This is a genomic window from Flavobacterium sediminilitoris (assembly GCF_023008245.1).
Classification (GTDB): Bacteria; Bacteroidota; Bacteroidia; order Flavobacteriales; family Flavobacteriaceae; genus Flavobacterium; species Flavobacterium sediminilitoris.
Map to the genome: position 1 here is coordinate 2,766,164 of NZ_CP090145.1, position 57,671 is coordinate 2,823,834.

At 27.8% G+C, this 57,671-nt stretch carries 53 protein-coding genes (2 of these 53 running past the window's edge); 36 read left to right on the top strand and 17 right to left on the bottom strand.

What is annotated here, in order from left to right; genetic code table 11:
* From LXD69_RS12625 to LXD69_RS12655, 7 genes are all read left to right on the top strand, one after another.
* A protein-coding gene (locus LXD69_RS12625) for a (Fe-S)-binding protein (protein WP_246915675.1) crosses the window boundary here: on the top strand, window positions 1-710 show its 3' portion. Its footprint begins 82 nt before the window's first position; only the last 710 of its 792 coding nucleotides appear in the window; its start codon lies off the left edge, out of view; it ends in the stop codon at window positions 708-710.
* A 1-nt stretch (window position 711) separates the two neighbouring features.
* Window positions 712-1,314 carry a hypothetical protein gene (locus LXD69_RS12630; protein ID WP_246915676.1) on the top strand — a complete coding sequence of 201 codons (603 nt, stop codon included), beginning with the start codon at window positions 712-714 and terminating at the stop codon, window positions 1,312-1,314.
* Between the two features lies 1 nt (window position 1,315).
* A complete protein-coding gene (locus tag LXD69_RS12635) occupies window positions 1,316-1,798 on the top strand; it encodes a hypothetical protein (RefSeq protein WP_045971671.1) in 483 nt (160 codons plus the stop codon).
* A 72-nt stretch (window positions 1,799-1,870) separates the two neighbouring features.
* Entirely contained in the window at window positions 1,871-4,804 is a 2,934-nt protein-coding gene (locus LXD69_RS12640; protein WP_246915677.1) for a glycoside hydrolase family 3 N-terminal domain-containing protein, read from the top strand.
* Window positions 4,805-4,807: 3 nt separating this feature from the next.
* Entirely contained in the window at window positions 4,808-5,263 is a 456-nt protein-coding gene (locus LXD69_RS12645; protein WP_246915678.1) for a DUF1801 domain-containing protein, read from the top strand.
* Between the two features lie 132 nt (window positions 5,264-5,395).
* The gene (gene bshA / locus LXD69_RS12650) at window positions 5,396-6,529 is read left to right on the top strand and encodes an N-acetyl-alpha-D-glucosaminyl L-malate synthase BshA (RefSeq protein WP_246915679.1); all 1,134 of its coding nucleotides are present in this window, start codon (window positions 5,396-5,398) and stop codon (window positions 6,527-6,529) included.
* Window positions 6,530-6,955: a protease complex subunit PrcB family protein gene (locus tag LXD69_RS12655; protein WP_246915680.1), complete on the top strand. Its 426-nt coding sequence runs from the start codon at window positions 6,530-6,532 to the stop codon at window positions 6,953-6,955.
* A 38-nt stretch (window positions 6,956-6,993) separates the two neighbouring features.
* Here LXD69_RS12655 and LXD69_RS12660 read toward each other — a convergent pair whose 3' ends face one another.
* The gene (locus LXD69_RS12660) at window positions 6,994-7,494 is read right to left on the bottom strand and encodes a hypothetical protein (RefSeq protein ID WP_045971664.1); all 501 of its coding nucleotides are present in this window, start codon (window positions 7,492-7,494) and stop codon (window positions 6,994-6,996) included.
* Between the two features lie 318 nt (window positions 7,495-7,812).
* On the opposite strand from LXD69_RS12660, the gene aroC reads away from it, so the two are divergent.
* The 3 genes from aroC (at window position 7,813) to LXD69_RS12675 (ending at window position 11,952) form a co-directional block, all read left to right on the top strand.
* Window positions 7,813-8,874, top strand: a complete 1,062-nt coding sequence (gene aroC, locus LXD69_RS12665; protein ID WP_246915681.1) for a chorismate synthase — start codon at window positions 7,813-7,815, stop codon at window positions 8,872-8,874.
* 294 nt (window positions 8,875-9,168) lie between these two features.
* Complete coding sequence (locus LXD69_RS12670; RefSeq protein ID WP_246915682.1) at window positions 9,169-10,713, top strand: T9SS-dependent choice-of-anchor J family protein; 1,545 nt, start codon at window positions 9,169-9,171, stop codon at window positions 10,711-10,713.
* A 117-nt stretch (window positions 10,714-10,830) separates the two neighbouring features.
* On the top strand, window positions 10,831-11,952 hold the full coding sequence (locus LXD69_RS12675; RefSeq protein WP_246915683.1) for a cysteine desulfurase family protein: 1,122 nt from the start codon (window positions 10,831-10,833) through the stop codon (window positions 11,950-11,952).
* Between the two features lie 83 nt (window positions 11,953-12,035).
* Here LXD69_RS12675 and LXD69_RS12680 read toward each other — a convergent pair whose 3' ends face one another.
* Window positions 12,036-14,441: an alpha-ketoacid dehydrogenase subunit alpha/beta gene (locus LXD69_RS12680; protein WP_246915684.1), complete on the bottom strand. Its 2,406-nt coding sequence runs from the start codon at window positions 14,439-14,441 to the stop codon at window positions 12,036-12,038.
* A gap of 178 nt (window positions 14,442-14,619) precedes the next feature.
* A complete protein-coding gene (locus tag LXD69_RS12685) occupies window positions 14,620-17,442 on the bottom strand; it encodes a gluzincin family metallopeptidase (RefSeq protein ID WP_246915685.1) in 2,823 nt (940 codons plus the stop codon).
* 194 nt (window positions 17,443-17,636) lie between these two features.
* Here LXD69_RS12685 and LXD69_RS12690 point away from each other — a divergent pair, with 194 nt between their 5' ends.
* Window positions 17,637-19,592 (top strand): endonuclease, encoded by a 1,956-nt coding sequence (locus LXD69_RS12690; RefSeq protein WP_246915686.1) that lies wholly within the window; start codon window positions 17,637-17,639, stop codon window positions 19,590-19,592.
* Window positions 19,593-20,426: 834 nt separating this feature from the next.
* Here the strand turns inward: LXD69_RS12690 and LXD69_RS12695 are convergent.
* Both LXD69_RS12695 and prmA read right to left on the bottom strand, forming a co-directional pair.
* On the bottom strand, window positions 20,427-20,702 hold the full coding sequence (locus tag LXD69_RS12695) for an ATP-dependent Clp protease adaptor ClpS (RefSeq protein ID WP_246915687.1): 276 nt from the start codon (window positions 20,700-20,702) through the stop codon (window positions 20,427-20,429).
* A 32-nt stretch (window positions 20,703-20,734) separates the two neighbouring features.
* Window positions 20,735-21,571, bottom strand: coding sequence for a 50S ribosomal protein L11 methyltransferase (gene prmA, locus LXD69_RS12700; RefSeq protein WP_045971523.1), 837 nt, complete (start codon window positions 21,569-21,571; stop codon window positions 20,735-20,737).
* Window positions 21,572-21,663: 92 nt separating this feature from the next.
* Between prmA and LXD69_RS12705 the strand changes: the two genes are divergently transcribed.
* On the top strand, window positions 21,664-22,881 hold the full coding sequence (locus tag LXD69_RS12705; protein ID WP_246915688.1) for a porin: 1,218 nt from the start codon (window positions 21,664-21,666) through the stop codon (window positions 22,879-22,881).
* Between the two features lie 47 nt (window positions 22,882-22,928).
* A complete protein-coding gene (locus LXD69_RS12710) occupies window positions 22,929-23,765 on the top strand; it encodes a CvfB family protein (RefSeq protein ID WP_246915689.1) in 837 nt (278 codons plus the stop codon).
* Between the two features lie 83 nt (window positions 23,766-23,848).
* On the opposite strand, the gene LXD69_RS12715 is transcribed toward LXD69_RS12710, so the two are convergent.
* Genes LXD69_RS12715 through LXD69_RS12730 form a run of 4 tightly spaced genes read right to left on the bottom strand, consistent with a single transcriptional unit; the run spans window position 23,849 to window position 28,920 of the window.
* Entirely contained in the window at window positions 23,849-25,027 is a 1,179-nt protein-coding gene (locus LXD69_RS12715; protein ID WP_246915690.1) for a serine hydrolase domain-containing protein, read from the bottom strand.
* Complete coding sequence (locus tag LXD69_RS12720) at window positions 25,017-25,463, bottom strand: PH domain-containing protein (RefSeq protein ID WP_152640679.1); 447 nt, start codon at window positions 25,461-25,463, stop codon at window positions 25,017-25,019. Before LXD69_RS12720 ends, LXD69_RS12715 begins: the two co-directional genes overlap by 11 nt.
* A gap of 3 nt (window positions 25,464-25,466) precedes the next feature.
* Entirely contained in the window at window positions 25,467-27,779 is a 2,313-nt protein-coding gene (locus tag LXD69_RS12725) for a GH92 family glycosyl hydrolase (RefSeq protein ID WP_246915691.1), read from the bottom strand.
* A 22-nt stretch (window positions 27,780-27,801) separates the two neighbouring features.
* The gene (locus LXD69_RS12730) at window positions 27,802-28,920 is read right to left on the bottom strand and encodes a C1 family peptidase (RefSeq protein ID WP_246915692.1); all 1,119 of its coding nucleotides are present in this window, start codon (window positions 28,918-28,920) and stop codon (window positions 27,802-27,804) included.
* Between the two features lie 183 nt (window positions 28,921-29,103).
* Here LXD69_RS12730 and LXD69_RS12735 point away from each other — a divergent pair, with 183 nt between their 5' ends.
* The 6 genes from LXD69_RS12735 (at window position 29,104) to LXD69_RS12760 (ending at window position 35,084) form a co-directional block, all read left to right on the top strand.
* Window positions 29,104-29,943, top strand: a complete 840-nt coding sequence (locus LXD69_RS12735) for a 1,4-dihydroxy-2-naphthoyl-CoA synthase (RefSeq protein ID WP_246915693.1) — start codon at window positions 29,104-29,106, stop codon at window positions 29,941-29,943.
* A 223-nt stretch (window positions 29,944-30,166) separates the two neighbouring features.
* Window positions 30,167-30,769 carry a PH domain-containing protein gene (locus LXD69_RS12740; protein ID WP_246915694.1) on the top strand — a complete coding sequence of 201 codons (603 nt, stop codon included), beginning with the start codon at window positions 30,167-30,169 and terminating at the stop codon, window positions 30,767-30,769.
* Window positions 30,759-32,261 (top strand): PH domain-containing protein, encoded by a 1,503-nt coding sequence (locus LXD69_RS12745; RefSeq protein WP_045966854.1) that lies wholly within the window; start codon window positions 30,759-30,761, stop codon window positions 32,259-32,261. Before LXD69_RS12740 ends, LXD69_RS12745 begins: the two co-directional genes overlap by 11 nt.
* A 62-nt stretch (window positions 32,262-32,323) precedes the next feature.
* The gene (menA, locus tag LXD69_RS12750; protein ID WP_246915695.1) at window positions 32,324-33,211 is read left to right on the top strand and encodes a 1,4-dihydroxy-2-naphthoate octaprenyltransferase; all 888 of its coding nucleotides are present in this window, start codon (window positions 32,324-32,326) and stop codon (window positions 33,209-33,211) included.
* A gap of 25 nt (window positions 33,212-33,236) precedes the next feature.
* Window positions 33,237-33,914, top strand: coding sequence for a metal-dependent hydrolase (locus LXD69_RS12755; RefSeq protein ID WP_246915696.1), 678 nt, complete (start codon window positions 33,237-33,239; stop codon window positions 33,912-33,914).
* A gap of 129 nt (window positions 33,915-34,043) precedes the next feature.
* Window positions 34,044-35,084, top strand: coding sequence for an o-succinylbenzoate synthase (locus LXD69_RS12760; protein ID WP_246918882.1), 1,041 nt, complete (start codon window positions 34,044-34,046; stop codon window positions 35,082-35,084).
* A 59-nt stretch (window positions 35,085-35,143) separates the two neighbouring features.
* Here the strand turns inward: LXD69_RS12760 and LXD69_RS12765 are convergent, their stop codons facing one another.
* The gene (locus LXD69_RS12765; RefSeq protein ID WP_045966860.1) at window positions 35,144-35,392 is read right to left on the bottom strand and encodes a hypothetical protein; all 249 of its coding nucleotides are present in this window, start codon (window positions 35,390-35,392) and stop codon (window positions 35,144-35,146) included.
* A 219-nt stretch (window positions 35,393-35,611) separates the two neighbouring features.
* Between LXD69_RS12765 and miaE the strand changes: the two genes are divergently transcribed.
* On the top strand, window positions 35,612-36,193 hold the full coding sequence (gene miaE, locus LXD69_RS12770; RefSeq protein ID WP_045966862.1) for a tRNA-(ms[2]io[6]A)-hydroxylase: 582 nt from the start codon (window positions 35,612-35,614) through the stop codon (window positions 36,191-36,193).
* A 65-nt stretch (window positions 36,194-36,258) separates the two neighbouring features.
* Here miaE and LXD69_RS12775 read toward each other — a convergent pair whose 3' ends face one another.
* Window positions 36,259-37,491, bottom strand: coding sequence for a glycosyltransferase (locus LXD69_RS12775; protein ID WP_246915697.1), 1,233 nt, complete (start codon window positions 37,489-37,491; stop codon window positions 36,259-36,261).
* A gap of 71 nt (window positions 37,492-37,562) precedes the next feature.
* On the opposite strand from LXD69_RS12775, the gene LXD69_RS12780 reads away from it, so the two are divergent.
* Complete coding sequence (locus LXD69_RS12780) at window positions 37,563-38,078, top strand: NUDIX hydrolase (protein ID WP_246915698.1); 516 nt, start codon at window positions 37,563-37,565, stop codon at window positions 38,076-38,078.
* 77 nt (window positions 38,079-38,155) lie between these two features.
* On the opposite strand, the gene LXD69_RS12785 is transcribed toward LXD69_RS12780, so the two are convergent.
* On the bottom strand, window positions 38,156-38,764 hold the full coding sequence (locus tag LXD69_RS12785) for a YkgJ family cysteine cluster protein (protein ID WP_045966868.1): 609 nt from the start codon (window positions 38,762-38,764) through the stop codon (window positions 38,156-38,158).
* A gap of 448 nt (window positions 38,765-39,212) precedes the next feature.
* On the opposite strand from LXD69_RS12785, the gene LXD69_RS12790 reads away from it, so the two are divergent.
* From LXD69_RS12790 to LXD69_RS12805, 4 genes are all read left to right on the top strand, one after another.
* Window positions 39,213-39,467 carry a class I lanthipeptide gene (locus tag LXD69_RS12790; protein WP_045966870.1) on the top strand — a complete coding sequence of 85 codons (255 nt, stop codon included), beginning with the start codon at window positions 39,213-39,215 and terminating at the stop codon, window positions 39,465-39,467.
* 120 nt (window positions 39,468-39,587) lie between these two features.
* Window positions 39,588-40,790, top strand: a complete 1,203-nt coding sequence (locus tag LXD69_RS12795; protein WP_246915699.1) for a lanthionine synthetase C family protein — start codon at window positions 39,588-39,590, stop codon at window positions 40,788-40,790.
* Window positions 40,791-40,829: 39 nt separating this feature from the next.
* Window positions 40,830-41,720 carry an LLM class flavin-dependent oxidoreductase gene (locus LXD69_RS12800; protein ID WP_246915700.1) on the top strand — a complete coding sequence of 297 codons (891 nt, stop codon included), beginning with the start codon at window positions 40,830-40,832 and terminating at the stop codon, window positions 41,718-41,720.
* A 24-nt stretch (window positions 41,721-41,744) separates the two neighbouring features.
* Window positions 41,745-44,843 carry a lantibiotic dehydratase gene (locus LXD69_RS12805; protein ID WP_246915701.1) on the top strand — a complete coding sequence of 1,033 codons (3,099 nt, stop codon included), beginning with the start codon at window positions 41,745-41,747 and terminating at the stop codon, window positions 44,841-44,843.
* 26 nt (window positions 44,844-44,869) lie between these two features.
* Here the strand turns inward: LXD69_RS12805 and LXD69_RS12810 are convergent, their stop codons facing one another.
* A complete protein-coding gene (locus tag LXD69_RS12810; protein ID WP_246915702.1) occupies window positions 44,870-45,652 on the bottom strand; it encodes a hypothetical protein in 783 nt (260 codons plus the stop codon).
* The gene (locus LXD69_RS12815; protein WP_246915703.1) at window positions 45,653-46,729 is read right to left on the bottom strand and encodes an SRPBCC family protein; all 1,077 of its coding nucleotides are present in this window, start codon (window positions 46,727-46,729) and stop codon (window positions 45,653-45,655) included.
* Window positions 46,730-47,030: 301 nt separating this feature from the next.
* Here LXD69_RS12815 and LXD69_RS12825 point away from each other — a divergent pair, with 301 nt between their 5' ends.
* Window positions 47,031-47,414, top strand: coding sequence for a pyrophosphohydrolase domain-containing protein (locus LXD69_RS12825; RefSeq protein WP_045967454.1), 384 nt, complete (start codon window positions 47,031-47,033; stop codon window positions 47,412-47,414).
* Window positions 47,415-47,486: 72 nt separating this feature from the next.
* Here LXD69_RS12825 and LXD69_RS12830 read toward each other — a convergent pair whose 3' ends face one another.
* A complete protein-coding gene (locus LXD69_RS12830) occupies window positions 47,487-48,554 on the bottom strand; it encodes a branched-chain amino acid aminotransferase (RefSeq protein ID WP_246915704.1) in 1,068 nt (355 codons plus the stop codon).
* Between the two features lie 200 nt (window positions 48,555-48,754).
* On the opposite strand from LXD69_RS12830, the gene LXD69_RS12835 reads away from it, so the two are divergent.
* The 4 genes from LXD69_RS12835 (at window position 48,755) to LXD69_RS12850 (ending at window position 50,855) form a co-directional block, all read left to right on the top strand.
* Window positions 48,755-49,258, top strand: a complete 504-nt coding sequence (locus tag LXD69_RS12835) for a DUF4920 domain-containing protein (RefSeq protein ID WP_045966883.1) — start codon at window positions 48,755-48,757, stop codon at window positions 49,256-49,258.
* Entirely contained in the window at window positions 49,258-49,701 is a 444-nt protein-coding gene (locus LXD69_RS12840) for a hypothetical protein (RefSeq protein ID WP_246915705.1), read from the top strand. The genes LXD69_RS12835 and LXD69_RS12840 overlap by 1 nt, the downstream gene beginning before the upstream one ends.
* Before the next feature lie 58 nt (window positions 49,702-49,759).
* Window positions 49,760-50,419: a tRNA (5-methylaminomethyl-2-thiouridine)(34)-methyltransferase MnmD gene (mnmD, locus tag LXD69_RS12845; protein ID WP_246915706.1), complete on the top strand. Its 660-nt coding sequence runs from the start codon at window positions 49,760-49,762 to the stop codon at window positions 50,417-50,419.
* Window positions 50,420-50,657: 238 nt separating this feature from the next.
* Complete coding sequence (locus LXD69_RS12850; protein ID WP_045966889.1) at window positions 50,658-50,855, top strand: hypothetical protein; 198 nt, start codon at window positions 50,658-50,660, stop codon at window positions 50,853-50,855.
* A gap of 25 nt (window positions 50,856-50,880) precedes the next feature.
* On the opposite strand, the gene LXD69_RS12855 is transcribed toward LXD69_RS12850, so the two are convergent.
* A complete protein-coding gene (locus tag LXD69_RS12855; RefSeq protein WP_246915707.1) occupies window positions 50,881-51,822 on the bottom strand; it encodes a LysR substrate-binding domain-containing protein in 942 nt (313 codons plus the stop codon).
* Between the two features lie 108 nt (window positions 51,823-51,930).
* Here LXD69_RS12855 and LXD69_RS12860 point away from each other — a divergent pair, with 108 nt between their 5' ends.
* From LXD69_RS12860 to can, 5 genes are all read left to right on the top strand, one after another.
* Window positions 51,931-52,410 (top strand): Dps family protein, encoded by a 480-nt coding sequence (locus tag LXD69_RS12860; protein WP_045966892.1) that lies wholly within the window; start codon window positions 51,931-51,933, stop codon window positions 52,408-52,410.
* A 100-nt stretch (window positions 52,411-52,510) separates the two neighbouring features.
* Window positions 52,511-52,801 carry a hypothetical protein gene (locus LXD69_RS12865; RefSeq protein ID WP_045966894.1) on the top strand — a complete coding sequence of 97 codons (291 nt, stop codon included), beginning with the start codon at window positions 52,511-52,513 and terminating at the stop codon, window positions 52,799-52,801.
* A 61-nt stretch (window positions 52,802-52,862) separates the two neighbouring features.
* The gene (locus tag LXD69_RS12870) at window positions 52,863-54,440 is read left to right on the top strand and encodes a SulP family inorganic anion transporter (RefSeq protein ID WP_045966901.1); all 1,578 of its coding nucleotides are present in this window, start codon (window positions 52,863-52,865) and stop codon (window positions 54,438-54,440) included.
* Window positions 54,441-54,444: 4 nt separating this feature from the next.
* Complete coding sequence (locus tag LXD69_RS12875) at window positions 54,445-55,128, top strand: carbonic anhydrase family protein (RefSeq protein WP_045966903.1); 684 nt, start codon at window positions 54,445-54,447, stop codon at window positions 55,126-55,128.
* 71 nt (window positions 55,129-55,199) lie between these two features.
* Window positions 55,200-55,835, top strand: a complete 636-nt coding sequence (gene can / locus LXD69_RS12880; protein WP_045966905.1) for a carbonate dehydratase — start codon at window positions 55,200-55,202, stop codon at window positions 55,833-55,835.
* Here can and LXD69_RS12885 read toward each other — a convergent pair.
* Complete coding sequence (locus LXD69_RS12885) at window positions 55,832-57,031, bottom strand: LETM1-related biofilm-associated protein (RefSeq protein ID WP_045966907.1); 1,200 nt, start codon at window positions 57,029-57,031, stop codon at window positions 55,832-55,834. The two genes, can and LXD69_RS12885, sit on opposite strands and share 4 nt — an antisense overlap.
* A gap of 92 nt (window positions 57,032-57,123) precedes the next feature.
* Between LXD69_RS12885 and LXD69_RS12890 the strand changes: the two genes are divergently transcribed.
* On the top strand, window positions 57,124-57,671 hold the 5' portion of the coding sequence (locus LXD69_RS12890) for a cation:proton antiporter (protein ID WP_045966909.1). The gene runs 688 nt beyond the window's last position; only the first 548 of its 1,236 coding nucleotides appear in the window; it begins with the start codon at window positions 57,124-57,126; its stop codon lies beyond the right edge, outside the window.

Consider the following 57,671-nt stretch of genomic DNA (forward strand, 5'->3'; position numbering starts at 1 on the left):
GTGCTGGAAGTTTTGATGATAGAGCAAAAAAAATTACAAAAGCATTTGTGAAAATATTAAATAGAGCAAATGTCCCTTTTGCAGTTTTAGGTACTGAAGAAAGCTGTACAGGTGATCCAGCTAAACGTTCTGGAAATGAATTTTTATTCCAAATGCAAGCCATGACAAATATTGAAGTCATGAATGCTTATGAAGTAAAAAAAATCGTTACTGCTTGTCCACACTGTTTTAATACATTAAAAAATGAATATCCAGAATTAGGAGGTCAATACGAAGTGGTTCATCATACACAATTTTTAAAATCATTATTAGATGATGGTCGTTTAACAATTGAAGGTGGACAATTTAAAGGTAAGAAAATTACATTTCATGATCCATGTTATTTAGGAAGAGCAAACAATGTATACGAAGCACCTAGAGATTTGATTCAAAAATTAGATGCTGAACTAGTTGAAATGAAGCGATCTAGAGCAAATGGATTGTGTTGTGGAGCAGGTGGAGCACAAATGTTTAAAGAACCAGAAAAAGGAGATAAAGACATTAATGTTGAAAGAACAGAAGATGCAATTGAGACAAAAGCAGATATTATAGCTGCTGGTTGTCCATTTTGTAACACTATGATGACAGATGGAGTTAAATTTAAAGAAAAAGAAAGTAGAGTCAAAGTACTTGATATAGCAGAATTAATTGCAAACGCACAAGATTTATAATATGAAAAAAATAATCGTCCTTTTATTGATTACGCAATCAATTTTTGCGCAAAAGCTTTCAAAAGAAGAGCTAATAAAGAAAATTTCAGATCAAACATGTCAATGTTCGCAGGAAAAAAACATTAATAAAGATAATCTAGATATAACTTTAGGGTTATGTATTATTGAATCGATTAATAAATTTGAAAAAGATGTTGAAAAACATTTCGGAAAAGATATTCTTGGAAATGAAGAAAAGATGACAGAAATTGCAGAAAGCGTAGGTATGCAATTAGCTTTTAATTGTCCAAGTTTTTTAAAACTGATAAATGAAATGGAAGAAGAAAATATTGGTTCTGATGATTTTCAAGATGATTTATCAATTTCAGGAAAAATTATTGCAACAAAATCTGAACAGTTTTTAACATTTACACTTAAAGAAGATTCAGGTAAAACAAATTCATTTTTAATATTAGAAAATTTCGAAAATTTATTTTTATTAAAAGATGCAGTTGTGAAACCAACAGATAATGTGAAAGTGCTTTATTATGAAGCAAATTTATATGATGCAAAAAGTAATAAAGTTGTTCCTTTTAAAGTTGTATTAGATATTATAAAACAATAAAATGTATATACCATTTGACACACTACCATTGCATTCTAGAATCTGGATTTATCAATCTAATAGAAAGTTTACAGATGAAGAAATCGCTCAAATAGAGGAAGAAACTAAAACTTTTATTGAAAGCTGGTCTGCACATGGTCAAAGTTTAGAGGCTTCTTTTAAATTAGAATACAATCGATTTATAATAATCGCAGTAAATCAAGATATTCAAGCAGCTACAGGATGTTCAATTGATGCATCTGTACAATTTATTCAAAGCCTTGAACAGAAGTTTAACGTTGATTTACTTGATAAAATGAATGTTACTTTTAAACTAGGCGAACATATAGCACACAAACCACTAATTGAGTTTAAAAAAATGGCCAAAGAAAAAGCTGTTTCTGCTAACACAATAGTTTTTAATAATTTAGTAAATACAATAGAAGAGTGGCAAGATTTTTGGGAAGTTCCAGCTAGTGATAGTTGGCACAATCGATTTTTTTAAACTTTTTTTTTACTATATTTGAAAATCATCATTAGACCAACTTAATGATGATTTTTTTTAAATACAATTCAGATGTTAAAATATTCAACTTTCATATTTCTATCAATATTTTCACTAATAATTAAACCGAAAAGATTAATTACAAATCTACATCATTCTAATGCTAAAGTAGATAGCACACTTTATTTTCAGCAAAAATGGGTAGATAGTGTATATAATAAGTTAGATTTTGAAGAAAAAGTGGGTCAGTTGTTTATGGTAGCTGCTTATTCTAATAAAAATGAAGAGCATTATAAAGATATTGATGATTTAGTAACACAACATAAAATAGGTGGAGTTATATTCTTTCAAGGAGGACCAATAAGGCAATCCCAATTAACAAATAGATATCAATCTAAATCAAAAATTCCATTATTTGTTGGAATTGATGCAGAATGGGGATTGAGTATGCGTTTAGACTCAACGTATAGATATCCATGGAATATGACTCTTGGAGCTATTCAAGATCATAATTTGATACGAAAAATGGGGAAGCAAATGGCAGAACAATCGAAAAGAATGGGAATTCATTTCAATTTTGCTCCAGTTGTTGATATAAATACAAATCCCAAAAACCCTATTATTGGAAATCGATCTTTTGGAGAAGATAAAATTAATGTAACCAATGCAGCTATTGCTTTAATGGATGGATTACAGAGTGAAGGCGTTCTTGCAACAGCAAAACATTTTCCAGGACATGGAGATACAGAAGCAGACTCACATCATACATTACCACTTGTAAAACACAGTAAACAGAGACTAGATTCTATTGAATTGTATCCATATAGAGAAATGATAAGAAAAGGATTGGCAAGTGTTATGGTTGCACATTTAGATGTTCCAAGTATAGAATCTAGAAAAGGATACCCTACATCTATTTCTTATAATGTTATTACTAATATTTTAAAGAATGAATTAAAGTTTAATGGATTGGTAATTACTGACGCTTTAAATATGAAAGGAGCTAGTAATTTTAAACAACCAGGAGACATAGATTTAGAAGCTTTTTTAGCAGGGAACGATATTTTACTTTTTCCAGAAAATGTACCTGTTGCTATTCAAAAAATAAAAGAAGCATTTGATGATAAAAAAATTACCGAAGAAAGATTAGCTGCTTCTGTAAAAAAGATTCTAAAATATAAATATCAAGTAGGTTTAAATAATTATAAACCAATAAAAATTGAAAATCTTTATGAAGATTTGAATAAATCAGAATATGATGCAATGAACTATACATTGTATGAAAATGCTATAACAACTCTTAAAAATAAAGATAAAATTATTCCAATTAAAAATTTAGAAGAAGAAAAAATTGCCTACTTAAAATTAGGGGATGATACTTCTGAAACATTTTTAAATGTACTTAATAAGTATGCGCGAGTTGACGAGATTACAACTAAAGGTTTAAATGAAACACTACTTGAATTAAAAAAGTATTCTAAAGTTATTATAGGATATCATAGAGCAGATGGAGCATGGAAAAACCATAATTTAAATCAAGAAGATGTAAATTGGCTTAATAAAATAGCAAAACAAAATAAAGTAATTGTTACTTTTTTTACAAAACCATATTCATTGTTAAGAATAGCTAATTTTGATAGTTTTGAGGGGTTAATTTTAGCTTATCAAAATAACGATTTTTCTCAAACAGTTGCAGCAGAAGCTATTTTTGGAGCTATTGGAACAAAAGGAAAAATTCCAGTTTCAATAAATAATGATTTTTATACTAATGATGGAATTAATACAAATAATATTGGAAGATTAGGATTTGAATCTCCTGAAAATGTAGGACTTAATTCTAATGTTTTATCAAGAATTGATTCTATTGCAAATTATGCAATCAATGAAAAAATGACGCCAGGAGCACAAATAATTGTTGCAAGAAGAGGGAAAGTAGTATATCAAAAATCATTTGGTTATCACACGTATGATAAAAATATAAATGTTAAAAATACAGACTTATACGATGTAGCTTCATTAACTAAAATCTTATCGACTTTACCTAATTTAATGATTCAGTTTGATAAAGAAAAAGTAAAATTAGATACTAAATTAAGTACAATGTTGCCTGTTTTTAAAGGAACAAATAAAGCAAATGCAACATTATTAGATATGTTAACACATCAAGCAAGATTTAAAGCATGGCTTCCTTTTTATAAAGAAACTTTGGATAAAACAACAGGAAAACCAAGTGAAAAGTATTACAGAAAAGCATATTCAAAAGAATTTCCTATTCAAGTTTCTGAAAATTTATATTTAAGAAAAGATTATAATGATTCTATAATAAAAGCTATTGCGGATAGTGATTTGTTACCAAAAGTAAAATATAAGTATAGTGATTTTTCATTTATTTTAATGAAAGAGTATTTAGAAAGATCTACTGGTAAAAAATTAGATGTTTTGGCGAATGAGAACTATTATTCTAAATTAGGAGCTACAAGCACAATGTATAATCCTTTGCAGAAATTCGATATGAATGATATAATTCCTACAGAAATAGATAATTATTATAGATACGAAGCAATACAAGGATATGTTCATGATATGGGAGCTGCAATGCAAGGAGGAGTTTCAGGTCATGCAGGATTATTTTCAAATGCCTTAGACGTTGCAAAAATAATGCAAATGTTTATGCAGAAAGGAAATTATGGAGGAGATCAGTTTTTCTCTGAGAAAACATTTAACGCTTTTAATACGTGTTATTATTGTAAAGATAAAAACAGAAGAGGATTAGGATTTGATAAACCTCAATTAGGAGAATCAGGACCTACATGTGGTTGTGTTTCAATGACTAGTTTTGGTCATACAGGTTTTACAGGAACAATGGCTTGGGCAGATCCAGAAAAAGAAATAGTATATGTTTTCTTATCAAATAGAACATATCCAGAAGCAACAACGAATGTATTGTCAAGGGAAAATATTAGAGAAAATATTCAGAAAGTAATTTACGAAGCAATAATGGACTAAGTTATGGTATCAACTGCAAAAACTCCTGAAGAATATATAAAAGAAGCACCTGAGGAAAGAAAAGGTACACTTTTAAAACTTCGAGAAGTAATTTTAAAAAATCTTCCAAAAGGATTTGAAGAAAGAATGAGTTATGGTATGATTGGATATATTGTCCCGCATGAAATTTATCCTTCTGGTTATCATTGCGATCCAAAATTACCTTTACCGTTTATGAGTTTTGCTTCTCAAAAAAATAGTATTAACTTTTATCATATGGGTATATATGCAAATAAAGAACTCTATAATTGGTTTGCTTCTGAATACCCAAAGTACTCTAAGAAAAAATTAGATATGGGAAAAAGTTGTATAAGATTTAAAAAAGCAGAAGATATTCCTTTTCAATTAATAGGCGAATTAATCTCAAAAATTACAGTTCAAAATTGGATTAATACTTATGAAATAACTATAAAGAAGTAAGTTTCTAATCTAGTTTTTAGTCACAATCTATATTTTTAATCTGTATTTTTATAGAATTAATGTAATAATTTAACGAATATTTAAAAATCAAGATAATAAAATTATGGTACTTTTAACGTTTAAAAAAAATCAATGAAAATAGCTATAGTTTGTTATCCTACTTTTGGCGGAAGTGGAGTAGTTGCAACAGAGTTAGGACTTGAGTTAGCAAGAAAAGGACACGAAATCCATTTTATTACATATAGTCAGCCTGTTCGATTAGCCTTATTAAGTCAAAATATTTATTATCACGAAGTACACGTTCCAGAATATCCTTTATTTCATTATCAGCCATACGAGTTAGCTTTATCAAGTAAGTTAGTTAATATGGTAAAATTGTATGGAATAGAAGTTTTACATGTGCATTATGCAATTCCACATGCGTATGCTGGTTACATGGCAAAACAAATGCTTGAGGAAGAAGGAATAAAAATCCCAATGGTAACAACATTACATGGAACAGATATTACTTTAGTAGGAAATCATCCATTTTATAAACCAGCAGTAAGTTTTAGTATTAATAAATCAGATATTGTTACAAGTGTTTCACAAAGTCTAAAAGATGATACTTACAGATTGTTTGATATTACAAATGACATCAAAGTAATTCCTAATTTTATTGAAATTAATAAAGAAAGAATGGATGAAAATACTCCATGTCATCGGTCTTTAATGGCAACCGAAGAAGAAAAAGTAGTTACTCATATCTCCAATTTTAGAAAAGTAAAAAGAATAGAAGATGTTGTTAGGATCTTTTATGAAATCCAAAAGAAGATACCTGCAAAATTGATGATGGTTGGAGATGGTCCAGAGAAAGAAGGAGCAGAAAATTTATGCGTTCAGTTAGGAATTCATAACAAAGTAATTTTCTTTGGAAATAGTAATGAAATAGATAAAATTTTATGTTATACCGATTTATTCTTATTGCCATCAGAAACAGAAAGTTTTGGGTTAGCAGCTTTGGAAGCAATGGCATGCGGAGTACCTGTAATTTCTAGTAACTCTGGAGGTTTGCCAGAAGTAAACATAAATGGAGTAACAGGATATTTAAGTGATGTAGGTGATATAGAAGATATGAGTAAAAACGCAATTACAATTCTTCAAGATGATCAAAAAATAAATACATTCAAGAAAAATGCTTTAAAAAGAGCAAGTGAGTTTGATATTAAAAAAATATTACCACTTTATGAAGAAGTATATCAAAGTGCAATTAATCTATATAAGTAAATGAAAACAATTTTATTCACAACACTATTACTACTTACAATGTCTTGTAGTTCAAGTAAAAAAGATATTACCATGGATTTTAATACAATTTACAGTGCTTCTTACGGTGGAAATGAAGAAAAAGGACATCTTATAATAGATAATAAAGATGATTTTATTAAAGAGTTAGAAAGACTTGAAATTACAGAATTTGTACCAAATATCTCAGAGATTAATTTTAATAAAAATAATATTATAATATTACATTTAGGACAAAAAAGTACAGGAGGATTTTCAATAGATATTGATAAGATAGAGTTACTTGAAAATGAGTTGGTTGTTTATTCAAAGATTATTACATCAAAAGAAAAATATGTAACAATGGCACTAACAAATCCATATTGTATATCAATCATTCCAAAAGTCGAAAAATACAATGTAAAATAAAAAATAAAAAAGAGGAACTATTAGTTCCTCTTTTTTTATTAAAATCTATATCTAATACCTAAAGCGATATCTGGACCGAAGTTATCTTCTCTAAAATCATCAGAATTAAAATAAATTTCTGGCCTAAAGTCTAATGATAATTGTAAAGGAAAATCAAATAAATATTCAATTCCTATATCTCCAGCAGCAAAAAAGTAAGCACCGTTATCTTTATATTTATAACCATTTTGGTTATAATTATAACTCCAGCTACCTAATCCACCACCAACTCCAGCATACCAATTAAATCCACCGTCAATATTCCAAACCCATTGGTATAAACCAGCCAATTTAATAGCATCAACATGATTACTATTTCTCCAGCCAAGATCTAATTCTAAACGATTGTTGTCAGATAAACCTCTTTGATAAGAAATTTCACCACCAAAACCATCATTGTCTCCTAATCTTAACCCTAATGCGTTTTTAGAAATTTCTTGAGCTTGTGTGCTTAGTGCTAATCCTATTAGCATAAAAACCGATAAAATTATTTTTCTCATTTTATTTATTTTAATTGTTTTAAGCAAAATTAAACCTTTTAACGATATTTTGATTACAATATTGCATAAAAAGGTGTAAAATACTCAAATTTTAAAACGTTATAAATATAATCAACTGATAATCAAGTAATTGTACTTTTTTGTAAATAACTATAAATGTTTAAGTGATAACTTATTAAAATAATAATTAAATTTGTTGTTTAAATTAAAGAAGCCAAGCTATTGGTATTTTTTAAATGTATGTCCCGCTGTACGCTTTTACAAGGTAATCACTTCCATCGGGGCTATTAATCAAACACTTGGAGTAAAATTATAATTATGGCAGGAAATTCATTTGGAACACTATTTAGACTTTCAACATTTGGAGAATCGCATGGAGAAGCATTAGGAGGAATTATTGACGGTTGTCCAGCTGGTATTGAATTAGATATTGAGGCTATAATAAAAGAAATGCAAAGAAGAAAGCCAGGTCAATCTAGTATAGTTACTCAAAGAAAAGAGGAAGATGAAGTTCAATTTTTATCAGGTATTTTTGAAGGAGTTACTACAGGTACACCAATAGGCTTTATAATTCCTAATACTAATCAAAAATCAAATGATTATTCACATATTAAAGATACATATAGACCAAGTCATGCAGACTATGTTTATGAAAAAAAATATGGAATTCGCGATTACAGAGGAGGAGGAAGAAGTTCAGCAAGAGAAACGGCAAGTAGGGTTGTAGCAGGAGCAGTTGCAAAACAAATCATTCCTCAAATAAAAATTAATGCATTTGTATCTGCTGTTGGAGAAATAACATTAGATAAACCATATCAAGAAATAGATTTTTCAAAAATAGAAAGCAATGCTGTTCGTTGTCCAGATTTGGAATTGGCTATAAAAATGGAAGAACACATTAAAGAAATAAAAAAACAAGGTGATACAGTTGGAGGAGTTGTAACATGTGTAATTCAAAATGTTCCTATCGGTTTAGGAGAACCTGTTTTTGATAAACTTCATGCGGAATTAGGTAAAGCAATGTTGTCTATAAATGCAGTAAAAGGATTTGAATTTGGAAGTGGATTTAATGGAGCAAAAATGAAAGGAAGTGAGCATAATGACTCCTTTAATGAAGATGGAACAACAAAAACAAATTTATCGGGAGGAATTCAAGGAGGAATAAGCAATGGAATGGATATTTATTTTAAAGTAGCATTTAAACCTGTTGCCACACTTTTACAGAAACAAGAAGTATTAGATAATAAAGGTAATTTGATAGAGCAACAAGGAAAAGGAAGGCATGATCCATGTGTAGTTCCTAGAGCAGTTCCTATTGTAGAAGCAATGGCAGCATTAGTTTTAGCTGACTTTTATTTATTATCTAAAACATATTTATAAAGTATTGGTTGAAAAACAAAAAAGGGAGTCTTATAATAAGACTCCCTTTTTTGTTTTTTCATAATTGTTTTTATATAATTTAATAGATTAAACATTGTAGTTTTTTATGACAATTAAGCTAAAAGTAAGTTCGTGTATTTCCGATTTAAATTCGGTAGTATTTGAATATTATAGATTTTTAATAAAATTAATACTTAAAAAGTTAAATATTTTTTTTTGTATTATTTTTATTATAGAATATTTATTTTTTAGTTATATTTACCAACTATTAATTAAAAAAAAATTAAATAAATTATGAAAAAAACATTACTATTATTGGTTTTTGGAACAATAAATTTTATTTCTGCTCAGGTTTTTACTGAAAATTTTGATGGAATAGGTTCAGGTATGTCATCTTGGACAATTTATAACCAAGATAACTTAGTGCCGAATTCTCAAGTAAGTTTTGTAGATAATGCTTGGATAGAGGCTGCAGAAGAGTTTGATAATAATATTGCAATGAGTACTTCTTATTATAGTCCTGCAGGAACCTCAAATGATTGGTTAGTATCTCCTCAAATTACTTTACCTGCTGGAACAAAGACATTATATTTTGACGCAAGATCTTATGATTCTGCATATAAAGATTCTTATAAAGTATATATATCTACTTCAGGTAACGCTGTGTCTAATTTTACTACTGAATTGTTTTCACAAGGTGATGGAGTGACAGGAACTACGGGTGAAAATGTTGCATGGACTAAAAGAAGTATTGATTTATCTTCTTATTCAGGACCAATTTATATCGCTTTTAGGAATTTTTCAACGGATATGTTTTTGCTTGGAATAGATAATGTTTCTATTGTTGCTAATACATGTACTCCACCAAATAGAGCATTTACAACATCTGCTATTACAAATAATAGTGTTACTTTGAATTGGAACGCAATAACGGGAGCTACTGGTTATGACGTAGCGTTAGTATTACCAGGAGAAGTCCCAACTGTTCAAGCTACGCCTACAACAAATTCATATACTTTTTCTGCTTTAACAGAAAGCACTCGTTATCAATTTTATATTCGAAATTCATGTGGAAGTTCATGGGTTGGACCTTATTCTGTTTTTACTTCTAATTCTTTACCATATAACTATGGTTTTGAAACTACTGCTGCTAATGAAGGCTATTTTGCAGATGGTTGGTCGGGCGCATTTAATTTAAATAACAATGCTGAAGCGGCTTATTATGCAGATGGAGTTCAAATGGTTTTTAGTAATTCATCTACAACAGCAGTAACAGATAGATGGCTGTTTTCAAGACCAATATATTTAACGGCAGGAGAGCAAGTAACTTTACAATTTTCAACAAGATCTACAAGTACTACAATCTCAAATACATTGTTAGCTAAAGTAGGAACAGCTCCTACAGTTGCAGACCAAACTACAACTTTGAGTACTGTTTCTGTAATAGGGACTAGCTTTGTTGTTAATACAGCATCTTATACAGCTCCAAGTGCAGGAATTTATTATTTTTCATTTAATCATAATAATCCTATTACAACTGCTTTAACTTCACTTGTTTTGGATAAAATTGAATTTTCATCTGTTCTTTCATCGAGTTCTTTTGAAAACACAAACATTTCAATCTATCCAAACCCTGTAAATGATGTGGTTAATATTTCATCTCCAGATTTTGAAATTCAAACTATCTCTATAACAGATATAAATGGTAGAGTTGTTAAAAATATTAAAGTAAATAATACAACAACAAATATTAATGTTTCTGATTTAAATTCAGGGGTATACTTTATGAGTGTTAATACTCTTGATGGAAACATCATTAAGAAGTTTGTTAAGAATTAATTTTTAGATATTAATCTATATTGAAACAGTTGTGTAAATCTTTATACAACTGTTTTTTTGTTTTAAATAAATAGTTATACAAGCTCACTTTTATATCTTTGTATTAATATTGTTTTTATGAAAAAGATATATTTAGATAATGCTGCTACAACACCATTAAGGAAAGAGGTTGTGCAAACGATGACAACTATTTTGTTAGAGAATTATGGAAATCCATCGTCGTCTCATAGTTTTGGAAGAGAAACAAAAACAATATTAGAATCTGCGAGAAAGAGTATTGCAAAACTAATGAATACTCAAGCTTCTGAAATTATTTTTACGTCAAGTGCAACTGAAGCTACAAATTGGATTTTGCGTGGTGCAGTGAAAGACTTAGGAGTAAAGAGAATTATTACATCAAAAATTGAACATCATGCTACTTTACATACTATTATGGTATTAGAACAGGAGTTTGGTGTTGAAATTGTATATCTTCCTGTTCTTTCTAATGGAGTTATTGATATTACTAGTTTAGAGAGTCTTTTTGAAGACGAGGTTTCTACTTTAGTTTCTTTAATTCATGTGAATAATGAATCGGGAGAAATTTTGGATATAGAAGAAGTAGGGAAATTGTGTCAATTGAATAAAGTACTTTTTCATTGTGATATGGTGCAATCAGTAGGTAAGATTAAGATAGATTTACAACAACTTCCTGTTGATTTTATAGTAGGAAGTGCGCATAAATTTCATGGTCCTAAGGGTGTTGGTTTCGCTTTTATTAGAAAAAATATTGTATTGCAACCACTAATTTATGGAGGAGAACAAGAAAAAGGTTTTCGTGCTGGAACTGAAGCAGTTCATCAAATAGCTGGTATGGCGAAAGCTTTAGAGTTGTCTTATGACTATTTAGAAAAAGAACGAAAATATATTACTGATTTAAAAGAATACTGTATCTCGCAATTACAATTAACTTTTCCAGATATTAAAATTATAGGAAAACAGGTGTTTTATAATATAGTTAATGTGATTTTGCCTTTTGAAAGTAGTAAAATAGGAATGTTATTATTTTTATTAGATATGAAAGGTGTGGCAGTTTCAAGAGGAAGTGCGTGCCAAAGTGGAAGTAGTAAGCCATCTCATGTTTTGGCTGAGTTTTTATCCTTAGAAGATCAACAAAAACCTAATATTAGAATTTCATTTAGTCATTTCAATACAAAAGAAGATATTGATGGTTTGATTGAAGCGCTAAAAACAATATAAAAGTGTTTTGAAATATTTAAATTTAATAAAAAAACAAAAAAGAGGCTCTATAAGCCTCTTTTTTAATATATAGTATTGAAATCTTAATATAAACTTGGATATTTAGTTGGATTGGATTCATGCATAATTGCATATACTTTTTCAAAAATATCTTCAGCACTTGGTTTAGAGAAATAATCCCCATCTGTTCCATAAGCAGGTCTATGTGCTTGTGAAGCTAATGTTTGTGGTTCGCTATCTAAGTGTTTGTAACCTTTTTGATTTTCGATAATTTCCTGTAGGATATAAGCACTAGCTCCACCAGGAACATCTTCATCAATAACTAAAAGGCGATTTGTCTTAGCAAGACTTTTTACAATATCATGATTGATATCAAAAGGTAAAAGAGATTGAACATCTATAATTTCTGCATCAATACCAATTTCTAGTAATTCTTTAGCTGCTTGTTCAATTAAACGTAAAGTAGAACCATAAGATACTAATGTAATATCTTTTCCTTCCTTTATAGTCTCAACAACACCAATAGGTGTTTTAAATTCAGCTAAATTGGTAGGCATTTTTTCTTTTAATCGATATCCGTTTAAACATTCAATTACCAAAGCAGGTTCGTCAGTTTCTAATAAAGTATTGTAAAATCCTGCTGCTTTTGTCATGTTTCTAGGAACAAGTACATGAATTCCTCTAATAGCATTGATAATCATTCCCATAGGAGAACCAGAATGCCAAACACCTTCTAAACGATGACCTCGAGTTCTTATTATTAGTGGTGCTTTTTGTCTTCCTTTGGTTCTGTATTGTAAAGTTGCTAAATCATCACTCATTATTTGAATGGCATATAATAAGTAATCTAAATATTGAATTTCAGCAATAGGGCGTAATCCTCTCATTGCCATTCCAATTCCTTGCCCTAAAATAGTTGCTTCACGAATACCAGCATCTGCAACACGGAATTCACCATATTTTTCTTGCATGCCTTCTAATCCTTGATTTACATCTCCAATATTTCCTGAATCTTCTCCAAAAATTAAGGTTTCAGGATATTTTGAAAATATAGTATCAAAATTATCACGTAAAACTAAACGTGCATCTACATCTTCAGCCGTTTCATCATAAGTAGGTTTTACTTCTTTTACTGAAAATATATTTTTATCAGATTGAGAAAATAAATGTGAGCTAAATTTAGGTTGGGTTTTTTCTTGATAAGTAGTTATCCAATTTCCTAAAGTTGTTTTTCCACTTTCATTAATTAGTAAACGTAAGGCTTTACGAGCAGTAGTTAAGACATCTTTTCGAATAGGTTCTTTTAAAACAGATAAATCATTAATATGTTTTTCTATAAAAACTTTATTCGTACTTGTTTCAGCAATTGATTTTAGCAAGGTAATAAGCTCTTCTTGTTCAGCTTTGATAGGTGAAGTAAATGCAGTCCATGCTGCTTTTTTTCCTTCTAAAACGGCTTTTTTTGCTGTTAAATTGATATCTGTTAGTTCTTCTTCAGTTGCAATATTGTTTGCAATTATCCAAAGTTTCATTTGTGCTAAACAGTCAAATTCTGTTTCCCATTCAAGGCGTTCAGTACTTTTATATCTTTCATGACTTCCAGATGTTGAATGCCCTTGAGGTTGTGTTAATTCATTTACGTGAATTAAAACAGGAATGTGTTCTTTTCTTGCTATTTGAGATGCTTTTTGATAAGTTTCCACTAAAGCTGGGTAATCCCATCCTTTTACACGTAGAATTTCATAACCATTATTATCTTCATCTCGTTGAAAACCTTTTAAAATTTCCGAAATATTCTCTTTTGTAGTTTGATATTTTGCATGTACCGAAATTCCATATTCATCATCCCAAACACTCATAACCATTGGAACTTGTAATACACCTGCTGCATTAATGGTTTCAAAAAATAATCCTTCAGATGTAGAAGCATTTCCTATTGTTCCCCAAGCAATTTCATCACCTTGATTAGAAAAATTGGTTTTATTTTCTAATCCTTTTACATTTCTATATATTTTCGATGCTTGTGCTAATCCTAAAAGACGAGGCATTTGACCTGCGGTAGGAGAAATATCAGCACTAGAATTTTTTTGAGCAGTTAAATTATTCCAATTTCCATTTTCATCTAAACTGTGTGTTGCAAAGTGTCCACCCATTTGACGACCAGCGCTCATAGGATCATGATTGATATCTGTATGACCATATAATCCAGCGAAGAATTGTTCAATATTCATTGCGCCAATTGCCATCATGAAGGTTTGGTCTCTGTAATATCCTGAACGGAAATCACCATTTTTAAATGCTTTTGCTAATGCTAATTGAGGTACTTCTTTTCCATCACCAAAAATACCAAATTTAGCTTTACCAGTAAGAACTTCTCTACGTCCTAAAAGACTACATTCTCTACTTGTTACAGCTATTTTATAATCATTGATAACTTCGGTTTTGAAATCTTGAAAAGACAAAGTTTCTTTAGCGACAGAATTACTCATAATGTAAATGTTGTTATTGCAACAAATGTAATTAAATAGGAGTTAAAATGCAATAGTGAAAGACTTATCTTTTTGAAAATTATTATTAATATCGTATTTTTTATAGAAATATAACATTAAATAGAGGATTATGTGGTTTTTTGTTGATGATAATTCAATAAAAAATCATATTCAATGATTAAAACCATTTTCTAGTAAATAATGAAATAAGTGTTTTTGGACTTAACGTTACAATAAATCGGATTTTTTGCCCATAATTTTTATCATTTAATTCAAAACCATTTGAAGAGTAAACAGGTAAGAATAATTCGAAATAATCAGGAACTAAATTTAAATGTATTCCAGAATCATATACAAATTCTGCGGGTATAAATTTGTTTTTTAGTACTCCAATATCGCCATATACTTGTACCCAATTCCATATATTAAACGAAGCGTTTACAGTTGTCATCCATTGATTTGCATAGCGAGTATCAAGGATAGATTTAAAACCACCTTCTGCATTGACAAACTGCTGGCTAAATAGGCCTGTTGATTCACTTCTACCTAATAAATTTGTCTGAAATGTATAATCAGCAGGTTTGTCTAATCCAAATGTAAATAAATCAGACTTTGTACTTCTATAGATGAAGTTTCCAGCAAAAAATCTTAAACTTAATTGTCTATTGTTTTCAAATAATTTTCTATAATTTATTTCACTTGTGATATTTCCAAAAGAATTTGAGATTTGTACTTGATTATAAAAACTAAATAGTTTAGTACTTTCAGATTGACTATTTAAATGAGAAACACTAAAAACAGAATATTTCGATTCGGCTTTGTTTATTGTTGTATTTGGCGCTGATTCTCTATCAATAAATAATTGTCTAATTTGAATAACTTCTTTCTTGTTTGATCTAAAATTAGGATCTCTAAAAACAAATTGAATAGATGGAATAACGCGTGTGTATTTGGCATTTGGAGCATAATGAGATTGATTACCGCTTATAGAGTAAATGATTCTGTATAATTTTCCATCATCTCGTATATAATCATCAACGTTAGCAGAAAAATCACCAATTATTTTTCCAGTATTTGTAGAGTAAAAAGGAGCAATGCTAAATGAGAAAGGTTTATTGAGTAATGATTTATTATTGAATCGTACTCCAAAAGCAATTCCATCGTATAAATTAAATTCAAATTCAGGAACATAAAATAACTGATTATAATATGGGTCTTCTAAGTCTTTATAAAAATTAAGTTTTAAAGGTCTATGGTTAAATAAGAAACCTCTCAATGATTTCCAATTATTTCTTAAATTGTATTCTGGAACTTCATTATTATAATTTAGAACTAATTTATCTACATCATTTCTAGGTAAAATAAATGTTGTGTCTGTTTTTATGTTTTCAAGCCAAGTTTTTGAAATAATACTATCGTTTTTTAGTTGATAGAGTGAAATAGGTACATTTGTCTTAGTTTTATTTTTAATTTTAACCGTTACCTCATTCTCTGTTTTTTTAATTTTGCCAAATTTAAAATCAATTAAATCTCTACTTTCAATTATAGTTTTAAAAAACCAATTGATATCTTTTGTTGTTTTACTTTTTAAAATTGTTTCAAAATCGGTTTTATTTGTTTGATAGGTTTCATTTAATTCTAAGAATTCTTTAATAGAACTTAGAACAATTTCATTTTCTAAATAGCTATCTAAATATTTGAAACTTAAACCAGCTCTATATTTATTAGCAATTTGTTCATTAAATTTTATTAGCCTGTTTTTTGGTTCATTTAGAGGTTGATCTAAGTTTTTTCTAGCCATCAACATGTATAAATAGTTATACTGTTCGTTAAAATCGATATTAATGAAGTGATAAGATTTTAATAGTTTTAGGTTGGCTAAATTTCCAGTCATTTTTACATTAGAATGATATTCATCAATATATTGCATCATTAAAAAAACTTGAATTCCGTCATAAATCCATTGGTCTTTTCTAGGTGTTAGTTGTAATGTTAACTTTAAATAATTATTTAAATATGTTTTTAAAAACATTAATTCAAACATTAACTCATCTGAAAAAGGACTTAAAAATGTGGGTAATTGATTTAATCCATAAAATGGTTGACGATTGTAATCTTCTTGCGATACTATAATTTTTTCTATTTGACTTTTGCCAATTTTGTCATTAATAAAATGTGTTATTTTATCAATTATTATTGCTTTTTGTACATTTTCTAATTTTGTATTTAAATTTGAACTTACCTCAATAATTTCATTTTTGTAGTTTATAAATTTTTCTTCTGTAGAAATAATTGCTGTGACATCAGATTTGTTTTTTCCAGTAAATTTATAAGTATTATACTCTTTGTTTGTTACTTCAATCTCATTATCCGTGTTTAAATCACAAGTAATAAAATAGTTCTTTGGAATCTCAAATATAATTTCATAGTCAGAAAGAGCATTTGAAATATCATCTAAGTTCTCATTACTTTGAATAATAAATTGTTTATCTTCAAAACGGGCAGGAGCAAGGAACCAATTTTTTAAGTATAATCTTCCATCATTATTAAACCCATATCTAGTAAATCGATCATTCGGAATTTTAACAGTATATGAAAGCGTTATTTTTTGATTTGAAAAAGGAGTGATTGGTTTTGATAATTTTACATGGACAATATCAACATGTTTTTCATTTCGATGCCAACTTAATGGTTGAAAATTAATGTCTAATATCGTATTTATTGTGGTAGCACCTCTATCATTATCTTTTGCTAAATGAAAAGCTCTGATGTATTCATCTGAAAATCGCTTAGCTAATGCCGAATTTTTTGAAGAAAAAGCATTGTTCCAATCATTTAAAGCAATACTATATATAGTATCATTCGTATTATTTACATAATTTAACTCTTGTTTTATTAGCAATGTATTTTCATTAGTGTTTGCCCTAACATTAAGAAAGGAAGTGTGCTGAGCAAAACCAAATGAACTTATTATAAATAGAATTAAACTTTTGATTTTCAAAATGATGTTTTATTTAGGATTGTAATTTTAACAAAAAGTTGCGTTAAATTATATCATAATTTCCAGATAAAAAAAGAAAATTGTAAAATTAGTTTGACAATTTTCATTTTTTTGAAGATTTGTTGATAAAACAACTTAATTGAGCTATTCTTTGAATGATAAATGAACTACCTTTGAAGTTAAAGGTAATTATTATGACTCAAAAAGTACTTTTTTTTCTTTTTCTTTTTAATTTTTCTTTCTCACAAATTGTGATTAATGAAATAGATGCTGATACAGCAGGTTCAGATCAACTTGAATTTATAGAATTAAAATCAACAAATCCTAATTTTCCTTTGGACGGATATGTATTAGTTTTTTTTAATGAGACCAATGTTTCAAGTTATTTTACTATCGATTTAGATGGTTATACTACTGATATTAATGGGATTGCTCATTTTGGAAATACAATGGTTTCTCCTTCTCCAATGGGGAGTTTTTTTAACGGAGCTATTGAAAATGGTCCTGATATAGTTGCCTTATATCAAGGAAGTTCTGATGATTTTCCTTACAATGCTTCTACATCAACAGGAACCTTAGCTACAACTACAAATTTAATTGATGCTTTAGCTTATTCTAATAGTACAAGTCAACCTACAAATTTAATGTCCATTTTAAATGTAACTATTTGTACAAGAGAAAATACTACACAGTCTGTTCAAAGAAAAAATGACGGAACTTACGAAGCAAAAACGCCTACACCTGGTATTAATAATGATGGTTCAGGAATTGTAATTAATTATTTAACTATTTTAACTAGCCAAAATAGTTATATTGAGGGAGAAAATTTCAACATTGTTTTTACAACAGATACACCTGTAACTGATCAAGATTTGGAAATCAATATTACACTTACTAATGGAAATTTTATGGTAAATGATTATATTGGATCAGGTAGTTTAACCGTTTTAATACCAGTTGGAGAAACAACAACTCAAACGAATATTAATATTTTTGACGATACTACAGATGAAGGAGATGAAGAAATGCTTATTGATGTGCAATCATTACCTTTTGGTTATGCTTCTGCAAATGATAATATCATAATAAGAATATATGATAACGATTATATTGTTCAATCTTATGGAACACCGCTTAATCCTACATACGGATTGGTTGCACCAACAATTCCTGCGGGTTATTACGATTCATTAGAAGGTTTGTCTGGTGATGCATTAAGACAAGCTTTACAAGATATTATTGCAGACCCGAATACAGTGCATGCTCATAATTATGGAGATATTGTATATATTTTGAAAGAATCTGATAAAAATCCGAAAAATTCAAATGAAGTTTGGCAAATGTATGTCGAAAGTCCAAAACCAATTTTAGATTATCAAACAGGTTCAAGTAATATTGGAGTTTGGAATAGAGAACATATTTTTCCACAATCTAGAGGTGGTTTTTCTGGAGGAACAGATTCTACTCCAGATGGAATCAATGTGTGGTTGCCTACAAATGCAGATGATATCCAATCAGGTCATGGAGATGCACATCATATTAGAGCAGAAGATGGTGCAGAAAATTCAAGTAGAAGTAATAAAGATTATGGATTAGATTATAATGGTCCTTCTGGAAGTCAGGGAAGTTGGCATGGTGATGTTGCAAGAGCTTTGTTTTATATGGCAGTTCGTTATAATGGTTTGGAATTAGTAAACGGAAATCCTCCAGATAATACAGCAAATCAATTAGGAGATTTAGCTTCATTGTTAACTTGGAACACACAAGATCCAGCAGATGACTTTGAAATGAATCGTAACAATTATATTTATACTTGGCAAGTAAATCGTAATCCATTTATAGACTATCCAGAATTAGCAGATTATATTTTTGGAGCAAATTATGGAGACACATGGTCATTTACTTTATCTAATCAAAACTTTACAGAAAATAAGATTAAAGTTTACCCAAATCCTACAACTGATTATTTAATAATTTCTGGATTAGAAGATGAATCAAAAGTTGAATTATATACTCTTACAGGACAATTAGTTTTAGAAAAGGTATTTAATAATGAAACTAATTTAGATTTAGATTTAACATCAGGAATGTACTTAGTTAAAGTCACTAATGGAAATAAAACGGATTATAGGAGAATAATAGTAAGGTAAAATAATATCTTTTTTGACTCGTCCTAAAAAATCGATGCAGGTTTGTTTATTAGCTAAAAATAGGTAATTAAACACTTGCATGTTTTTTATAAGTTCTCATTTTGGAGTTACTACCTTTGGATGGACGAATTAATTAAGTCCTTCTACTGTAACTTTACAAAATGGAAAGACAGAAAAGAATTCACAGTTTAGAACTGCAAAGCAATCATTTAAGCTAAAGGCAGTTAACCAACGAGGTAGCTCGGTTAGTGTTGCTAATGAACTAAATGTTAGCTCTGATAATGTAAAACGTTAAAAAAAGGAGTTTATTACCAAAGCAAAAGAAAGTAGATAGTCCAAGAATAGCAAAAGAGTTGGAAACGTTAGGATTTAAAACTTACAAAGAGTTAGTTAGAAAGTTAATGTAAAAACCTCATTTGTAAAGTATTATAAAATGTAAGTTCAAAATAACTACAAATTCTTCCCATAAATATGCTGTTTTAGAAAATAAATTGAAAAGAGAGTTTAGAGTAATTAAAAGAGAATACAACTTGGATACAGTCATCACTTATATCAGAGCTGTCAAGAAAAGGAATTGTTGATATAATGCTGTTGTGGAAAGTTTTTCAAAACATTTTACAGTATCAAAAGAAGGTACAAACAATTAAATAATTTAAACTATTTTAGAATATCAAAAAAAATAATTAACAACAATTTAAAAATGATCGCTTAAGGTCTTAAGGTCTATCAAAATTGTCCATTTTTTTCTAGGAATTCCACTTCTATGTATCGCTATTTTAGGACAAGACATTTCAATAAAACAAAAATCCGACATTACACTGTCGGATTTTTGTTTTATTGAATTTCTGCACTTAAACCAGCCTCAAGTAAACTTGAACAATAAGGTATAAGTTCTTCATAATTTCCAGTTTTTACGGCACATTGACCTTTATAATGTACTAATAAAGCACATTGTTCAGCTTGTAATGCTTCATGATTACATACTCTTACTAAAGTATTAATAACATGGTCAAAAGTATTTACATCATCATTATATAAAATGATTTCATTATTTATACCTATTAACTCTTCAACTAAAAGTTCTTCTTTTATTTTTTCTATCGTACTCATTTTTAGTTAATTAAAAATTAGTCCAAAATTAATTATTGTTTTACATATTTCAAAGCAACCCAGTTGTTTCTTTCGAATTTTTTAACATAATTTAGTCCTTTTTCTATACATGAAGCATTAATTATAGAAATATCTTCAGTATAAAAACCACTTAAAAATAATATACCGCCTTGATTTAAACAATCAACATATTGTTGCATATCATTTAAAAGGATATTTCGATTAATATTTGCAATTATAACATCGTATTTTTTACCTTCTAATAAAGTAGCATCACCTTCATATACTGTTATATGTTTACAATTATTGCGTTCCGCGTTTTCAATTGAATTTAAATAACACCAATTATCAATATCAATAGCATCTATTGGTTGTGCGCCTTTCATTTCAGCAAGAATAGCTAAGATGGCAGTTCCGCAACCCATGTCAAGTGTTTTTTTATTAGTTACATCAGTTTCTAATAAATGTTGAATCATCATGTGAGTTGTTTCATGATGTCCTGTTCCAAAACTCATTTTAGGTTCTATTACAATATCAAATTCTGCATTTGTTTTTTCATGAAATGGAGCACGAACATGACATTTTCCATCTACATCAATTGGTTCAAAGTTTTTTTCCCATTCTTCATTCCAATTTACTTGATCAATTTCTTCAAAAGTATATGAAATTTTAAATTCTTCGTTTTTAAGAATGTAAATATCATTTAATATATTTTCATTCCAAAATTCTTTTTGAACATAAGCTGAAAGACCATTTTCATTTTCAACAAAACTTTCAAAAGCAGTTTCTCCTAGTTCTGCTAATAATATTTCAGAGCCTAATTCTACTGGTTCTATTGTAAAATGATATCCTATATATATGTTTGACATAGTGTAATTTTTTGCAAAGGTAATTAAAGCTGTATATATTATATAAATTATTTTAAATTTGCACCCAACAATAACACACTAACATACAAAAAATGAAATTTTTAATTACTACACTATTCTTTATTTTATCCATTTTAGGGTTTTCGCAAGAAAAAAAAGATTCAATAAAAAATAACGATTTAAAGTTGGCAGCATTGCCCTATTATAGCTATGGAAAAGGACTTGGAATTACTTCTCCTGATAGTTTATTTCAATTGAATATTCGCTTTAGAATGCAAAATAGAGTTACTTATTTTGATGAAGAGGATAAAGATAACAGATATGAAGCTCATATAAGAAGATTGCGTTTACGATTAGATGGTTATGTTGGTAATCCAAAGTTTCTATATGTAATCCAGCTATCATTTGCACCAGGAGATGTAGGTGTTGTTGAAGAAGGAAGTAATGTGAACATTATTCGTGATGCGGCTTTTTATTATAGACCAAATAAAAAATGGAATTTTGTTTTTGGACAAACAAAATTACCAGGAAATAGACAACGTGTTAATTCTTCAGGAGCTTTACAATTAACGGATAGAACAATTAATAATGCAAGATTTACAATTGATAGGGATTTTGGTGTTCAAGCATATTACTTGAATGAAAAGAAAGATGTTTTTTCATATAATATTAAAACAGCTATTTCAACAGGTGAAGGAAGAAACTGGACAAAAACATCTGATGATGGTGTTGCTTTAACAGGAAAAGTAGAGTTGTTTCCTTTTGGATCATTTAAAAAAAATGGAAGTTTTTTTGAAGGAGATATTTTAAGAGAGGAAACACCTAAATTAATGTTATCAGGTGTTTATCATCAAAATAATAGAGCTGTAAGAACTCAAGGTCAATTGGGTAATGAACTTTTTGCTCCTAAAACTATGCGCTCACTTTTTGTAGACGCTCTATTAAAATATAACGGATGGAGTTTTATGAGTACTTATATGCAACGCGATGCAAAAGATTTAATCACATATAATCCAAATGATATTACTGATTTCAATTATGTTTTTGCAGGAGAAGGAATGGATTATCAATTAAGTTATGTGTTTCCAAGTAATTACGAAATTGTAGGGCGTTTTTCTACTCAAAATGTAAAAAATGAAATAAAAGCACTTACACCTGATACAAAACAATTTAGTTTAGGTCTTACACGTTATTTGTGGGAACACGCATTTAAATTACAAGCAGAAGTAACGTATAGTCAATTAGATTATTTAAACAATGTGACAAAGAATAATTGGTACACTAGAATTCAACTTGAAATAGGTATTTAATTTATTAAAATCAATTAACTACCTTTGTAAACAATTTAGAAAAAATTATGTTAGCAATAGGTCAATACAATACATTAAAAATACTTAGGGATACAAAAGTAGGACTTTTTTTAGGTGATGGAGAGAACGAAGAAAATGATGTTTTATTACCTAATAAATATGTTCCAAAGGAATTTCATATTGATGATGATATTACTGTGTTTGTATATTTAGATCATGAAGAAAGACCTGTAGCAACAACATTAAAACCGTATGTTAAACTAAATGAATTTGCACACTTAAAGGTAAATTATATTAATAAATTTGGAGCTTTCTTAAATTGGGGATTAGAAAAAGACTTGTTTGTGCCTTTTAAAGAACAAGCCAGACCAATGGAAGAAGGTAAACGGTATTTAATTTACTGTTTTATGGATGAAAAAACCAATAGAATGGTTGCTTCAAGCAAAACACAACAGTTTTTAAACAATGATGAAATTACAGTTGAAAATGGAGAAGAAGTTGATTTAATTGTGTCTCATATTACTGATGCAGGAGTTAATGTAATTATAAATGAGAAACATAGAGGGTTAGCTTATAAAAATGAAGTATACGAGGATATAAAGCCTGGTATGAGAGTAAAAGGATATATTAAGAATGTTAGACCAGATGGAAAAATTGATGTTTCACTTCGAAAGTTGGGCGTTGAGGCAATTGAACCGTCATCACAAATTATTCTTGATGAATTGAAATCAAATAGAGGTTATTTAGGATTAAATGATAATTCACATCCAGAAGATATTAAAACTGTTTTAAAAATGAGTAAGAAAGTTTTTAAAAAAGCAGTAGGTAATTTATATAGGCAAAAACTTATTGAAATCAAAGATGATGGAATCTATTTGATATAATATTAATTTTTATTTTTAATCCAAATTATAAAAAAAGCCTATAAAATTAATTTTATAGGCTTTTTTTAGAACATTAAGACTATTTATTCTTCTTCAACCTCAAAAGGATAATTTCCGAATAAAGAAGATAATCGCTTTGTTTGATAAACTTTTCGAGTATATTTATTTGATAAAGCTATCATTGTAACAGTGTCTTTTTTCAATGTAATATATGCCGAAGTATTGCCATGCCACCAGCCATTATGATAATATAATGTTGTATAATCATCCCATTCGTTTAAACGTATACCTAATCCATAATTTTTGACTCCTTTTTTTTCATAGCTATATCCTTTGTAAGCAAGCTCTTTAATTTCTTTACTTAAAAAGGTATTTGAATATGTTGCTAAATCAAATTGAAGTATATCTTGAGGTGTTGAATAAATGTTTTTATCACCATAAATAGCATCTAAATGATCAAAAGGAATTTCTTGCCATGTGCTTTTATAAGATTTAGAAATAGTATCTTTTTGCTTGTTTAATTCAAAAACAAAAGTATTTTTCATTCCAATAGGTTCAAAAAGTAATTTATTCATAGCTTCAGGAAATGATTGCTTTGAAATTTTCTCAATGACTAATGCTAATAAAGCATAATTTGTATTACAATAACTAAATTTAGTATTAGGAGTAAAATCGAGTTTAATATTCTTGGTGGATAGTAATGATAAAATATCAGTATTTTTAAGTGTTTTTGTTTTATCCCAAATGGAATCATTCTCACTAAAATAAGCATAATTAGCTAAGCCACTTCTGTGATTTAAAAGAGATTCAATAGTTATGTCTTTATATGGGAATTCAGGAAATATCGATTTTAATGTTGTGTTTAGTTTTAACTTATGATCGTCAATTAATCGTAAGATAACAGATGCAGTCATAACTTTACTTACAGATGCTAAATGTAATGGAGTAGAAGCTGAAATTTTCTCTTTCTTATTATAATTAGAAAAACCTTGGTAATCTTCAAATATTATTTTTCCATTTTTTGCTACTAAAAACGAACCGCTGAAGTTGTCTATATTAATATTTGTATCATAAAAGTGTTTTATTTCAGTTTGTTTTAGTTTGGAATAGTCTTTATCTAAATTGGGGAAAGAAGGAATATAATTTATTGTAGAATTGATTTTATTTATAGGAGCTATATTTTTTATTTTCTTCTCTTGACATGAAAAAAAGGTAGTACTAATTATAAAAATAAGCAGTACTGAACGAAAATTAGAATGCATTTTCAGAATTTAGTATTAGTATATTGGGGTTAATTTCGAGTAGGCTTTTCAGAAAGGCTTCTTCATTTGAAGGTGATATATATATATCATCGTAGGTATTATAAGTAATAATTAAACCTTTTGAATTTAGTGCTAATTTCCATGTTACGGGAACAATAATACCATTATGATTTTGAATTTTTTTTATTGATTTTATATCAATTTCTTTATTAAATGGACCAGATACACAAAATAAGGTTGAATGCTTTATTTTATATTTAGTATGCAATAAAATCCAAATCAATAGTACTACACTTAAATAATTTATTGTAGCTACAATAATAAAACTTAGAATATCTTTAGTAGAAAAGGCAGGATAAGTAACCCCAATAAGCATTATAACTATACTAAAAAATATAGTCTTATTAAAAGTGCTTATTGAGGATCTAAATTGCAAAAATTATTTTTTTATAAATTTTTTATTTGGCTTAGAACTCATATAAAAGATAAGTTCACTACCATTTTCAATATCTTGGTGGCGCAAAGATAGAGTATTAATTAATTTTCCATTTAACTTAATTTTATTTACATAGATATTCTTATCATTATTATTGATCGTTTTTATAGTGAATTTATTGCCATCTTCTAAAGAAATAATAGCTGATTTTATGGATGGACTTCCTATTGAATATTCAGTAGAACCTGGGTTTACAGGATAAAATCCTAATGAGCTAAAAATATACCAAGCACTCATTTGTCCAGCATCATCATTACCACATAAACCGTCTTCTTTATTGCTATACATTGTATTTAAAATCATTCTAACTCTTGATTGCGTTTTCCAAGGTTCGTTAGTAAAATTATATAAATATGGAATATGATGACCTGGCTCATTTCCATGAACATAATTTCCAATTATTCCATCTCGTGTAATATCTTCATTATGTTCTATGTATTTATCTTCTATAGGAGTTGTAAAAATTTTATCAAGATGTTTTGAGAATGCATCTTTTCCATCCATCATTTGAATCATTTTATCTATTTGATGTGGAACATAAAGTCCATAATTCCATGCGTTTCCTTCTATAAAGCCTTGTCCATGTGTGTCTAACGGATCAAATTCTTTTCTCCAATTTCCATTAGCTAATTTTGGTCTCATGTAACCAATTTCTTTGTCGTAAACGTTTAAATAATTTTCAGAACGTTTTAAATATTCATTATATTTTTCAGTATTATTTGCTTTTTTTGCAATTAGAGCAATACACCAATCATTATAAGCATATTCTAACGTTTTTGAAACAGAAGAAGAACTTTTATCTTCAGGAACATATCCTAAATTCATATAATATTCTAAACCATCAAAATAAGGAACTGTTGCTGTATTTGATGAAGCTAAAAGTGCTTTGTTTAAATCAACATCTGTTGTCCCTTTTGCTATAGCATCAGCAATTACTGAAACAGCATGATAACCAACCATACACCAATTTTCGTTAGCATAATGACTCCAAATAGGTAACATATTATGCACACTTTGATCGTGATGTGCTAACATAGACTTAATCATATCATTATTCTTTTTAGGTTGAATAATGTTGTATAACGGATGTAAAGCTCTGTAAGTGTCCCAAAGAGAAAAGACAGTATGATTTACAAAACCATCTGATTTATGTATGTTTTGATCTAAACCTCTATAGCTTCCATCTACATCTTCATAAATTATAGGACTTAACATACTATGATACATAGCAGTATAAAATGTTTCTTTTTGTTCTAATGTTTCAGTTTCAATGTCAATTTTTGAAAGTTCTTTATTCCATTTTTCTTTTGTTTCATTTTTAACTTTCTCAAAGTCCCAATGTGGTAATTCGGTATTTAGGTTTAATAAAGCTCCATTAGTACTAACTGAGGATAAAGCAAATTTAATTTTGATTTTTTCATTTTCCTCTGTCTTAAAATTAAAGTAAGCTCTTAAATTTTTTCCAGCCATTTCTGGAAAATTGTGCTCTTCATTAAATTTTCTATAGAAACCATTATACTTTGTTTTATCATATTTTTTATGACCATAACTTGTAAATGGTCTTGAAAATTGCATAGCAAAGTACACAAATTTAGTTCTTGCCCAGCCATTCGTTTGTTTGTAACCTGTAATTAAAGAATCATTCTCTACTCGAATAAATGTCCAAGTATTTTTATCATCGTGCAAATAAATATTTGAGATTAAATCTAAAATAATATGAGCATCATCTGACTTTGGGAAAGTATATTGATGAAAACCAACTCTATCTGTGGCTGTTAATTCAGCTTTGATATTATAATCATCTAGTTTTACACTATAATATCCAGGTGAAGCTTTTTCGTTATTGTGAGAAAATTGAGAGTGATAACCACTTTTAGGTTGTTTTGCATCGCCAGGATTTAAATTTAAAACACCAGTTGTTGGCATTATTAAGAAATCACCTAAATCAGAATGCCCTGTTCCACTTAAATGTGTGTGACTAAAACCAAAAATAGTAACATCATCATATTGATAACCTGCGCAATATTTATAAGTGTCTGGATTGTATTTTCCATCTTCAGTAAACATTACTTGTAAATTTGTTTCAGGACTTAATTGTACCATTCCAAAAGGAGTTGTTGCTCCAGGGAAAGTATGTCCCATATTTTTTGTTCCAACTAATGGATTTACAAATTGAGTAAAATCTTTATTTTGTGCAAAAATTGAAAAACCAATAAAAAATAATAGGTAGCTATATTTTATTTTGTTTGGATACATTGCGTTGTTGTTTGTTTTTGAATTATAGTTGTAGTGCTTTTTTTGTTTTTTTCTCTAGACCATCTTTATGTACTAATACTGAAATTGCTTTTAGTTTTACGTATGGAACACTCATATATAAATAACCTCCATTTGCAACTTTTTTTTCATCACTTCCCCAAGAATTTTTAATTTTATAGTATAAGTTTCCTTTTTGGTCTTTTACTGTTCCCACAATATGCATTAAGTGATCATCAGTTGTTTCAAAATTTTCAAATTCTGCCTGACGATATTCTGCCGAAACATTCATTTCTTCAATAATTTCAGTTAATCCTTTTTTCGCATCATCTTCAATTTGAGGAATAAATGCAACACCATTTTTAGCAGAGAAAGTTTTTTCGGACACATCACAGTCAAGTGCTAATGAATATCCTTTTGATAAAGCATAATCAATATTTGAAACAAATTCATCTAGTGGTAAATTATACATGCTACCATTTGAAAAATTGTCAGGAATATTTAAAATAAATGATTTATAATTTTCATGATGAGTAAAAGAAGTTAGTGTAACGTAGTTTTCTGGTTTTATCTTCATTTTTTCCATAAAACTTTTTGGAGTATATTTTTCCCCTTCAAAAACAAAATCATTTGGATTTTCTCCTAAATAAGTATCTAAAACAGCATTAATAGCTGATTTCCATTTTGGAGAAAGCTTCTTTGCAGGATTAGCTACATACGTTTTTACCATAGCTTCTAAAACGGCAACCATTTCAGCATGATTGTGCGTTTTTTCTTCTTCTGTTAAACCTGTATAAACAGAAACAGGAACTAAACCATAATTAGCAACACTATTTAATACATCGTGAGATAAACCTCCTTCACTAAATTGTGCTTTACCTTGTCTCATTACATAATTTTCAGCCTTTTTAGGATAAGTATTTCGTACTTGATACATTTCTGATAAATCAACTGTTTTACCAGTTAATCGTGTGATTTCTGATTCAAGGAATGATGAAGTAGAAAAACTCCAACAAGTGCCTGTTTGTCCTTGTGAAATTACAGGTGTTGTTTCTAACTCTATAACCGATTGAAATTCATATTCTTGTGCATTAACACAAAACATTCCTGAAACCAAAAGTAAGCCTAAATATTTATTTTTCATGGGAGTAAAATTTTTAAACATGCAATATAATGCAAAAAATGAATTATTTTTACTGAAAAATAAGTTTAAATTATCCAATAACAAAATTTAAAAAGAATGTGAAATACTAATCTTTTATCTTTAGAATTGCTTAAAAACGATTTTATTTATAAATAGGTTAACCTTTGTAAACAAACTAATTATATGAGTACAATAAACTGGAAAACAGTAAGAGAATTTGAGGATATTACATATAAAAAATGTGATGGAGTAGCACGTATAGCTTTTAATAGACCAGATGTTCGTAATGCTTTCCGACCAAAAACAACAAGAGAATTATTAGAAGCTTTTCATGATGCTCAAGAAGACACATCTATAGGTGTAGTGTTGCTTTCTGCGGAAGGACCTTCGTCTAAAGATGGAATATATTCATTTTGTAGTGGTGGAGATCAAAAAGCTCGTGGACATCAAGGATATGTAGGAGATGATGGTTATCACAGACTGAATATTTTAGATGTACAACGTTTAATCCGTTTTATGCCTAAAGCTGTTATTTGTGTTGTCCCTGGTTGGGCAGTTGGTGGAGGACATTCTCTTCATGTAGTTTGCGATTTGACTTTAGCGAGTAAAGAACATGCTATTTTTAAACAAACTGATGCAGATGTAACAAGTTTTGATGGAGGATATGGTTCTGCATATTTAGCAAAAATGGTGGGACAAAAGAAAGCGCGTGAAATTTTCTTTTTAGGTAGAAATTATTCAGCACAAGAAGCATTTGAAATGGGAATGGTAAATGCAGTTATTCCACATGATGAACTAGAAGATACGGCTTATGAATGGGCACAAGAAATATTAGCAAAATCGCCAACATCAATTAAAATGTTGAAATTTGCTATGAATTTAACAGATGACGGAATGGTTGGTCAGCAAGTTTTTGCAGGTGAAGCAACTCGTTTAGCTTATATGACTGATGAAGCAAAAGAAGGAAGAGATGCATTTTTAGAAAAACGTAAACCAAACTTTGAAAAAAAGTATTTGCCATAAATATTTAAAAAAATATGAAATCAGTAATACATAACTTGTTTTACTGATTTTTTATTTTTAGTTAAACTCGAATTTTTAAATATCAAAAATAAAATAGTATTCATCGTTTGTGCTAATGATGAGATAATTTCTTTTGTTTACTTAAAGAATTTGATAACGAAGAATTACGAAAACGGAATCGATATATTGCAATTAAGAATTTGAATGAATATTATAATTAATTATGGAAGAATTTAAAAATGAACTTATTGATATAAAAACCTTACCAAAGTTTGAAGAAATACAATATAACGATTTACATCCAAAATATTTTAGAGTAATTCTGATAAATATATGTATTTTCTTTTTCATTCTATTATTAGGAATCATTTCGGTGCTATATATAAATGAAGAAATTTTTACAAATAGAATTTGGTTGTTAATAGGAATTATTTATCCTATTTATTTAATTATAATGATTTTGTATTACAATTTAAGTTTCAAAAAAAGAGGTTATGCTTTTAGAACTCATGATGTAATCTATAAATCAGGATTGATAAGAGAAACGACTGTTATTATTCCTAATAATAGAGTGCAACATGTAGCTTTGCACCAAGGTTTTTTTTCAAGGCTTTTCGGATTAGCAACAATTGAACTTTTTACGGCTGGAGGAAATAGTAGTGATTTAAAAATTCCAGGATTAGTATATGAAGAAGCATTACGTATAAAAAGTATGATTTCTTTGAAAATAAATGATGCTGTTGATAAAATTGAGAATAAAGTTGAAGATGAAAGAGTAACTAATAAAGAGTCTCAAAATATAGAAGAAGAAAACAATGAGAACTAATTTCGACTTTACTGTTCCTCAACGTCAGTCTCTTATAGGAGTTCTTGTATTATTTGCAAATACATTACAAAAATCAATTAGAGCCTTTTGGCCATTATTGGTTGTTTTTCTATTTAGAAAAGAATTATTTGATAGAATGTATGTATACATTGGTATCATCATTTTAATTTTATTAATAGCAATAATTGCATTTCTTAAATATTGGTTTTTTAAATTTTATATCGATTCAGATTTAGAAGAATTTGTAATTGAAAGTGGTATTTTAAATAAAACGAAGACAACTATTCAGTTACATAAAATTCAAAAAGTCGATATTAATCAAAGTTTGATTCAAAGAATATTCAATGTTCACAAACTAGAAATTGATACAGCAGGAAGCGATAAAAAAGAAGCTTCGATTGGTGCTATTTCAGAAGAAATGGCTGTTAATTTAAAAAGTAGATTAATTGAAAACTCAAAAAAACAAGACTACAATGGGAATGTTGATGATTTTCAATCAGAACAAGAACCAAAATCATTCATAACGATTAGCTTAGGAAGTTTAATAAAAATTGGTTTCACAGCTAATTATATGGCAAGTTTAGCGTATCTATTTCTTGTTTTTTCCACCATTTCCGAAAATCTAAAGCAAATAGGACAGGAATCGTTAATAGATGATAATGTTAGTAAGCTAGATGAATTTCCTTTAACCACAGTTTTAATGATTGCATTAGGGTTGATTATTTTTTCTGTTTTATTTATTAACTTAGTAATGACAATAGTGAAATACTTTAATTTCACAATAAAAAGGGATGAAAACACATTTATTCTCTCTTATGGGTTAATCAATCTTAAAAACACAATTATTAATCCAGAGAAAGTTCAAATTATAAAATGGACGCAAAACTTTTTTCAAAGAAAGCTAAATGTTAATACAATTGAAATAAAGCAAGCATCGAGTGACGAAAAAAGAGCTAAAAATAAAGACAAAACAAAAATTCCTGGTTGTAACAACGATGAAAGAATTGAAATTTTAAAGTTATTGATTGAGAAATTACCAAAGTATGAAAAAGAATTACATCCAAATATTAGAAAACTTTTATTGAATAGTTTTATTTTCATCCTTATTCCTGTTACCATAGGATTATTTGTCAATAACTACAATAATAAGTTTGAAACGGTTCAAGCAATAGGATTAGCAACTCTGTACAGCTTATTTATAGGCGTTATTATACTGTTTTCTTATAAAAACTATAGATTGTATACATCAACTGATTTTATTGTTAAAAAAAGCGGTGCTTGGGATATTGATTATGAACTCATTCAACCTCATAAAATTCAAGGTATAAAAACATTTCAGCTATTTTGGCAAAAAAGAACAAATATAGGTTCAGTAACTTTATACACCGCAGGAGGAAATATAAGTTTTCGTACGACAAACTATTCAGAATTAAAAAAATTAGTAAATTATTGGTTATATCAAGTTGAAGTTTCAAAAAGAAACTGGATGTGAGAAACTTAAATAACAAATTTTAGGATACAATATTTAATATAAAATACATTTAAAATAATAAAATGAAACATTGGATTCAAGCAGCAAGATTACGCACATTACCATTGTCGATATCTGGAATAATTGTAGGAAGTGCTTATGCTTATTATCAAGGATTTTTTAATTTAGAAATAACAATATTAGCCTTATTAACTACTTTAGGACTGCAAATTCTGTCTAATTATGCTAATGATTATGGTGATGGAGTTAAAGGAACAGATGCAAATAGAATAGGAGAAAAGCGTTTAGTTGGTTCAGGAATTATTAGTTCAAGTCAAATGAAAAAAGCAGTTATTATCACAGCAATAATTACATTTATTATAGCTTTAAGTTTAATTTACGTAGCATTTGGTAAAGAAAATTTTGGACTTAGTTTAATTTTTATCTTATTAGGAATAGGATCAATAGGAGCAGCTATTAAATATACAGTTGGTAGCAATGCGTATGGATATAGTGGTTTTGGAGACGTGTTTGTATTCGTTTTTTTTGGTTTAGTAAGCGTTTTAGGATCAAATTTTCTATTTACTAAAACATTTGATTGGTATTTGATATTACCTGCAATTTCAATAGGATTACTAAGTGTAGCTGTTTTAAACTTAAACAATATGCGTGATATTGAAAACGATAAAACTTCAGGAAAAAATACACTTGTTGTTAAATTAGGGTTGAAAAAAGCAAAAATATATCATGAAATTATAATAGCCATTGCCTCAATATCATTTTTAATATTTTGCTTAATAACTAAAATTTCATTACTACCAATATTAGTAGTGAATATATCATTAATCATTCATTTAAACAAAATTAAAAAATCAAATTCGTACGAAGATTTTGATCCAGAACTTAAAAAAGTAGCTCTAAGTACTTTCGCATTAAGTCTTTTATTTTGGTTAACAATCTATTTTTTATAATTAAACCTCATTAAATACTCACATTATGAAAATAACATTTTACGGACACGCATGTTTAGGTATTGAAGTAAATGAAGTAAATATTTTAATAGATCCTTTTATTACAGGAAACCCGAAAGCAGCACATATCGATATTAATTCGCTTAAAGCAGATTTTATTCTATTAACACACGCTCATCAAGACCATACATTAGATGTGGAAGCCATTGCAAAGCGAACAGATGCAATAATTGTATCTAATTATGAAATAGCAACATATTATGGGAATAAAGGCTTTTCGTTTCATCCAATGAACCACGGAGGAAGTTGGGATTTCGAATTTGGAACAGTAAAATATGTAAATGCAATTCATACTTCTTCTTTTCCTGATGGAACAAATGGAGGTCAACCAGGTGGATTTGTAATTGAAGGAGAACATAAAAATATTTATATAGCAGGTGATACAGCACTTACAATGGATATGAAGCTAATTCCAATGCGAACTAAGCTAGATTTAGCTATTTTGCCTATTGGAAGCAACTTTACAATGGATGTTGATGATGCTATAATTGCTTCAGATTTTGTTCAATGTGATAAAATATTAGGATATCATTTTGACACGTTTGGTTATATTGAAATTGATCATGATGAAGCAAAACGTAAATTTTTTGACAAAAACAAAGATTTAATGCTATTAGGGATAGGTGAAAGTATCGAACTATAAATATCATTATTAATGATTGAAAACAATATAAAGCATCATAAATAAAAATGATTTTTCGTTGGAATGTTTAAAGTTTTAAAAACAGAAACGAACAGTCTTGAATTTAACTTTCTTAATTTATTAATTAATTTGAAAGCAACTTATAAAAAATATATTTTAAAATTTAAAAGACCAAGTGGAACTTCAAGAGGTGTTTTAACCGAGAAGGAAACTTGGTTTTTAATTTTAGAAAAAGACGGAAAAAGAGGAATAGGAGAGTGTGGAATTTTGCGTACACTTTCTATTGATGACAGACCTGATTATGAAGAAAAATTACGTTGGGTTTGTAACAATATTCATTTAGGAAAAGAACAACTTTGGGAAGCTCTTTTAGAGTTTCCTTCAATTCAATTTGGAGTTGAAATGGCATTCCTTTCTTTACTATCAAAAACAACTTTTAACTTGTTTCCAAGTGACTTTACTTTGGGTAAAAAAAGCATGGAAATTAACGGTCTTGTTTGGATGGGAGAAGAGCAGTTTATGAAGCAACAAATCGAAGAAAAATTAGCACAAGGATTTCGTTGTATAAAATTAAAAATTGGAGCTATTGATTTTGATAAAGAATTAGGTTTATTGCGTTTTATTAGGCAACATTTTGATGAAAAAACAATAGAAATTCGTGTTGATGCTAATGGAGCTTTTGATTTAAATAACGCTTTAGATAAACTAATTCAATTATCTGATTTTAAAATACATAGTATTGAACAACCTATTCAAAAAAACAATACTGACATCATGTCAGTGTTGTGTAAAAATACTCCTTTTCCAATTGCTTTAGATGAAGAGCTAATAGGAGTCTTTGGAATAGAAAATAAAATGCAATTATTGCAAAAAATAATGCCAAAATATATCATTTTAAAACCAAGTTTAGTAGGTGGTTTTAGGGGAACTTTAGAGTGGATTTCGGTAGCAAAAAAACTAAATATTGAGTGGTGGATTACATCTGCTTTAGAAAGTAATATTGGACTAAATGCAATAGCACAATTTACTTTTACTCTGAATAATTTTTTACCTCAAGGATTAGGAACAGGTAGTTTATATACAAACAATTTTGATTGTCCATTAGAAGTTGAAAACGGACACATTTGGTATCGTAAAAATAAAGAATGGAATCTTGAATTATTACAATAAAAAGAGTCAACAAATGTTGACTCTTTTTATTTCGCATTGTAATAAATTATTACTATTTTTTATTCAGATTTTACAGAAGCTTTGTCATCTTTAATTTCAACTTCAGTTTTATTTTCTCCGCTTTTTGAAGAAAATTCTACACCATCTTTATCGATGCTAATAGAGGTTCCATCACTCTCACTTGGTTCAGTTTCTTTTTCAATTACAACCGTTTCAGTCTTTTCTACTGTAGGTTCTTCTTTTTGTTCTTTACAGCTCAAATTAGCCAAAAGTGCTAAACAGGCTATTGCAAATGTTACCTTTTTCATTATTATTTATATTTAAAATTACTTAAGTGCAAGTTACAAGACGTTAATCATTTATGTTTTACATCTTTTTTACGAATTCTTATATAATTACCAGAAAGAAGAGTTAAAGGTTTGTATCTGTTTTAATTTTACTGTAAAAAAGTATTAAAAGGTTTCGCAACTCTCATTTTAAAGATCAATTTTAAAAATGTATTTTTGTGCTTCATTAAAATCAATTAAATGTTTCGTTTAAAATTACCTACAGATCCTCGTTGGGCAAATATAGCAGAAGGAAATCTTGAAGAAATTCTAACAGATCATGCTTGGTGTGAGCAAAAAGCAGCTTCAAATGCAATTATGTTAATTACTATGCTACCAGAATTCACTGAAATTACTACCGAACTAATAAAGATTGCTAAAGAAGAGTTAGACCATTTTGAGCAAGTGCATGAAATTATAAAAGCACGTGGTTGGGTTTTAGGTCGTGAACGAAAAGATAGTTATGTAAATGATCTATTTAAGTTTATGAAACCAGGAAATCGTAAACATATCATTGTGGAGAGAATGTTATTCGCAGCTATGATTGAAGCTAGAAGTTGCGAACGTTTTAAGGTTCTTTCAGATAATATAGAAGATCAAGAATTAGCTACTTTTTATAGAGAATTAATGATTTCAGAAGCCAATCATTACACAGCTTTTTTACAATTTGCACACGATTTAGCCGAAAAAGGCTATGATGTAAAGAAAAGATGGGAAGAATGGTTGGAACACGAAGCCAAAGTAATTGCGAGCTATGGCAAAGGTGAAGCGATTCATGGGTAGTGTTCAGTGGTCAGTTTTTAGTTCGCAGTTGAAAAAATTGAATACTGAATATTGAGCACTTTTAACTAAGTCTTATTTTTCAACTCAATCCATTTACTCATGAACTTAGTACTTTGTAAAGTTTGATGTTGGAAAACTTGTCCTAGGAAATTTTGATTTCTATGTTTGTCTAGGTTTGCTAGTAAATGATTTACTTTAGTAATGAAGTTGTTTTCAAATAAAGATTTCTCAAAACGTTTGTTGATTAACTGAATTCCATTTTGTTGAGATTGTTGCCAAAAAGTTTGGTTTTGATATAACTCAATTGCTTTTTCAATAAAATCTTCATCAGTTGTAGTAATAAAACCATTCCATGAATGATTACCATGCATTCCTTCTGAGCCCATTTCTGTTGTAACATTAGGTAGGCCAAAAAGCATGCTTTCTAATAATTTTCCTTTTAAACCAGCACCGTAAGGAATAGGAGCAAGCAATACTCTTGCCTTATAAAAAATTTCTTTTACACTTTCAGCACGACCTTTTATTAGAAAACCTTCTTTTTGATTATGTAATTGTTTGGCTTTTTCAGTTACATACGAACCATAAACATGTAATTCAGCTTCAGGAAGGGCTTTTTTAATAGATTTCCAAGACTTTTTAAGTTGTAATACTGTTTGCCAATTCGGTTCGTGTAAAAAGTTTCCTATGCTTACAAAATGGCTTCGTTCCGAAAATAAAGGAAAATGATTGATTGTTTCTTTTGATATTGGTTCAACCAAAAACGGAATATAATGTAAAATCGAAGGATCAACTTTAAAGAGATTAGTTAATAATTCTATTTCATATTTGGAGATTATTAAACTTAAATCGCAACGATATATAGATGCTAATTCTCTTTTAAAAACATCAGAAATATAATCTTTTGAGTTTAATGACCTATTTTGTTTAAATGCAATTTCTCTTGCTTTTCTTAAAAAATGTAAGTCTTCAGTGTCTAAAATTCGTAATGCATTAGGACAGTTTTCTATAACTCTCCAGCCATATTGTTCTTCCGTCATAAAGCGATCAAACAATACAATACTAGGGTTTAGTTCTGAAATTAAAACATCAAAACTATTATTGTTTAACTTTATATAATGTGTTTTAACATCTTGATTCTCTAAATTGTATGAAAAATCTGTTTTTGAAGCAGAAGATAGAAAAGTAATTTTATAATTCTGATTTTGGAACAATTTAATAAGCTGAAGCATTCTGCTGCCAGCCGCTGTAGAATTGGGTTCTGGCCAAACGGTTCCGATAATTACTAAATGATTTTGCATAGTGCAAAAATAAATCTTTCATTAATTTATCTCACGATTTAAGTTTCTTTATTTTTACAAAAAAATATACAATGCCTTCAATATTTAAATTTTGTCCTAATTGTCAATCAACTCATTTTACATTTGAAAATAATATCCGTTTTCATTGTTCAACTTGCGATTTTACGTATTATCATAATATTGCTGCTGCTGTAGCAATTGTTTTTACATTTGAAGATAAAATTTTGTTTACTGTTCGAAATGTTGATCCAGATAAAGGAAAATTAGACTTACCAGGTGGATTTGTTGATCCAAATGAAAATGCTGAAGAAGCTGCTTGTAGAGAAATTAATGAAGAATTAGGACTTGAAATATTTCCAAATAACCTACGCTATATTACGACTTCGCCAAATAATTATTTATATAAAAATATACCTTATAAAACAATGGATATTTTTTATGAATGTTCATTAAGCTCAGATATTATTTCGATTACAGCAAAAGACGAAATTCAAGAACTAATTTGGGTAAACCGTTCGGAAATTGATTTAGATTCAATAGGATTTGTCTCAATTCGAAAAATAATTAAAGAATTTTACTGTGTTTAAATGTGATTTTTAAGTTTAAGAAGATTTATATATCTTGATTAAATATAATAATAGATACAACATTTTTTAGAGAATCTCTAAGCACAATTATTAAATCCGTTTGGCATAGGTCTGTATGAATAATATTGTAATACTTCTTCAATAGCAAATTTTAATGCTTTGTTTATTGGAACAATTATATTTCCTAATTTAAAATCTATTTGTGAGAGATTCATATAATAATCTGTGAAAATAGGAACAGGAAGACCATTGTTTATTAGTTCAATAGACTTTTCAAATGATTCTTTTTGTCCTTCTTTTATTATTTTACAAGTAGCTAAACGATATTGACCATATTTATCTTTGTTAGCACCATAACCAAATAATCTACAAATTAAACCTCTATATTTATAATCACTACAACTACCATTATTCTTGTCTAATATGGAAAGAGGGCTATAAATATAACAAGTAGTAGTTTCATTTTTATTTAAATCATTTAAAACGGTTTCTGCTTTTCCATTTAAAAAAAGATGGAAAGCCCAAGGTAAAAACTCTAATGGAGAAGCATCAATATCAGGATTAGTACAGCATTTTCCACAACCAGCAACACAACCTAATTTTGTTTCTTTTTGAAATTGAGCAATTTCTAAATTAAGGTTTTCGAATAATTGTTCTACTAATCTTACTCGCTTTTCTATTGACATAAATTTTTATCGAAGGTACATTTAATAATAATTACTTGTTGTTTTTTTAACACTAAAAAATATACTTATTTGACAAGCAAATTACATTGAATTAAGTTATCTATTTTTTTTTAAAATTTAGTACTATTTAATATGATGAAATTATGACTCTATAAAGGCATAGTTTGTTATTTATAAAACGTGTAAGTATCAAATAAAGAGATTTTTACAATTTTTCTATAAACATAGTTAAACTTTATATTAAGTAAATTTCAGTCACTTTTTTTTTTAAATTTGAAATGTTAAAGTTATAGGATATGTAATATTTATTTGGTTAATAAATTGATCTTAATTTAAGTTTTTTTTAAAATAACAACATAAACTTGAATGAATAGAAATAACTTTTAAAATAATATAATTATAAGGATTTATTCACAAACAAATACAAACAAATTAAAAAATCAAAACAATGAAAAAAATCAAATTAGAAGGAAAACTAAGCCTTAACAAAGAGACAGTTACAATGTTAAATGATGCTCAAATGAAAAATTTAAATGGTGGAGCATGGTTTACATTATACCATTGTAATAAAACAAACAATTGTGCTACAGCAACGTGTCCTACTGCAACATGTCCTACAGGGTCTTGTCCTGTAAACTGTGTTCCTTATACTGAAGGTGCAAGCGTTTGCCAATCTGCATGTGGAAATAATGTGTGTCCTTAAATAAGAAATGAATAAAAGTATAAGATAGCTTTCTAATTTTTTAGAAAGCTATCTTTTTTAACTCTACATGCCAAAATATAAACAAATCACTACTAGTTGATTACTATTTTTTCCATTTTAATGAAAGATATACTCGAAGAAAAAACAAAAACAATTATAGATTCTATAGTGAATCATAATTACAATAATATGAGCTTACTATCTGGAAATACAGGCTCATTATTTTTACTTAGTTATTACGCAGAATACACAAAAAATGATAAGTATCTTGAAATTGTAGAAGAAATAATTGTAGATACTTATACTAAAATAAATAATGGAATCTATCATATAGATTTTAGCTACTCAAATGGAATAACAGGATTTCTTTGGGCAATAAACAACCTTCTAGAATCAGGACATATTGATATTGATTTTGATGAATATTTCTCTGAAACAATTCCGGATATTTACAATTTCATGATGTATAAAATAGAACAAGGGAATTATGACTTTTTGCACGGAGCATTAGGACCTGCAAACTTCTTATTAGATATTACAGATAAATTTCCAGATTGTATATTTTATCTTAAAAAATTTAATTCAAAACTTATTGAAAAAGGAATTTACAACAAGTCAAACGATACACTTCATTTTATTTCATCTGTTTTTAAAGCAAATAATGAAACAGAGAAGGTTATAAATCTAAGTTTATCTCATGGTATGGCTGCAATTATGTATTATTTCATAAGATGTTTACAAAAAAAAGAATTGTATTCTGATCAACTAGTAAAAGCATTAAGACAAATAATAAATTTTTATAAAATTCATCAAAATCCATCACCAAATGAAATGAGTTATTTTCCTTCTTGGATAAAATTAGAATCTCATATAGCGTTTAATAGCAGATTAGCTTGGTGTTATGGTGATTTAGGTATTGGAACAGAATTATATAAAGCAAGTGAAGTTTTAAAAGACAATGAATTAAAAGAATATGCACTTACAATATTAAAGCATACCACAACAAGAAGAGATTTAAAAATTGAAAGCGTAGTAGATGGAAATTTTTGTCATGGTAGTTGTGGTTTAGTTGATGTTTATAGAACAATTTATAAAATGACTAATGAACCTATTTTCTTAGAAACAGCAAATTATTGGTTAGAAAAAACGATAGATCTAGCAGTTCATGAAGATGGATATGCCGGTTATAAAACCTATTTAGGAGGAAAAAATATATATGAAAATAATTTAAGTTTATTAGAAGGAGCATCAGGTGTAGCAATTGTTTTCTTAGCAACACTTATGGATAAAGAATTATCTTGGAAAAAATCTTTAATGCTTTAATAGTAAATGTAATGATAAAATAATTTTTAAAAAAGGACTATGAATTATGGAATTTTAGATTTTGGAAGTATTCAGAGTAATTCAAATGCTATTTCAACAATACATGAAACAATTGAAATGGCTCAATTAGCTGAAGAATTAGGATTTACAAGATATTGGTTAAGCGAACATCATGAAGATAACTTAGCATGGAAAAACCCAGATATAATACTTCCATTATTAGCAGGTTATACCCAAAAAATTAGAGTAGGATCAGCAGGAGTATTAGTAGGATTGAATGCACCAATTAATACAGCTTATCATTATAAATTATTAGCCAATCTATATCCATCAAGAATAGATTTAGGGTTAGCCAAAGGAAAAACAGAAGAACATAAAAGCATAGAACTTGCAGATGGAAGTGATTGGAAAAAGAATTTAGATGATTATTTTAATAGAGTAAGAAAAATTAAAAGTCTAATTAATGATCAAGTATCTACTATTATTTTACCTCCAAAACAAGGTGAATCTCCAGAAATATGGGTTTTAGGTACAAGTAAATCTAGTATTGATTTTATTATTGAAGAAAAAACAAGCTTTTCACTTTCATTATTTCATATAATTAATGAATTACCATCTCCAGATATTATTAAAGAATTAAGAGAGCAATATATCCTAAAAAATAGAGTAGAACCTAATATTAATATCACCTTGAGTGCATTTTGTAGTGATGATGAAAAACGTGTTGCTGCAATAAATGAAAAAACGAAACATATAAAAATTAATTATTCAGGAAGTCCTGATTATTTCAAAGATTTTTTAGAAAAACAAGCAGAAATATATCAAGTAAATGAAATTATAATTCTGAACTTAGGAGAAACTTTAGAAGAAAAACAGGCACTTATGAATGTTTTTAAAGTAGAAAAACACGAATTTAAAATCACCAACTAAAATCATTTAATTTTTCTGAAAAAAATGAAATACCTATCAAAGTTTATTTTTAGAACACCATTATATCCTTTTTTAAAAAGTAAAGCAAATGAATTGTTTTCTGAAGCAATTTATATAACATCACCATCACTAAAAAGAGAATATGAAAAATACCTTGATGGAAAAATAGATAGTCCTAAAGAAATAAAAAAGTTAAAAATAGCATACTATAAATATCTAAGTAGAGCTAGTTCAAGATGTACGCCTTTCGGATTATTTGCAGGTTTAGGTACAGGGAATTTTGGAACAGCTAATAAAGTAACATTAAATTCTATACCAGAACAAAAAATGGTTAGAAGAACAAGACCAGATATGAATGTTATTTGCATGTTAGCAAAAGAACTTGAAAAAAAAGATTTTATACAACCTTACATTAAGTACTTTCCAAACAATAGTATCTATCAAATAGATTCTTTTTATAGGTATGTCGAATATTATTATGCAGGAGGAAGAAGAGTTCACAGAATTAGTAAAGTTGATTATTCAGAATATTTAGAAGGTATTTTAATTCATGCAATGTATGGCAAAACCGAATTAGAATTAATAACGAGTTTAACAACATTAGGAATTGAAGAAGAAGAAGCAACATCATTTTTAAAAGAACTTATAGAATCTCAACTTTTGGTAAGTGATTTTGAACCAACAGTAACAGGAAAAGAATTTTATGAAGTAATAATTGACACATTACACGGAATACAAACAAATCATTCATCAAAGGAATTAGAAGAAACAATCTTTTTAATAAAAGAGATAAAAGAAAGTCTAAATAAAATTGATCAAAACACTATAAACTCAGTAGAGGCTTACGAAGATTTACATAATAAAATAAGAAAGATTCTAAAAGATATTCCAGAAACAAATCTTTTTCAAACCGATTTATATTTTAAAACACAACAATCAGAATTAGATATAAATATTCAAGAATCAATATCAGATGTTGTTACATTTTTAAATAAAATAACACCAAATTATACCAATACTAATTTAGAAAACTTTAAAAGAAACTTTTCAGAGCGCTATGAAGAATCCGAAGTTTCACTACTAGAAGTACTAGATACAGAAAATGGAGTAGGCTATCCTAATAAAGACACTTCAGGAATAAATGATTTACTTGACGATCTTGCTTTAGGAAATTCATACCAAGATTTTGAAATAAAATGGACATCATATCAAAAAGCTATTTTTCAAATATTGATAAAAGCATATAAAGAAGATGCTAAAATAATTACAATATCAGAAAACGATTTTAAAGATATTGATTATACGAATAACAACCTTCCACATTCTATGGCAATAAAATTTAACTTGCTAAATGCTGAAACAGGAAAAATACAATTAGAAAATATAGGTGGAGCAACAGCAACATTACTTTTAGGGCGTTTTGGACATGGAAATGAAGACGTTTTGGATATAATTAATGAAATAACGAAGCATGAAAAATTACATTCAGGAGATTCAATTTTAGCAGAAATTGTTCATTTACCAGAAAGTAGAATAGGAAACATATTATCAAGACCAGATACTAGAGATTATGAAATGGCATATTTGGCTAAATCAAATAAAAGCGAAGAGTTTCAAATAAAAATATCAGATTTATTCATATCAATTAAAAGCGGAAATATTGTTTTAAGAAGCAAAAAATTAAACAAACAAATTATTCCAAGATTAGGAAATGCACATAATTTTAGTTTCAATTCTTTACCAGTATATCAATTTTTATGCGATTTACAATTACAATATTATACCAAACCATCTTTATATTTTAATTGGGGATCATTAGCATCACAATTTACTTTTTTACCTAGAGTAGAATATAAAAATATAGTATTAAAATCAGCCACTTGGCAATTAAATCAGTCAGATTTCAACAATTTGATTAAAGATACTAATGATTCAAAAATAATAGAAAAATTTATTGAATTTAAAAAGAAACACAACCTTCCAGATTTTTTCCTATTAGTAGATGGAGATAATGAATTATTAATTAATTCTTCAGATGAAATAGCAATTTTAGCTTTTGTAGATACTATAAAAAAGAGAACATCAATAGTTCTTGAAGAATTTCTATTTGATATAAAATCATCTTTAATAACAGATAACAAAGGAGATAGTTATACAAATGAATGTGTAGCTATTTTATTAAATGAAGAAACAAAATTTCCAACATTTAATTTTGACGATGAAAATACAATAAAACCTATTACTCGTTATTATTTACCAGGAAGCGAATGGATGTATTTTAAGATTTACTGCGGAATAAAAACAGCCGATTATATTCTAACTGAAATTATATTACCATTAACAGAGAAACTTATTGCAGACAGAAAAATAAAAAAATGGTTCTTCTTACGTTATTTTGATTCAGATAATCATTTAAGATTCAGGTTTCAACTTTCAAATGAAAAAGAATCAGATGCTATTCTAACATTATTAAATGAAACTTTAGGATCATTATATCTTAATGGTTTGATTTCAAAAATGCAAACAGACACTTATAATAGAGAAATAGAAAGATATGGAGCTGACAGAATAGAACTTACTGAAGAGCTGTTTTATACGGATAGTGTTTTTTGTGCAAATTTTATTAATTATTTAGATTCAGAAATGGGTTCAAAAATAAAATGGCAAATGGCAATTAGAGGAACAGATCAATACTTAGAAGATTTTGGATTAAATATGGAGCAAAAAGCAGCGTTCACAGAGAAAATTGCTGATAATTTTTTTAATGAAAATAATGGGAATGCTTTTTTAAGAAAGCAGTTGAATGATAAGTATAGAAAATTTAGAAGTTCAATTGAACATTTAATGCAATTTGAACATGACAATCAAAGAGAAATAGCACCATTATTAGCATTATTGTTTGAAAGAAGTGAAGCTAATAGTAATATAATAGAAAAACTCAATATTCATTTTGAAGATGAAAAGTTTAATACCTTAGTGTTTAGCTATATTCACATGATGCACAATAGAATATTTAATGCAAAACAACGACAAAATGAATTCATCATCTATGAGTTACTTTCAAGACATTACAAATCATTAATCGCACGCAAAAAATATGAAAAAGTAACCATGAAAGTTTAGGTTATTATAAATTAGAAGTTTATTTATCAGAATATAGCGCAATGATTTTTAGACTCAATAAATAATTTTTCATAATCTTTTAGAGTCAAATTCTTCATGAAATCAATATTATCTTTGTCAACACCAAAAAATAGATTTCCATTAGTTTTAAAATTTAATACACTATCAAGTTGAATAGTAAACATTTTATTTCCATTTTCTTCTAAAGTTACTAAATAACTAATTTCAGAGTTATATTTTTTTATTGAAACAATGGAGTGAAATTTATTTGAATGAGTAGAAGTTAATTCCATCTGTGAAATAATTTCATCTTTATTGGCTTTAAGTTTTACTTCAAGGTTAGATTTTAAATTTAAAACTTCATAATTTTCAGGAAGAGAAGTAGCAATAAAAGAGAAGCAACAAACTAAAATAAGTATTGGTTTAAAAATATAGCTTAGAGGAACAATTGTTATACTTTTAGAGTTCCAATATAAATAGGAAATAGGCAGAATTATTAATGCAAATAAATCATAATAATCAACAGTTCTATTAACACCAATTCCAATATTTTGTATAAAAACAAGTAAAGGTTCAATAAAATCAGATTTCCAAATAATAAATAAAACTCCAGAAAAAATATAATTTAATTTTACATTTTTAGGAAACAGTAAACTTATAAAATAAGGAAAAGCGAATAAACCTGAAAAATCGGATAATTTACCTGTTATTTGATTATGAAAAATTTCTTTTAGAAAGAAATCATTAAGTAATAAACATAGTATAGATAACAAAAAAAAGAACCTAAAATACTTTGTATTATTATTCATCTATTTTGATATACTATCAACAGGTATTTCTACATTTTGTTTAACAACAACAGGAGTTACATTCTTTTTTATTACTGGAATAAGAATTTCAGTAATAAATTGAGAAGGTTTTATCTTATCAGTTGTAGTGCTATTATTTACTTTATAAATTTCAATATGTTCTCCTTTTTTTTCCTCAATATAATTATTTTCTGCAATAAACTCTAAAGCCTTTTTTAGAGCCTCTTTTCTGTGATTATAATCGCCTTTCAAAGTCGTTTTTAAAGCAATAAAAGATTCATAATAACCACCTCTTATATCACTTAAAGGAGTCGTTAAAATTTCCTCTTGAATAGGTACACAAGCAGTATAGACTACATAATCATTCGTTTCATCCCATGTTTTAAACTGAATATAAGAATCACCAGTTGTTGTAATCTCATTTTGTTTTACAAACAAGTTTATGTTTTTCAACAGCGTTGCAGCTTTTACTTGAAAATCAGATATTTTACAAGAATCCTTCTGTTGTATATAACTACTCGCTTCTCTCGTAATAATTCCGTTTACAATAACATTAAAAGTAGAAAATTCATTAACCAAATAATTATTTATATTCTCTAAACCAGAAGTCAATAACGATGAAAATTTAGTTTCATTACTACCCGTTAGTAAAGCTTTCATTTTCTCCTTAAAAGTTAAATGCCCTTTAATTCCCCAAGTTATCTTTGTTTGATCGTTTTCTTCTGTAAAAGTCCAGTAAGTCGTATAGTTTTGATCGTCAATTTTTTCAATTTGATATATAGAATCTTGTTCAAATACCTTTGAAGTTGAAATACGATTACCATCCCAATCTATAAAAGCACCTTCACCAGAGGTTAATTTTGAAAATGAAGATTTAATACCTTGCTTATTTATCAATTCAGGATGCCAATTTCCCCAGTTTTCAAAATCATTAATAAAATTAAAAACCTTAGATTTAGGGCTTTTAATAGTTTTTTCTTTACTAATATCAAATTCATTTGGTTGTGTTGCAACAAACACTACAAAAGCTATTGATAGTAACAGTAAAAGTAATAAAAGATATTTAGCAATTCTCATTTTTTTGGCGATAGGATGTGTTTCTCAAATATATAAAAATTATTCTTTCAAATAGACTTTGATGATAAATAATAAACCAATAAATAATAAAAAACCAAATAATATCCAATATGTTCCTTTGTACTGTTGTTGTAATTGTTTCAAATCTTTTCTATAGACATATATCATAGTAAAAATAAAAACAATAACAAAAAAAACGGCAAAATAGAGTTGACCTGATGAAAACATGATTATATTTTTTTACAAAAGTAAGAAATCAAATAAGCAATTAAATAAATTTGCAACTATAAAATTACAAATTATGAAAAAACAATTAGAAGCCGTAAAATTATTTCATACAACTTACGGACTAGGAGTGAGTAACGAAATAAAAGCAGATTTAGGAGAACAAAAAAATAAGCTCCGTTTTGAGCTAATGAAAGAAGAAAATGAAGAATATTTAGAAGCTGTAGAAAATAATGATATTATTGAAATAGCAGATGCGCTTGGAGATATGCTATATATTTTATGTGGAACAATATTAGAACATGGATTACAACATAAAATTGAAGAAGTATTTGATGAAATTCAAAGAAGCAATATGAGTAAATTAGGCGAAGATGGAAAACCTATTTATAGAGAAGATGGAAAAGTAATGAAAGGACCTAATTACTTTAAACCTAATTTTGAAGTGATATTAAAATAACTATTCGAAGTTATATACAAAAAGCGATTTTCAGGTTGAAAATCGCTTTTTGTATATTTAATCTTGTAAAGTTTAAATCTTAACAGTCCATCCAAAAGTATCTTCTGCTACTTTATATTGAATATTAGTTAGTTTCTCTTTTAAATCAAGTGCAAATGATTTTTCTATTTTTGGCAATTCAAAATAGTCTTCTTTATACGAAAACCCAACAATTGGATTAATCACAGCGGCTGTTCCTGCTCCAAATATTTCTTTTAAAGTTCCATTTTTAGCAGCATCAATTAATTCATCAACTAAAACAGGTCGAACATCCACGTTGATATTTTCTCTTTTTGCTAGTTCAATAATACTTTTACGGGTTATTCCATCAAGAATTCTTTCACTAGTAGGAGCAGTATATAAAGTATCATTAATTCTAAAGAAAACATTCATTGTACCCGCTTCTTCAAGTTTAGTATGAGTAGCATCGTCAGTCCAAATGATCTGTTGATATCCTTTTTCATTGGCTAATTTAGTAGGGTAAAATTGTGCCGAATAATTTCCAGCAGCTTTTGCAGCACCTATTCCTCCATTTGCAGCTCTACTAAAGTGTTCTGCAATTAATACTTTAACTTCTCCAGAATAGTAAGATTTTGCTGGAGATAATATAATCATGAATCTATAGAAAACGGCAGGAGCAGCAACAACACCTTTCCCAGTTGCTATCATAAATGGTCTTATGTATAGCGAATTTCCATTTCCTTTTTTAACCCAGTTTTTTTCAATCTCAAGTAAACGTTTTAATCCTCCCATGAATACATCTTCAGGAACTTCAGGCATAGCCATCCTTGTTGCACTTTTATTAAAACGCTCAAAATTTTGATCTGGACGGAAAAGCCAAACATCATCACGTTCATCTTTATATGCTTTCATTCCTTCAAAAATAGCTTGTCCATAGTGAAAAACTTTTGCAGATGGATCAATTGTAAAAGGAGCATAAGGTTGAATTACTGGTTTTTGCCATACACCATTTTCATAATCACAAATCAACATGTGGTCTGTAAATGTGTTTCCAAAAGTTAAATTCTCAAAATCTACTTCGTTTATTTTTGATATAGAAGCTAAATTAATATCTATATTTTCTAAAGTTTTAATATCCATTATAAATTGTTATGTGTCTTGTTTTTTTAAAATATATTAGTAGAAAAGCCTTTTGTTAAATTTTCGTTGCAAATTTAGTAAAAAAATGCACTCTTTTTTAGAGATAGTTAAAAAAATAAAATTCATATTATTAACAAAAACAGAGCTTTTTTAAACAATTTATTTATTTTTGTGTCTAATCAATTAAATAAAAAATATTCATGAAAAAAATAGTATGTTTTATCGCTTTCGCTTTTTTAATTATAAGTTGCCAAGACAAGAAAGATATTAATACAGCAAAAGAAATTGTAGAGAATCAGATTAGTTATGCAACATTTGGAGATTCTATTGCTGCGGATGGAGCAATTTCTAAAGAAGAAATGCTTGAAAAATTCAAAACATTAAAAGAAGGAGATACAATTGATGTTAAATTCTCTTCAAAAATAGAAGAAGTTTGTCAAAAGAAAGGATGTTGGATGAAATTAAACTTAGCAGATGATAATAGTACTTTTGTAAAATTTAAAGATTATGCATTCTTCGTTCCAAAAAATGCTCAAGAAAAAGAAGCAATAGTAAATGGAAAGGCTTTTGTTAGTGTAGAGAGTGTTGATGATTTAAAACATTATGCAAAAGATGCAGGGAAATCTCAAGAAGCAATAGACAGCATTACTGAACCAAAAGTGAGATATTCATTTATGGCTGATGGTGTTTTAATTGTTAAATAATGAGAGTTTTTTTACTTTCATTTTTGTTTTTTTTATCATGTAATAATAAGGAAAACACATCAGAATCATGTACTACTACTTCAAACGCAAAAGTGAATGAAGATGGTTTTGAAATGTATGAAATGTCAGAAATGGCAGCATTGATGGAACAAATGTATGTTGATAATCAAAGATTAAAAGATAGAATTATCAAAGGAGATACTATAGGTGAGTTTCCACAACATTTTAAGAAAATTCACAATGCTGTTTTAACAGATGAAACAGATAAAGATTTGTTCTTTAATGAGCAAGCCAAAAAGTTTATTGAAGCTCAGGAATTAATATATAAAGAACCAGAAAAAGCAAAAGAGCATTTTAATACAGGAATTGACGCTTGTATTCAATGTCATCAAGTAAAATGTGGTGGTCCAATTCCAAGAATAAAAAAACTATACATTAAGTAAAAGCATAAAGTTTAAGTTCATTCTTAAACTTTTTTAATTTTAATAAACTGTTAAAATTGTGAAAAGAGAAATTATAATAACAAAAGATGGTTCTACAACAATTCACTTACCAGATTGGAATGAAACATATCATTCAAAATTTGGAGCAATTCAAGAAGCAGAACATGTTTTTATCAAAAATGGATTAGATTTATTTAAAGAAAGCAATATTTCAATATTAGAAATAGGATTTGGTACAGGTTTAAATGCATTTATTACATTGCTTGAAGCAGAAAAAAGAAAACAAATTATAAATTATGTTGGAGTAGAGGCTTATCCTGTTCTAAATGAAGAAATAAAGTCTTTAAATTATTCAAAAGAACTAAAGGTCGAAGAGAAACAAGAATTATTTATAAAGCTTCACGAAACAGAATGGGAAAAGGAAAATTTGATTACAAAAAACTTTCTATTAAAGAAAAGAAAGCAATTTTTTGATAAAATTGATGACGTAGATACTTTTGACTTAATTTATTTTGATGCATTTGGATTTAGAGTACAACCAGAACTTTGGAGTGAGGAAATCTTTGATAAAATGTATAAGGCATTAAAAAAAGGAGGTGTTTTGGTAACTTATGCTTGTAGAAGTTCTATTAAAAACGCAATGCTTTCTGTTGGGTTTACTATTGAAAAGCTACCTGGTGCTCCTGGAAAAAGAGAAATGCTTCGAGCAAAAAAATAATTTTTATAAAAGTTAGTTCTAATCATAATTATAGGCGCGAAAAGATTTTTACTATTTAATAATACATTGTTAATATAGAGAATTAATAATTTATGTATTATTTAAGGCTTAGTTTCTATTGTTTTCTAATAATAAATTTAGCATTATTTTCACATTTTAAGATGGCAATAGTCGTAAAAAATGACTATTTTTACAATATGTTCTTATCACTAGTATAATCATAATATTATTAATTAGTATGCCTAGATCTATGTATTCTTATTCAAAATCTATACTCGAAAGAGTAAGTTTTGACCCATTGCTTTTTTGTAAAGAAGTTGAAAAAGCAATAAAAGTTTTACTGCCTTATGAAGTTGACCAACTAAGAAACTGGCTATTGAAATTCACAGAAGAAAAGCCAGAATTAAGACAATGTTTAATTTATATTAATCAATAAAAAACAAAAGGAGCAAATGCTCCTTTTATTTTTTTGATTTAGGACTAATTATTTCTACATCATGAAATGCTATTGCCCCTCTTACAACACCAGATATTGTATCTCGTAGAGCATTGATAATATGAATTTTTAATTCATTTTTAGGATAAATTAAACTAACTTCTCGCGCTGGTTTTGGATTTGAAAAATGTTTAAGTTTTAACTTGTTTTTTTCATTTAAATCTAAAGTATGTAAATACGGAAGTAGAGTAGTTCCTAAACCTTCATCAGCTAATTTTATTAATGTTTCAAAACTACCGCTCTCCAATTGAAAATGATTATCATTAAAAAATTTATTGTTTTTACAAAGATTTAAAATTCCATTTCTAAAACAATGTCCATCTTGTAATAATAAAATGTTATCCATATCTAAATCACTAATCTCTATTTCCGCTTTTTCAAGCACAGAATGATTGTCAGGAACATAAGCAACAAACGGTTCATAGTATAATACAATCTCTTTTATATTATCTTCTTCAAGAGGTGTTGCAGCAATAGCACAATCTAGATGACCATTTTTCAACTTTTTTATTATATCTTCAGTAGTGTTTTCTTCAATAACAAGATTTACTTTTGGGTATTTTGAAATAAAATTATTTAAAAACATAGGAAGTAAAGTAGGCATTATTGTCGGAATTATACCAACTTTGAATTCACCACCGATATAGCCTTTCTGTTGGTCAACAATATCTTTGATTCTTCCAGCTTCATTTACAATGTTTTTGGCTTGTTTTACGATCTTTTCGCCAATTTCAGTTAATAATATAGGCTTCTTGCTTCTATCAAAAATTAAAATGTCTAATTCATCTTCTAATTTTTGAATTTGCATACTTAATGTTGGCTGCGTTACAAAACATTTCTCTGCTGCAAGAGTAAAATTCTTATGTTCAGCTACGGCTAAAACATAATATAATTGAGTTATAGTCATTCTATCAATATTTTCGATAAAAATATAAAAACTATCAATTTGATTTATATTTAATTCGATTTATTTCTTGTAAATTTGAATAAATAAATAAAAAATCAAATTAAGATTATGAAAACAAATATTTTAGGTTTATCAGTTAAAGATTCAGAAGTATTAATAAACGAATTAAATTTATTATTGTCAAATTTTCAAGTTTATTATCAAAATTTAAGAGGATTACACTGGAATATTAGAGGAAAGCGTTTTTTTGATTTACATGTAAAATTTGAAGAATTTTATAACGATTCGCAGCTTAAAATTGATTTAATTGCAGAGAGAGTATTAACATTAGGAGGAACTCCATTGCATACTTTTTCAGATTATATTTCTAATAGTAAAATTCAAGTAGGAAAAAATATCTCTAAAGATGAAATTGCAGTTCAGTTAGTTATAGATTCATTAGCCGAATTATTAGCAATAGAAAGAGCCATTTTAAATTTATCTGGTGATATGAACGATGAAGGTACAAATTCCATGATGAGTGATTTTATAGCAGAACAAGAAAAAACAATATGGATGTTAAATGCATGGATGGAAGATTCTATATAAACAGAAAAAGATTATAATTTTAAAACGTCATAAATTTTTATGACGTTTTTTTTGGTTTATTTTAAGAAAAAATAAAAATCAACTTATTACCTTTGCACCTGTGAAATTTATAGTTAAAATAGTATTAGGACTTTTCATCATATTTTTAGCAACACCTACAATTGTGACTGCTTTAGATAGTGATGTTAATCTTTCATATTTCTATAATTTAGGAGAAGAAGAAGAAAGTCATAGCACGTTTAATGAAATTAAATTTATACCTTCTATTTTTTCAATTCCATTAAAAATTGACTTTGAAGGATATCAAAGAATTAAATTTTCTATACTTAGTGATCGAAAAGTTAATTCAATAGCTCCAAATATTTTTCTTCCCCCTCCAGAATTAAGATAAATTTCTAGTATGTTTCAGATTTTTTTTGAAGCCAAATTTATTTTAATTTTAAAATCCGTATATGTTTAAATATTTAAAAAACGATATTCCGTCGAGTATTGTTGTTTTCTTTGTGGCTCTTCCGTTGTGTTTAGGAATTGCCTTAGCTAGTGATGCACCACCATTATCTGGTTTAATTTCAGGAATTATTGGAGGTATAATTGTAGGACTTATAAGTAAGTCAAGAATTGGTGTAAGTGGACCAGCAGCAGGTTTAGCTGCAATTGTAGCAAGTGCTATTTCATCTTTAGGTAGTTTTGAATTGTTTTTATCCGCAGTTGTTTTAGCTGGAATTATTCAAATTATATTTGGAATTATAAAAATGGGTGTAATTGGCTACTATTTTCCAGATAGTGTTATTAAAGGAATGCTTACAGGAATTGGTATTATTATCATTTTAAAACAAATCCCTCACTTTTTTGGTTATGATTTAGAAGCAGAAGGAGCAGATAGCTTCTTTTCAAAGTCAGGTGAAAATACTTTTTCTGCGATTCTTCATATAGTTGATAATATTACTTTAGGATCAATGATTATTGGATTTTTAGGATTATTTATTATCTTGTTTTGGGATAATATTTTGTCTAAAAAACATGCCTTTTTTAAAGTAATACAAGGATCTTTAATTGCGGTTTTTGTTGGAACGGTTATTCAAGTTATTTTTAGTACTACTAAAGATTTCTTAATTGAAGGAAAGCATTTAGTACAAGTCCCTATTCCAGATAAAGTTACAGATTTTGTAGATTTTATTAGCTTCCCTGATTTTAGTCAAATTTTCTCAACAGAAGTTTTAGTAATTGCATTCACATTAGCATTAGTTGCCAGTTTAGAAACCTTATTAAGTGTTGAAGCATCTGATAAATTAGATCCAGAAAAGAATATAACACCAACTAATAGAGAATTATTTGCTCAAGGTATTGGAAATATTGCTTCAGGATTAATAGGTGGATTACCTATAACACAAGTTGTTGTTAGAAGTTCTGCAAATGTTCAGTCAAATGCTAAGACAAAAATGTCAACAATTCTACATGGAATACTATTATTAGTATCAGTTTTATCAATTCCGATGCTTTTAAATCATATTCCAAAATCAGTATTAGCAGCTATTCTAATCATTGTTGGATTTAAACTAGCAAAACCATCATTATTTAAAAAAATGTTCTCTTTAGGATGGACCCAATTTTTACCGTTCATTATAACAGTTGTTGTTATTGTTTTTACTAATTTGTTATACGGAATTTTTGCTGGTTTAGCGATAGGATTTATTGTAGTTTTAATTAAAAATTATCAAAACTCAGTATTTCTTCATAAAAAAGAGATTCAAGGATCTAATGTAATTGAAATGACTTTTGCAGAAGAAATATCATTTTTAAACAAAGCATCTATTAAAAAAGAATTATTTGATCTTCCTGACAATTCTACATTAGAATTAGATATTACAAAAACTAAATATTTAGATTATGATGTAGTTGAAATACTTGAAGACTTTATAATTCAAGCTAGAAATAAAAATATATTTATTCATTTAAAATCTGAAAGAGGAATTATTGATAATCCTGAAAGTTTTATAGAATTTTTTAAATTAAACAAAAAATCTTCCTAAGAATATGAAAACATTAAATAAAGAATTACAATCTCAAATTACTCCTAGAAAAGCATTAGAAATTTTAAAAGAAGGAAATCATAGATTCATAAATAATTTAAAAGCACATCGTAATTTATTAGAACAAGTAAATGATACTAGCGATGGACAATGGCCTTTTGCTACAATTTTAAGTTGTATTGATAGTAGAACTTCAGCAGAGTTAATTTTTGACCAAGGATTAGGAGATATATTTTCAGTAAGAATTGCTGGAAATATTGTAAACACAGACATACTTGGAAGTATGGAATTTGCTTGTAAAATTGCAGGTTCAAAATTAATTGTTGTTTTAGGACATACAAAATGTGGAGCTGTTAAAGGAGCGTGTGATCATGTAGAAATGGGGAATTTAACAGAACTATTATCAAAAATACAGCCAGCCGTTTATCAAGAAAGTCATACAAAGGAAAATAGAAATGCATCAAACTCTCAATTTGTAGAAAATGTTTCTGAAATAAATGTGAAGAGAAATGTTAAAAATATAATTGAAAGAAGTTACGTTTTAGAAAAAATGGTAGAAAATGGATCTATTGGTATAGTAGGTGCTATGCATAATATAGAAACAGGAGTAGTAACTTTTTATGATGAAGTAATGTATATTAAAGATGATCTAAATCCACAATTTTCACTTGATGATTTAAGATATTAATTTAATCATTTATCAAATATAATGATACTTTTTTATCATTATATTTGATAAATACCTATGAACCTATATTTATGAGTGATTTTTATAAAAAAATAATAGAAAATAATAAAAAATGGGTCGAAGATAAGTTAAAAATTGACCCAGAATTTTTCAATAATTTAGCAGAAGGTCAAAATCCACCATTATTATGGATTGGCTGTTCAGATAGTAGAGTTCCAGCAAATGAAATAATAGGAGCAGAAGCAGGAGAAGTTTTTGTACATAGAAATATTGCAAATATGGTTGTTCATTCCGACATGAATATGTTGAGCGTACTGGATTATGCCGTTAACGCTTTAAAAGTAAAACATGTAATTGTTTGCGGTCACTATGGTTGCGGAGGAGTTAAAGCTGCTATGGGAAATAGTTCAATTGGTATTATAGACAACTGGATTCGTCATATAAAAGATGTTTACCGTTTGAATCAAGCAGAATTGGATGGTATCGCAGATGAGAATACTCGTTTTAATCGATTTGTAGAACTAAACGTAAAAGAGCAAGTTTATGATTTAGCGAAAACATCAATTGTTCAAGCCGCTTGGAATAAAAACCAAAATTTAACAATTCACGGTTGGGTTTACGGATTGAACTCTGGATATGTAACAGATTTAGGCTTAAACTTTAGCTCAGATAAAGATTTAGATAATGTTTACCAGTTGAAATTCTAATCCTCTAAATTTTCATTAAAAGCAGAAGGTAATAATTGAGGAATATATTTTACCAAAATAGGCAGTAAAATGCCACCACCAGGAAGTAGAAAAATAGTTAATGAAGGTATTGTTTTACAAATATCTAATAACTGTTTTTTTACTTTTTTCTTTTCGTCATCACTTAAATCTTTCGATGTTGATTTTGCCAAAAGAAGCATCAATTCTTTACTCTCGCCAATTTCTTTCGTTAATCTTTTTTTATTTCGAGTGATCAGTTTTATAACTGTTGAGTTCGTCTGATTATAAAAATGCTTAATCGGATTTGAATCATTGAAATATGAAATACTTTTTTTATGATTTGTAATAAATGTATGAATATCAATTAAACTATCATTAATTAAAACATCAGAAATATCTATTTTAGTAGCAATTTCATTGATAAAAAAGATTTCATCCTTGTCTAATTTTTTATCACTCCAAAGAGCCATTAATACTAAATCAAAAAAATATAATTTTTCAAAATCATATTTTAAGAAATCAAAATCAAAATCATTTTTATTTATTAAATCTATTTGATTAACTTTTGAATAACGTAATGAATTTTCAAAAAGCTTAATTAATAATTCGTCTGCACTTGTTTTTTCTTTTTTCACACTTAGTGCAATGCAAACCATTTGAAAAATTTTCTTTTCAAAAACTTCAAAATACTTTTTAGAAAAGTCTTCATTATCAATAAAATTATGAAAAGCAATAACATCTAAAAAAAGTAATGCATTAGTAACAATATGGGAAAAACTTTTTGCAATAACATTCTGATTAGTTTGAATTCTATTAGAAATTATAGATTCAAGATGTAAGCTACTATTTTCTTCATTAGGAAAAAGCTTTTTTAAAAATAGATAATTATTTTTTTGTGTTGCTTTATAAAAAGTATTAATTAATTTTAAAAAATCTTCTTTAGAAGTAGAGTTTTTTTTAATAGAAAAGATACCAAATAATGCTTCTAAGAAAACAATTTTAGTAAGTTCATCATTTGATAAATTAATGTCTAAAAATTCGTCAAAAGTATCTGAAGAAACCGTATGACCATATATTATACCTGTTTTTCTTAACTTAAAATATAAGTCATTTGAATTTTCTATTTTTTCATTTTTAAGTTTCTCATTTAAAATGAAAAATTTATCTATCCAACCATTAATTGAAGGGTTTATCATTTGATTAAAATGTTTGAGCAAAGTTAAAAAAATCTCCAATCTATAGTATTAAATGTGCAAAAGTATTTATATATTGCTAAAAATATTTATTAATGAATTTCGCAATTATTATTACAATTAGTGTTTTGCTATTATTAGCATATGCTTTTACAATTAGTTCCTCAAAAACAAAAATACCTTCAGTTATTTTATTGTTACTTTTGGGATGGGTAGTGAAACAAGCTACAGACTTTTTTCATATTGTAATACCAGATTTAAATTCATTGTTACCTCTTTTTGGAACAATAGGGTTAGTTTTAATTGTATTAGAAGGTTCATTAGAACTAGAATTGAATAAAAGGAAAATACCATTTGTAGGAAAAACTTTTGTAACAGCTATTATTCCATTGTTTATTACTGCTTTTTTAATTGGACATTTTTTCTATTATTTTTTAGATTCTAGCTATAAAGACGGATTAATTAATGCTATTCCACTATGTATAATTAGTAGTGCAATCGCTATTTCTAGTGTTGGAAATTTAAATTTATTCAATAAAGAATTTGCTATATATGAAAGCAGTCTTTCTGATATAATTGGAGTATTATTCTTTAATTTTATAGTGTTAAATAATGTTATTAACCTTGAATCTGTAGGTAATTT

Coding starts and splice junctions, on each gene's coding strand:
- LXD69_RS12635 (WP_045971671.1), top strand. CDS start 1,316: ATGTATATACCATTTGACACACTACCATTGCATTCTAGAATCTGGATT.
- LXD69_RS12815 (WP_246915703.1), bottom strand. CDS start 46,729: ATGAGAATTGCTAAATATCTTTTATTACTTTTACTGTTACTATCAATA.
- menA (WP_246915695.1), top strand. CDS start 32,324: ATGAAACATTGGATTCAAGCAGCAAGATTACGCACATTACCATTGTCG.
- can (WP_045966905.1), top strand. CDS start 55,200: ATGAGTGATTTTTATAAAAAAATAATAGAAAATAATAAAAAATGGGTC.
- LXD69_RS12705 (WP_246915688.1), top strand. CDS start 21,664: ATGAAATTTTTAATTACTACACTATTCTTTATTTTATCCATTTTAGGG.
- LXD69_RS12745 (WP_045966854.1), top strand. CDS start 30,759: ATGAGAACTAATTTCGACTTTACTGTTCCTCAACGTCAGTCTCTTATA.
- LXD69_RS12790 (WP_045966870.1), top strand. CDS start 39,213: ATGAAAAAAATCAAATTAGAAGGAAAACTAAGCCTTAACAAAGAGACA.
- LXD69_RS12645 (WP_246915678.1), top strand. CDS start 4,808: ATGGTATCAACTGCAAAAACTCCTGAAGAATATATAAAAGAAGCACCT.
- LXD69_RS12690 (WP_246915686.1), top strand. CDS start 17,637: ATGACTCAAAAAGTACTTTTTTTTCTTTTTCTTTTTAATTTTTCTTTC.
- LXD69_RS12640 (WP_246915677.1), top strand. CDS start 1,871: ATGTTAAAATATTCAACTTTCATATTTCTATCAATATTTTCACTAATA.
- LXD69_RS12695 (WP_246915687.1), bottom strand. CDS start 20,702: ATGAGTACGATAGAAAAAATAAAAGAAGAACTTTTAGTTGAAGAGTTA.
- LXD69_RS12800 (WP_246915700.1), top strand. CDS start 40,830: ATGAATTATGGAATTTTAGATTTTGGAAGTATTCAGAGTAATTCAAAT.
- prmA (WP_045971523.1), bottom strand. CDS start 21,571: ATGTCAAACATATATATAGGATATCATTTTACAATAGAACCAGTAGAA.
- LXD69_RS12805 (WP_246915701.1), top strand. CDS start 41,745: ATGAAATACCTATCAAAGTTTATTTTTAGAACACCATTATATCCTTTT.
- LXD69_RS12660 (WP_045971664.1), bottom strand. CDS start 7,494: ATGAGAAAAATAATTTTATCGGTTTTTATGCTAATAGGATTAGCACTA.
- LXD69_RS12785 (WP_045966868.1), bottom strand. CDS start 38,764: ATGTCAATAGAAAAGCGAGTAAGATTAGTAGAACAATTATTCGAAAAC.
- LXD69_RS12715 (WP_246915690.1), bottom strand. CDS start 25,027: ATGCATTCTAATTTTCGTTCAGTACTGCTTATTTTTATAATTAGTACT.
- LXD69_RS12630 (WP_246915676.1), top strand. CDS start 712: ATGAAAAAAATAATCGTCCTTTTATTGATTACGCAATCAATTTTTGCG.
- LXD69_RS12655 (WP_246915680.1), top strand. CDS start 6,530: ATGAAAACAATTTTATTCACAACACTATTACTACTTACAATGTCTTGT.
- LXD69_RS12825 (WP_045967454.1), top strand. CDS start 47,031: ATGAAAAAACAATTAGAAGCCGTAAAATTATTTCATACAACTTACGGA.
- LXD69_RS12850 (WP_045966889.1), top strand. CDS start 50,658: ATGCCTAGATCTATGTATTCTTATTCAAAATCTATACTCGAAAGAGTA.
- miaE (WP_045966862.1), top strand. CDS start 35,612: ATGTTTCGTTTAAAATTACCTACAGATCCTCGTTGGGCAAATATAGCA.
- aroC (WP_246915681.1), top strand. CDS start 7,813: ATGGCAGGAAATTCATTTGGAACACTATTTAGACTTTCAACATTTGGA.
- LXD69_RS12870 (WP_045966901.1), top strand. CDS start 52,863: ATGTTTAAATATTTAAAAAACGATATTCCGTCGAGTATTGTTGTTTTC.
- LXD69_RS12730 (WP_246915692.1), bottom strand. CDS start 28,920: ATGAAAAATAAATATTTAGGCTTACTTTTGGTTTCAGGAATGTTTTGT.
- bshA (WP_246915679.1), top strand. CDS start 5,396: ATGAAAATAGCTATAGTTTGTTATCCTACTTTTGGCGGAAGTGGAGTA.
- LXD69_RS12755 (WP_246915696.1), top strand. CDS start 33,237: ATGAAAATAACATTTTACGGACACGCATGTTTAGGTATTGAAGTAAAT.
- LXD69_RS12765 (WP_045966860.1), bottom strand. CDS start 35,392: ATGAAAAAGGTAACATTTGCAATAGCCTGTTTAGCACTTTTGGCTAAT.
- LXD69_RS12740 (WP_246915694.1), top strand. CDS start 30,167: ATGGAAGAATTTAAAAATGAACTTATTGATATAAAAACCTTACCAAAG.
- LXD69_RS12810 (WP_246915702.1), bottom strand. CDS start 45,652: ATGAATAATAATACAAAGTATTTTAGGTTCTTTTTTTTGTTATCTATA.
- LXD69_RS12830 (WP_246915704.1), bottom strand. CDS start 48,554: ATGGATATTAAAACTTTAGAAAATATAGATATTAATTTAGCTTCTATA.
- LXD69_RS12795 (WP_246915699.1), top strand. CDS start 39,588: ATGAAAGATATACTCGAAGAAAAAACAAAAACAATTATAGATTCTATA.
- LXD69_RS12670 (WP_246915682.1), top strand. CDS start 9,169: ATGAAAAAAACATTACTATTATTGGTTTTTGGAACAATAAATTTTATT.
- LXD69_RS12710 (WP_246915689.1), top strand. CDS start 22,929: ATGTTAGCAATAGGTCAATACAATACATTAAAAATACTTAGGGATACA.
- LXD69_RS12680 (WP_246915684.1), bottom strand. CDS start 14,441: ATGAGTAATTCTGTCGCTAAAGAAACTTTGTCTTTTCAAGATTTCAAA.
- LXD69_RS12735 (WP_246915693.1), top strand. CDS start 29,104: ATGAGTACAATAAACTGGAAAACAGTAAGAGAATTTGAGGATATTACA.
- LXD69_RS12725 (WP_246915691.1), bottom strand. CDS start 27,779: ATGTATCCAAACAAAATAAAATATAGCTACCTATTATTTTTTATTGGT.
- LXD69_RS12840 (WP_246915705.1), top strand. CDS start 49,258: ATGAGAGTTTTTTTACTTTCATTTTTGTTTTTTTTATCATGTAATAAT.
- LXD69_RS12675 (WP_246915683.1), top strand. CDS start 10,831: ATGAAAAAGATATATTTAGATAATGCTGCTACAACACCATTAAGGAAA.
- LXD69_RS12855 (WP_246915707.1), bottom strand. CDS start 51,822: ATGACTATAACTCAATTATATTATGTTTTAGCCGTAGCTGAACATAAG.
- LXD69_RS12860 (WP_045966892.1), top strand. CDS start 51,931: ATGAAAACAAATATTTTAGGTTTATCAGTTAAAGATTCAGAAGTATTA.
- LXD69_RS12885 (WP_045966907.1), bottom strand. CDS start 57,031: ATGATAAACCCTTCAATTAATGGTTGGATAGATAAATTTTTCATTTTA.
- LXD69_RS12835 (WP_045966883.1), top strand. CDS start 48,755: ATGAAAAAAATAGTATGTTTTATCGCTTTCGCTTTTTTAATTATAAGT.
- LXD69_RS12775 (WP_246915697.1), bottom strand. CDS start 37,491: ATGCAAAATCATTTAGTAATTATCGGAACCGTTTGGCCAGAACCCAAT.
- LXD69_RS12875 (WP_045966903.1), top strand. CDS start 54,445: ATGAAAACATTAAATAAAGAATTACAATCTCAAATTACTCCTAGAAAA.
- LXD69_RS12780 (WP_246915698.1), top strand. CDS start 37,563: ATGCCTTCAATATTTAAATTTTGTCCTAATTGTCAATCAACTCATTTT.